We start from the raw sequence: 57,671 nt of genomic DNA on the forward strand, positions 1-57,671 counted from the left end.
AGTGCTGGAGGCCATGAAGATGGAGCACAGCATTCGCGCGCCACATGGCGGCACGGTGAAGGCGTTGTTCTGCCAGGAAGGGGATATGGTCAGCGAAGGGACGGTGCTGGTCGAACTGGCGGAGTAAGACTCCTGGGGGGCCGCTTTGCGGCCCTTTCGCGACACAAGGCCGCTCCTACAGGTACGGTGCATGCCCTGAGGTTGGTGCGGTACTTGTGGGAGCGGCCTTGTGTCGCGAAAGGGCTGCGCAGCAGCCCCGGCAATCTAGAAGGAGCCATGCACTCGCACGACCACACCCAAAAACTCGCAGCCTTCCTCACACAGGACTGTCGGATAGCGCGTATTCAGCGGATTGAGCATCCTGTCTCCGCCCTCCTCGACCAACTGCCGCAACACTGCCGGCCGCCCGGGCTGCCGCGCAATCACCAACCGACCGGGCTCTGCCGGAAGGCCAGTATCCACCAGCACACGCATACCCACAGGCACGCTCCTGCCATTGGCGGCATTCATCGAGTCGTTTTCCACCATCAGCCAGAAGGCATTGCCGGCGGGCATATAGTCCGTCTGTTCATGGGATTTGCTCGCCTCAGGCAAAGGCCCCTGCAAATCGGCCCAGCTCAGCACGGGGAAACGATAGCTCGCACTACCCCCTGAGGCTTCAGACGCAATGCCACGCTCGACCACCATGACTTGGGCCTCAAGAGACACCAACCCAAGCTTCTCGAGCTTTTCGTTGATGGTCTCCAGTGTCGGCCGCCGTGTACCGCGCAACCAATGCCCTACGCCGCCCTGTGTCATCCCCAGGCGTGGCCAGCTTGAGCTGGCTGAGGTTGTGTTCACGCTTGTAGCGCTTGAGAAATGCGATCCAGTTTTCCATGAGCGGATACTGCGGCTCCAAGACTTGCGCCATCCCTGTAGGAGCGGCCTTGTGTCGCGAAAGGGCTGCGCAGCAGCCCCGGCAATCTAGAAGGAGCCATGCACTCGCACGACCACCCCCAGAAACTCGCAACCATCCTCACACAGCAGCGCCGGGTAGTTGCTGTTGAGTGCCTTCAGGTACCGTTGCCCACCTTCCTCCGCCAGCTCACGGAAAATCGCCGGTTTGCCCGGCTGACGAGCGATAACCAGACGCCCTGGCTCGGCATCTACCCCAGGGTCCACCAACATCCGCATGCCCTGCGGCACACTGCGGCCACTAGCGGCACTCATCGCATCATTCTCGACAGTCAGCCAGAACGCCTTGCCTTGGGCCAGATAGTCCGTCTGCTCGAACACACCTGGCTCCGCCCCATCTGCGATACCTAGCTCATCCCAGCCCAGCACCGGGTAGCGGAAGCACACGATGTATTGCATGAGGTCCAGGTCATCATCGGAGTCATCGACCTCGTAAATGCCACGCTCCTCGCCAACCTGACCAACAATGCGCAACTGTAGGCTGACGTTGTAATGGGGCATGCCAATCTCGACGAATGTGCGATTCATCGACTCGATCTTCGGCTGACGCCGCTTGTTCACCCAATGCCCCACGCTGCCTTGAGACACGCCAACGCGCTCGGCAAGCTGCTCTTGAGTAAGCCCTAGCTCCTCCATCCGGTCACGGACGAGGGCAATCCATTTATCCATATTCATCGCTGGCACGATACGGACTGCCTTCTAGCGCTCAATAAACATTCAGTATTATTTATCGGAAAGCACAAAAATACTTTAGGTATTAGTATCGACCTGAACCCTTTCCCTACTGGTGTTAGCAGGTATCAGGATGAAACCACCGAAAAACGACGAAACAGATCTCGACAGCGAAGCCGCCCGCCGCGCCCTCGACTACTACCTCAACCCCAACCCGCCGCGCCCCACCCTGGACAACAGGATCTGGACCCTGCACGAGGGTGTAACCGGCGACCAGGCCCAGGAACACGCTATCGCCCTGCTGCGCTGCGCCGCCGCCACCGCGCAGGAAACCGCCACCCACCAGCACGGCAGCCAGCGCGAACTGACCTTTGCCCTGATGCACATGATGGACATGGCGCGCGCACTGCTCGAGCACAAACGCACCGTGGAATCGGGTTTGTAAGCAAGAAAGAAGGGAGAGAACGTGATGGCCGGGTAACGGCGAAGGCCCCGATTGCCGGGACAAGGAAGCGCACCGGTAAAACTTTTTTACCGGATTACCGAAAATTCATTTGACTGGCAAATGATAACGATTATTATTGCACTCAGCTGATCGCGAGATCTGCTGGATAACCTGGAGCTTAGGTCGCTCTCAGATTATCTCCTCATCAGGCTAATCACGGTTTTTGACCCAGCTTTTTGCTGGGTCTTTTTTTTGGCTCTTCAGGCTAATGAAGATCGTGATGGCGCGCATGATAGCAAAGGTGTTTCAGGGCGTGAACGCTCATTACAAAACTTTGCGAAATCAGCACTTGAGAATCAATCTCGTTTCACCTACGCTGATCACGCATCACGGAAGATGCCCCCATCCCTCCCCCCTCCATAGAGCAAGGAGCTGTCCATGAGCCGTCTGCTGCTGCCCCTTGAACACCCAACCTCTGCTGCCGAACATCATGCCGACGACGCCCTGCTGCACGTCCTGAGACGCCTGCCACGGCGTGTGCAACAAGTATTCCTGCTCAACCGCCTCGACCAACTGGACTTCGCCAGCATCGCCGCCCGCCTCGATCTGCCATTGGCGAGCATCGAGCGGCACATGGACCAGGCACTGCAGGCCGGTCGCTCGCGCCGGGATGTGCTGGCGAGTGTTGCCGGGCAATGGTATGTGCGCTTGCAGAGCCCACAGGTGACGGCGTGCGAGCGGATCGATTTTCGCCGTTGGCTGGATGCGGACATGGCGAACTTGCAGGCGTTTCATGACACGGAAATGCACTGGCGCAGCCTGTTGGCACCGGCACGGCAACTGGGCCAGGATGGTTGGTACCGGCAAGGTCGGGCGGCGCTGTCGTTGGGCGGCTGTTCGGTTGCGGTCGGGCTTGGCGTGGCGGCGTTGGTGCTGTTTGGTTTCTGGGCCTGATCAACACCTGCGCTACACCGTTATCGTTTTCACCGCGGATGGCTCGGTCGTTATCAAGTTCGAGTGCTGGTCAGCGTTTCCGTCAGGCATGCAAGCAGTAGCCATCCGCACAAACTGATACCCAGGAACAGAAGCCCCAGGCTCATCGGCAGCTCGCTTTCGACGCCAGCAACAAGACTGCCGGCCAAACCACCACCTGCGAACAACAATGTCGTATTGAGCGACGCTGCCGCACCGGCTTGCTGCGGGTAACGCGCCAAGGCTTGGGTCGTCGCAGCAGGACGCACCAGCGTTGTCCCCGTCGTGCAGATGATCATCGGCAGCATAAGACTCGCCACCGTCAACCCTGCAACCTGCTCCCAGATAAACAGCGTGATGCCCCCGGCAGCTATGAGCAGGAATCCCGTCTTGATCTGAACCTGCGGGCTTACGCGGTTGTTCAAATAGGTCGCGGCTACTCCGCCAACGATATACGCAAGCCCATAGGCGATAAATACCACCGAGAATTGATATGGCGTCAGCCCCAGGCTGTCCATCAACGCCAATGGCGCGACAACGATGAAGGAAAAATGACAGGCAAACGCCAGGCTGGACAACAGGGAGTGCGCAAGATAGGTCGTATCACGCAGCATGACCCAGTAGCAGCGCATGCCCGACGTACGGCCTCGCGATGCAGGCGTGTCCTGCAGCAATGCATATGACAGGCATGAAACGGTCACGGCTATGAAAGCGAATACCGTAAAACTGCCCTTCCAGCCAAAGGATTGTTGGAGAAAAGCGCCTGCGACCGGTGACAACGAGATGAACAGCCCACTTGCGCTGGTCAGCAGGATACGCATGGCATTGCGCTGCCTACCACTGTACAGATCCTGCACGAGCGCCTGGCCCAGCACGAAACTCCCGCAACCCAAGGCCTGCAGCAAACGGAACGCCATGAACGTCTCATAGCGGGTTGAAAGTACACAACCCATTGCCCCTGCAATGGACACTCCCAACCCAGCGAGCAACAACCGCTTGCGCCCCATGCCATCCGCCAATGGCCCGATCACGATTTGCGCCAAGGCGACACCAAACGCAAAGAAGCTCACCGAGTAAGCTATCTGCTGTGGCTCGACGTGAAACTCGCCTGCGAGCGCTGGGAATGATGGCAGGATCACATCCAGAGGGAATACGCCCAATAGACACAACAGAATCAGCAAGGCCGAGCGCAGAAAGCTACTGAGCGAACCCAAGGGCTGATTCACGCTACCAACCTCGCCTTCTTGTATTGCCGGAAGTAGTCACTGGAAACTCCATGTAAGCGCCGAGCCCTGATGGTAGCGACACCCTGAAGATGTACAACCCGAACCGGGCAGCGAAACTTCCGATAGCGTTGTAGGGCTTTTCCCTTGTTGCTTATTACCGTTGAGTTCTGGTGCTATCCAGCCTTCTGCTGACTCGATAGCCGGCCCCTAGCGCAGTTGATCTGTTGTGCAAACTGCTCTCAGTAATTGAAGTCATGACCGAGCTGGCCCTGCACCCATTCAAGGAACTGGCGAACCCTGGGAGCTTCAGCATGGCCTCGCGGAAATACCAGGTGGTGGGCACTGACGGGCGTCGCCAAGTCTTCCGCAAATACCGGTACCAACTCGCCCCGGGCGATATAGTCCTGCGCTAGCAGGGAACTCTCCAAGGCCAACCCATACCCATGGCTGGCGGCCTCCAGGCTCATGTAGGAGCGATCGAAGCTCAGGGCGTAGGGGGTTTGTGGCAACGCCACGCCTTGCTGTGCGAACCATTGGGGCCATTGCACCAATGCGGCTTCCGACAGGATCAGGTTCTGCCCCAGCAGATCGCCCGGCTGCTTGATAGGCGTACGCTCAAGAAGCTGTGGCGAGGCCAGCACAGTTGCACGTTCATGCCGGATGGTACGCACTTCCAGGCTGGGCCAGTTGGGGTAGCCATGACGGATATCCAGATCGATCTGATGGCGGCCGAAGTGCAGCGACTCGTAGGAGCACGACAGGTTGATCTGGATCTGCGGATGACTGTTACGAAAATGGTCCAGGCGCGGCAGCAACCAGAGCAGGCCGAAGCTGGGCGCGGAATGAAGCCGCAAGCAATCGAAGCCCACCGAGTTGCCGGCGCGCTCGGTGGCCGTAGCCAGGCTTTGCAATATGCCTGATACCTCGCGCAGGTACTGCTCTCCGGCCGGGGTCAATGCAACACCGCGCGCCTCGCGAATGAACAATGGACGACCGATCAAGGCTTCCAGGTTAGCGATCTGGTGGCTCACCGCAGAGGGCGTGAGGTTCAACTGCTCTGCGGCCCGTGCAACGTTGGCGAAGCGAGCGACTTGCTCGAAGGCCTGAATTGCTTTCAGGGAAGGGATCTGAGGCGATTTTCTGAGGATGTCCAGGCTCATGACCATTTCCTGAAGGATTCGAAGCGATACCAAGGCTTTTACCTTCCTGTAAGCCCAAGGCACAAGTCGAGGGCTGAATTTTTTTCAGCACCGGGTGAAGGAGGCAGCGTTGCTCGGGGTGCTGTCCGGGACGAAGCTGTGCCTATCGGTTCTGCCTGGAACCGCCGCTCACAACAACAACCATCTGGAGCACCTTCGATGCTGTTAACAGGAAAATTTGCCGTGATCACTGGCGCGGCCTCTGCCCGCGGCATCGGCCGCGCAACAGCCCAGGCGTTTGCCGCTCAGGGCGCCAAAGTCGCGATCCTGGACCTGGACGCCTCCGCCGCGACCGAGGCTGCCGCTTCCCTGGGCGAAGGCCACCTCGGCGTGGCTGCCAACGTTGCCGATGAAGCACAAGTGCGTGATGCCATCGCTCAAGTGCTCGCGCAATTCGGTCGGATCGACGTGCTGGTAAACAATGCCGGCATCACCCAGCCGGTGAAAACCCTGGAAATCACCGGGGCTGACTATGACCGGATTCTCAACGTGAACCTGCGTGGCACATTGTTGATGTCCCAGGCGGTGATCCCAACCATGCGGGCGCAACGCGCCGGCAGCATCATCTGTATGTCTTCGGTTTCTGCCCAGCGTGGTGGCGGCATTTTCGGTGGCCCTCACTACAGCGCAGCGAAGGCTGGCGTGCTTGGCTTGGGCAAGGCGATGGCCCGCGAGCTGGGGCCGGACAATATTCGCGTCAACTCGATCACGCCAGGCCTGATTCACACTGACATCACCGGTGGCCTCATGCAGGATGAGCGCCGTCACGCCATCATCGAAGGCATCCCCTTGGGCCGCCTGGGCGAGGCGCGCGATGTCGCCAATGCGGCCTTGTTCCTGGCCAGTGACCTGTCCAGCTACCTGACGGGCATTACCCTGGATGTCAACGGCGGGATGCTGATCCACTGAGCACCCGGTGCATCGTGACCTGCACCTGACCCGGCGCAGGTCACGCGTTCGATAACAACAAGAGATCAGAACGAATGACCACATTAGCGCTCGATGCGGTATCCGCCGCACGCAGCAGTGCCTACCGTAAAACGGCCTGGCGACTGATGCCTTTTCTCATGCTCTGCTACCTGTGCGCCTATCTGGACAGGGTCAATGTCGGCTTTGCGAAGCTGCAGATGATGGACGACCTGGCCCTTTCCGAAGCGGTCTATGGGCTGGGCGCCGGCATGTTCTTCATTGGCTACTTTCTCTGCGAGGTGCCCAGCAACATCATTCTGCACAAAGTGGGCGCTCGACGCTGGATCGCTCGCATCATGATCACCTGGGGCATCATCTCGGCGATGTTCGCCCTGGTGGAGACAGCCTGGCAATTCTATACCCTGCGCTTTTTGCTGGGGATCGCCGAAGCAGGCCTGGCACCGGGGCTTCTGCTGTACCTGACCTATTGGTTCCGGTCTTACCGCCGAGCGAAGATGACCGCGCTGTGGTTCATCGCGATTCCGCTGTCGGGCATGATCGGCGGCCCCTTGTCGGGTTGGATCATGGAGCGCTTTGCCGGCGTTCACGGCTGGGCGGGCTGGCAGTGGATGTTCCTGCTCGAAGCCATCCCCACGGTACTGGTGGGCGTTCTGGTGCTGAGCTACCTGAAGGATGGCGTCGATCAGGCACACTGGTTGAGCGACGAAGAAAAAGCCCTGGTGCGCAAGGAACTGGCTGAAGACGAACAACACAAGGTAAACCACGGCTCGGTGGCCGACTTCATCCGCGACCGTCGGCTCTGGTTGCTGGCGGGCATCTACTTCTGCGTAGTGATGGGCCAGTACGCAATCACGTTCTGGCTACCCACACTGGTACGCAATGCCGGCGTCAGCGAACCTTTGCACATCGGCCTGCTGACCAGCCTGCCGTACCTGTGTGCCATCGTCGCGATGCTGTGGGCCGGGCGCAGCGGCGACCGTCACCGTGAACGCCGCTGGCACCTGGCGATCCCCATGTTGATCGGTGCACTGGGCCTGAGCCTCGCCGCAGCACTGGGCAGCAACCTGACGTTGTCGATCCTCAGCCTGTGCCTCGCTGCGGCTGGAGTGCTATCCGCCTCTTCACTGTTCTGGATGCTGCCCACCACGCTGTTGGGAGGTGTATCGGCGGCGGCAGGCATCGCGGCGGTGAACAGTTTCGCCAACCTCGCCGGCTTCTGCTCGCCCTACCTGATCGGCTGGGTCACTACCACCTTGGGCAGCAATGCCATCGGCATGTATCTCATCACGGCGGTACTCATGTCTGGCGCCTTCCTGGTGTCGCGAGTACCGGCCCATCTGGTCAATCGTTGATTCGATAAAAAGGAGTCACTTCAATGACTGCTGTGCCTACCTACACCGAGGCGCTGCCGCTGGCTGTGCGCGCTCGCAATATCCGCCGCCACGCATTGCGCATGGGGCAAGTCCAGGGCCAGGGCTATGTCGGCCAGGCGCTGGGCGCCGCCGACCTGCTGGCGGTCGCGTATTTCCATGCGCTGCGCCTCGACCCCGGCAACCCCGAATGGGAGCAGCGCGACCGTTTCTACCTGTCCATCGGGCACTACGCGATTGCCCTCTATGCCGCACTGATCGAGGCCGGCGTAATCCCAGAGTATGAGCTTGAAACCTACGGTAGCGACGATAGCCGCTTGCCCATGTCTGGTATGGCTGCCTATACCCCAGGCATGGAGATCACCGGTGGCTCGCTCGGCCACGGCTTGGGCATCGCCGTCGGCGCCTGCCTCGGGCTCAAACGCAAGGGGTCGGACAGCTGGGTGTACAACCTGCTGTCCGATGGCGAGCTCAACGAGGGCTCGACCTGGGAGGCGGCCATGTCGGCCAGCCATTGGCGCCTGGACAACCTGATCGCCATCATCGATGTGAACAACCAGCAGGCGGATGGCCATTCCAGCGAAGTACTGGCCTTCGAGCCAATCGTCGACCGCTGGCAAGCCTTTGGCTGGTTCGTTCAACGCGTGGACGGCAATGACCTGGATGCGCTGGTCGGCGCCTTCGACCAGGCTCGTGCCCACGCCGGGGCGCAACCGCGCGTGATCATCTGCGATACCCGCATGGGCAAAGGCGTGCCTTTCCTGGAAAACCGCGACAAGACGCACTTCATTCGCGTCGATGAAAACGAATGGGACCTCGCCCTGAAAGCGCTGGACGCCGGGAGCCAAGCATGAGCACAGTGAACTCACCCAAGAAACGCCTGACCACCTCGGCCATGATCGCCTCGATTGCCGCCGACGGCCAGCCGACCCGCCCTGCCCCGTTCGGCCATGCCCTGGCAAGCCTTGCCGAGCAACGTCAGGATATAGTTGGCCTAAGTGCCGACCTGTCCAAGTACACCGACCTGCACATCTTCGCCAAAGCCCACCCCGAGCGCTTCTACCAAATGGGCATGGCCGAACAGTTGCTGATGAGCGCCGCTGCCGGCATGGCACGGGAAGGCATGACCCCCTTTGCCACCACCTATGCGGTGTTCGCTTCCCGTCGGGCCTACGACTTCATCTGCATGGCAATCGCAGAAGAGAACCTCAACGTCAAGATCGTCTGCGGGCTGCCTGGCCTGACCACCGGTTATGGTCCTAGCCACCAGGCCACGGATGACCTGGCCATCTTCCGGGCGATGCCCAACCTGATGATCGTCGACCCCTGTGATGCGCTGGAGATCGAGCAGGCTGTGCCAGCGATCGCCGCCCATCAGGGGCCGGTCTACATGAGGCTGCTGCGCGGCAACGTACCCTTGGTGCTCGATCGCTACGATTACCAGTTCCAGCTGGGCAAGGCACAGGTGCTGCGCGGTGGCCGGGATGTGCTATTGATTGCCAGCGGCCTCATGACCATGCGCGCGCTGGAGGCTGCCGAGCAGTTGCAAAAGGACGGTGTGGATGTATCGGTGCTGCATGTACCCACCATCAAACCGCTCGATGAGCAGACCATCCTCGCCGAGGCACGCAAGCCTGGTCGCCTGGTGGTCACTGCGGAAAACCACTCGATCATAGGGGGCCTGGGGGAAGCTGTGGCCGGCGTACTGCTGCGCAACGGGGTCACACCAACCTTCCGCCAGATCGCGCTACCGGATGCGTTTCTTGATGCAGGGGCACTGCCGACTTTGCATGACCGATACGGGATCTCCACTGACGCTGTGTCGAGGCAGATCAAGGCATGGCTTTGACCGTAGCCGTGGGTAAAACCTGAAGCGCGGCGGATGCAAGCGTGATGGATACCTGGCCCATGGCAGAGGCACACCGCAGCCCTTGGGATCCAGGCAATGATGAGAAATGCTCCGTAACATTCGATACGGAGCATTTTTCTTGGGGCGACGAAACCTGCAGACGCTACCTAACCTCCTGCCACGCTACCGATGAAATTCGCCAGCTCAGCTGTTCGGGGCGCCGCAAAAACCTCGCGTGGATGGCCAGTCTCGTGGACCTTGCCTTGATGCATGAAGACCAGCTTGTCACCGACTTCCCGGGCAAAACGCATTTCGTGGGTGACCATGATCAGGGTCATGCCTTCACTGGCCAGTTGGCGCACCACACCGAGCACTTCGTTGACCAACTCGGGGTCGAGCGCCGAGGTGATCTCGTCGCACAGCAACACCTTTGGCGACATGGCAAGCGCCCGGGCAATCGCCACCCGCTGCTGCTGGCCGCCGGAAAGGCTGTCCGGGTAGGCGTCGAACTTGTCACCCAGTCCAACCCTGGCGAGCATCTGCTCGGCCAACTGGCGGGCCTCGGCCTTGCCGGCCTTCTTCACCACCTGGGGTGCAAGCATCACGTTCTGGCCCACTGTCAGGTGAGGGAAGAGGTTGAACTGCTGGAACACCATGCCAACCTTCTGCCGCAGCGAGCGCAAGTCGGCGCGGCCGGCATCCAGGTATTCGCCATCCACCTCGATCACCCCATCGCTGATCGACTCCAGGCCGTTGAGGGTACGCAGGAAGGTACTCTTGCCGGAACCGCTACGGCCGATGATGGCGACCACCTCGCCCTCCTCGATCGCCAGGTCGACACCCTTGAGCACATGATTGTCGCCGTAGTACTTGTGCAATGCGGACACTCTAAGCAGGGGCATGCAGCCTCCTCTCCAGGTAACGGGCGCTCAGCGAGAGCGGGTAGCAAAGGACGAAGTAACCCACGGCCACCAGACCGTAGATCAGGAACGGTTCGAAAGTGGCGTTGGCCAACATGCCGCCGGTCTTGGTCAGCTCGGTGAAACCGATGATCGAGGTCACCGCCGTGCCCTTGACCACCTGCACCGAGAACCCGACGGTCGGCGCGACGGCAATGCGCAGGGCCTGGGGCAGGATCACGTGGCGCAACTGCTCCAGACGGCTCATGGCCAGGCTGCCGGAGGCCTCCCACTGGCCATGTGGTATGGACTCGACGCAGCCTCGCCAGATCTCGGCGAGAAAGGCACTGGTGAACAACGTCAAGGCGATGGCCGCCGCCATCCAGGCCGAAACATCGATGCCGAACAGGGCGATGCCGAAAAACACCATGAACAGCTGCATCAGCAGCGGCGTCCCCTGGAACAGCTCGATGTAGCTCCTGGCCGCGCCACGCAGCATCCGGCTATCGGAGATTCGCGCCAACAGCAGCAACAGCCCGGCAATACCACCGCAGACGAACGCCACCAGCGACAGCAGCAAGGTCCATTGCAAACCTGCGAGCAGGTTGCGCACGATGTCCCACAAGGTGAAATCCATTCAGCGTCTCCCCGTCAAAGCGCGCCGGCCGATCCATGCCAGCAGTTGGCGCACCAGGATAGCCATGACCAGGTACAGAGCCGTGGTCAGCAGGTATGTCTCGAAAGCCCGGAAGTTGCGCGACTGGATGAAGTTGGCGGCGAACGACAGTTCTTCTGTGGCGATCTGCGAGCACACCGCCGACCCGAGCATTACGATCACGATCTGGCTCGACAGGGCCGGCCAGACCTTGGCCAGTGCAGGTTGCAGCACCACATGGCGAAAAGCCTCGAAACGACTCATGGCCAATGCCGCCGCAGCCTCCAGTTGCCCTCTGGGAATGGCCTGGATACCCGCCCGAATGATTTCGGTGGAATAGGCCCCAAGGTTGATCACCATGGCCAGTACCGCCGCCTGCCATTCCGTCAACCGAACGCCAAGCGAGGGCAGGCCGAAGAAGATGAAGAACAACTGGACGATGAAGGGCGTGTTGCGGATCAGTTCCACGTAAAGGCCGAACAGCGCATCGAACGGCCGTAGTCGCCAGGCGCGCACCACCGCACCAAGCACACCGATAGCCACCCCGAACAGGGTGCCGATCAACGTCAGCTCTAGCGTGAACACAGCCCCTTCGAGCAGCAGGCCGCCTTGGGCCAGCACCGGGGAAAAGTCAAATTGATAGGCCATGGGTCGGCGACTCCAGGGCCGTTCAAAGGTCGGCCGGCAATGGCTGCTTCAGCCACTTTTCGGCATTGCGGTCGAGGCTGCCGTCGGCCTTGGCCGCATTCAGAGTGGCGTTGACCTTCTCGAGCAAGGCCGGCTCCTGCTTGGCCAGCCCCACGTACACTGGCGAGTCCTTGAGCTTGACCTTCATGACCGGCACCTTGTTCGGGTTCTTCTCGGCAATGACAGCCATTACCACGCTGCCGCTGGCGATCAGCTCGACCTGGCCCGACAGGTAGGCGGCGATGGTCGAGTTGTTGTCCTCGAAGCGCTTGATGACCGCACCCTGAGGGGCGACCGCGGATAACTCCATGTCCTCGATCGAGCCACGCGTGACACTGATGGTCTTGCCGGCAACGGCACCGATATTGTCGATCGACGTCTCGGCCGGCCCGAACACTGCCAGGTAGAACGGTGCGTAGGGGCGGGAAAAATCGATCACCGCTTCCCGCTCCGGGTTCTTGCCCAGGCTGGAAATCACCAGGTCGACCTTGCCGGTAGTGAGGAACGGAATGCGGTTGGTGCTGTTGACCGGGGTCAGCGCCAGCTTGACGCCGAGCCTGTCAGCCAGTAGCTGCGCGGTGTCGATGTCCAGGCCGCGAGGTTTGAGGTCCGGCCCCACCGAGCCGAAGGGAGGGAAGTCCTGGGGTACGGCTACCTTGAGCACGCCCCGGGCAGTGATGTCGGCCAGCGCATCGGCCTGGGCGTGGGAAACGCTCATGACGCCGCCACAAACCAGGGCGGCCAGAAGCAAGGAACGGATGTTTTTCATGGAAAATGCCTCGGGTGCATGCGAAGAAGTTGCCTAGCCCGAAAAGCACAGGCCGTGCCAGTGTTGCCCGGCAACCCCGGAATACGCTTTCGCCCCTTGGCATCGCGCGGTCTTACTGGTCTGAACAGCTAGCGCCTACCCTCTGCCATCGCCCCCCTTTCGTGCAGCCACCTGCCCCGCTGCGTCAGCATGGGGCGATACTTGCCAGGCAACCGGTAAAGCCTTTAAAAAGCGCAGACCCCTTGCCAGCTGGTCTGAACAGATGCTCGACACACTCCCCCGCGCAGTTCCGGAAATCGCCTTGCAGGCTATCCGCAAACTGATCCAGGAAGGCGACTACCAGCCCGGTGATGCCCTGCCCTCCCAACGTGACCTGGCAGAGCAGTTGGGTGTAAGCCGCGCCTCCCTGCGCGAGGCGCTGTCCTCCTTGAGCGCCTTGGGGCTGGTGAGCGTACAACCGGGCAAGGGGGTATTCGTCCAGGCGCCGCCATCCGCCACCGGCTTCTCCTGGCCCTATGCCGAACAGGTATCCGCCGTCGATACCTTCCAACTGCGCTATGCACTCGAAGGGTTCGCCGCCGGCTTGGCGGCGCTGTACCTGACGGCAGCGGACATCGATGCGCTCGAAGCCAATGTCGAGTCGATGCGCCAGGAGCTGCGCGCCGGCAATTTCGAGGCCGCAGCGCGCCTGGACTTCGCCTTTCACCGCCGCCTGCTGGAAGCGAGTGGCAACCACGCCATGCTGCAGGTGATCACCACCAGCCAGGACATTTTCCTGGAGAGCCAGAAGCTGCCTTTCATTCGCCCTGAACGCGCCATGGAGACCTGGCAGGAACACCGCAAGATCCTGCGCCAGCTTGCCCGTGGCAACCAGACCGGAGCACAGCGTGCAATGCAGGAGCATATCCGCAACGCGGCATCGCGCACGAACGTGGTGTTCCCATGTTGACTAGTCCGCCAAACACCGGAATACCAGGCCTGCCGTGCATGACAGCACACAGCAACATCACGCTCACAGGGTAAGTGGAAAGGTTTCAGCATTGACCTGAATCAATCAAACGCCATAGGCGGTGTTGTAAACAGCACACCAAACATATGGGAATGCAGTTTGATGAGCGAGTCCAACCCGGCAACCAGAATTATCTGCAACAATCTTGAACTGGCCGATCAATTGCGCCAGTTGTTGGCGCCTGTAGCACCCGATTGCGAGGTGCTGAGTACGCCTGGCAATTGCAGCGTCGCCCCGCTTTGCCGCTGGCTCGGTGAAACCCAGTTGGGCTCGGCTGGGCAGATACAGGCTGCCTTGCTGGATGCCACCGAGGTTCTCGAACAGACCCGACACGCCTTCAAATCCCGCGAACTGGGGCTGCTGCGGCGACGCCTGGTTGCATTGCTGGATAAATTGTCGGAAGATCCCCAGTGATGTGAATGTGCCATCACCAGGTTCCGCCCTGCGGGAACCGGCTTTGCCGAGCAGGATAATAGGCCTGAAAGACGAAGCGCCGTGGCAACAAGTTCTTGAGCAGAACTTGTTGCCACGGCGCTTTTTTTTGTTCAGCAAAAAGGAATCTTCTCCAACACCGGGGGATGTGAATGAAGGTGACAAAAGACCTCGAGGAATTACTCAAGCGTATCCGTCTCGACCATGCGGAGATTGTCGAACGCTTTCGCTTTCTCGACTGGAGCGCCGAAGATGCCAGACGACTAGGCGTAGCAGCTCAGTACATGGCCCCGTCCCAGCAAGCTTTCGTCGACCATCTGTACCGTCACCTGGCGGAATTTTCCACGCCGTCCGCGTTGCTTCGCACGCCGGAAGTCACCGCCCGTTTGAAGCAGAGCCAGGCTGAGTATTACCAGCGCTTGTGGAGCGGCCCCTACGATGAAACCTACGTCAACGGCCGCCTGCGCATCGGTGTAATCCATCAGCAGATCGGGCTGGAGCTGAAGTGGTATCTCGGCAGCTATCGGCTTTACCTCGACGACATGCTTGAAAGCGTGTTCGGCGACAGCCCGGATGCCACGCTCTATTCAAGCCTGTTGAAGGCGGTGTTCTTCGACATGACGCTGGCCATCGATACCTACAGTGCGGCTCAGCACAAGGCGCTGGAAGATAGTGAGGCTCGCTTCGCCCGCGCGCTGCGCGGTGCCAACGACGGGCTGTGGGACTGGCATGTCGATCAGGACCGGCTTTACGTTTCAGAGCGTTGGGCCAGCATGCTCGGTCTCAGCCGCGACAGCATCGGCGAGAGCAGTTCCAGTTGGTTCGGTCGCGTGCACCCGGACGACCTGCCGGATTTTCGCCATGCCATCGATGCCCATCTTCAAGGGCAGACATCATCCGTTCACCACGAGTACCGTATCCGCAAGCACAACGGCGACTACATCTGGGTCCTCGTGCGGGGGGTCGCCGAAATGACCAACCCTGGCGAGCTACGCATGGCTGGCTCGCAGTCTGATATCAGTGCACGCAAGGATGCCGAGCAGCGCCTCCAGCATACCGCCCAGCATGACCCGTTGACCGGCCTGGCCAACCGCATCCGGCTTGACGAGCAAATGCAGAAGACCTTCAGGAAGCAGCGCAAGGGCGGTGACTACGAAGCGCTGCTGTTCATCGATCTGGACCGCTTCAAGTTGATCAACGATAGCCTCGGCCACAACGTCGGTGATCGCGTGCTGGTGGAAGTGGCAAGGCGCTTGAAAGAGTCGCTGCGCCCCACTGACCAACTGTTCCGCTTCGGCGGAGACGAATTCATCGTTTTGCTTCACGACCTCACCTGCGACCGCGACGCCGAGCAGATATCCCAACGCATCCTCGACAACCTGCACCAACCGCTGCACATGGACGGTCGAACCCTGGTGGTCAGCGCCAGCATCGGCATCGCTCCGTTGCACGACAATGGCAAAGCCCTGGATGTGCTGCAGGCTGCCGACCTTGCCCTCTACCGAGCCAAGTCTGCCGGCAAGGCGCGGTACGCCCACTACGACGAAACATTGCAAGATACCGCGCAGCAGCATCTGGAACTGGAATCCGCGCTAGGCCAGGCACTGCAACAGAATGAATTCGAACTGTACTACCAACCGATCTATCACCTGGACCAAGGGACACCTCTGGTGACCGGGGTCGAAGCGCTGTTGCGGTGGCGCCATGGCGAACGTCTGATCTCGCCACTGGAGTTCATCCCTGCGCTGGAGGAATCGGGAGAGATCATCCGCGTCGGCGAATGGGTACTGCGCCAGGCCTGTCAGCAGGCCCGGGCCTGGCAACTGGCCGGGCATGAGCGCCTGCGCTGCTCGGTGAACATTTCCAGCACGCAATTGCAACAAGCCGACTTCACCCTCCGGCTGATCGATATCCTGCAAGAAAGCGGCCTGCCTCCCGCCAGCCTGATCCTGGAGATCACCGAAAGCCAACTGATGCATGACGACATGGACACGCTGGCCTGTCTGCATGAGCTGACCAGCCTTGGTGTTCTGCTGGCGCTGGACGATTTTGGCACGGGTTACTCCTCGCTCGGCTACCTCACGCGCTTTCCGCTGCACATCCTCAAGCTCGACAAGAGCTTCATCACCGGCGTTCCTTACGAGAACAAACAGAGCGCGATCAGCCAGGCGATCATCGTTCTCGGCCGTAGCCTCGGCCTGGAAGTAGTGGCCGAAGGCATCGAGAGTTCGGCGCAACTCGAATTCGTGGTCGGTGAAGGCTGCCACTACGCCCAAGGCTACTGGTTCAGCCGGCCACAACCCGCCGCTCAGATACAACACCTGTTCAGCACAGAAGACCGTTTCGAAGGAAGCGCAGTTACGCGGCGCGTACCTGTCAGTTCAGGAGAAAAACAATGAAAACCAATCTTCCGGTCAGTGGTCGTGCCGTCGAATTCAGCGCAAACGCGAACATTCTTTCAACAACCAACCCAAAGGGCGCCATCACTTACGTCAATCCCGACTTCATCAACATCAGCGGATTCAGTGAATCCGAATTGCTCGGCGTCAATCACAACATCGTGCGCCACCCGGACATGCCGCCAGAAGCTTTTGCGCATATGTGGCAGACACTCAAGGATGGGCGCTCGTGGATGGGGCTGGTAAAAAATCGCTGCAAGAACGGTGACCACTACTGGGTCAGCGCCTACGTCACGCCGATGCAGCGCAATGGCGAAACAGTAGAATACCAATCGGTTCGCACGCTACCGGCCAAAGCGCTGGTGGAGGCTGCTGAACATCTCTATGCACAGTTGCGTAGTGGTAAAAAGACCAACTGCCTGCGTATGTCACGGCTGTCCGTCGGCATGCGTCTGGCACTTGCCAGCACTGGCGTGAACCTGCTGTGCTTTGCTGCCTTGGGCTTGCTGGGTGCGTTGTCCTGGAGCCATGCCGCTTTCTCCATGACGCTATCGAGCTTGCTGCTTGGCGGCGTGTTGCGCTTCAGCCTGCGCCCCCTCGACGCCCTTGCCCGAAAAGCCAGGAATATCGCCGACAATCCGCTGAGCCAGATTCTCTACAGCGGCCGCCGCGACCAGTTTGGCCAGATCGATTTCACCCTGCAAATGCTCGAAGCCGAGACCCGGGCAATAGTCGGACGCATTGCCGATTCGTCCCGCCAGTTGAGCAAGGAAGCCGAAGAGCTTCTGTCTGCAGTGGACAACAACAATTGCGCGACCCTCCGCCAGCAGGGGGAAACTGCCCAGGTTGCCAGCGCAATAACCCAGATGGCCAGCAGTGTGCAGGAAGTGGCGCGCAACGCTCAGCTCACCGCCAGCGCCGCGAACCTGGCCAACCAGGAATCCGACCGCGGCCACCAACTGGTCGAGCAGACCCGCCAGCACATTGATAGCCTCGCCAGCGAAGTGCAACAGACCAGCATGGTGATTCATCAACTGGAACAGCATGGCAATGAAATTGACCGCGTACTCGAGGTCATTCAAAGCATCGCCGAACAGACCAACCTGCTTGCCCTCAACGCCGCCATCGAGGCTGCCCGCGCTGGAGAGGCGGGCCGGGGTTTTGCGGTGGTCGCCGACGAGGTGCGCGGGTTGGCTTCGCGGACTCAGCAATCCACTGCTCACATCCAGGGCACCATCGACACCCTGCGGCGTTCCACGGGGGATGCCGTGCTTGCGATGCAGCGCAGTCACAGCATGGCCGGTGTCAGTGTAGAACAGGCACTGCTGGCTGCCCGGGCGCTGGACGGGATCACCCAGCGCGTAGATGAAATAAGCGGCATGAGCGTGCAGATCGCTGCCGCCGTAGAGGAGCAGAGCGCGGTGGGTGACAGCATCCAGTGCAACCTGGCCGATATCAGTCAAACCACCCAGAAAAGCGTGCTCGCCAGCAACCAGAGTCGAACCACTGCAGCCCATGTCGCCAGGCTGGCCGAGCGCCTTCAACTGCTGTCGGCGCAACTTTGGGGGCGCCAGCGCAATGGGTGACCGGTTCGCACCGTACTCCCAAGCCAACCCTCACAAGCCGGCCTGCGTGGTCGACCCCAGCTTGGGCGACTTCTGCAACAACCCTCGTGGCAACTGGAAACCTTTGAAAGGCTCTTGGGTTATAGGGTTGAAGGCTTTCTGCGCGTTAAGCCTGTAGCGCATCACGCCATCGCCGGTCCTGAAGCTCAGGTCCACGCTGGTCGCCGTGCGCCCATTGAGCGAGCCACGGCTGAGCAAGCGGAACATCGACCAGGGGCCACGGTACTCAAGGCTGCTGCTGTTCCCGTTCTGCCGGAGCAAGGTCAGGTTACTGCGTACCTGCTGCCCCAAGGTATTGGGCCAGACGATACCGGTGATCTGGCTCGGGCCATGGGTGTAGGGAATCAATTGGCCGTCCAGGTCCAGCAAGCTTGTACGCTGGTTGGCACTCAGGCCCAACGGCTCGATGCTGAACTGCACACTCAGGTTGCCGCGCTGATCAAAGAAGGTCTCGCGGATACGGTCTGCCCGCTCCAGCTGTTCGAGCACATCACTGCGGATCAGCGACTGCCCCTGCTGGCCGGCCTGCAGGGCTTCGAGGTTATCCCTCAGGAAGACCTTCAGGTATTGATCATGGAACTGCTGCAGCCGCCCCTTCGGCCCGAAGAAGGCCTCAAAGTCGTCCAGCGAGGCGTCGGGAGCCTTCACGACAAAGGGGTAGCGCCCTGCCAGGCGCTGCTGGAAGAAGCTGTATACCTCGGCGTCCCAGCGTCGCTCCAATTCGCGCAGGGCTTCGACATTCAGCACCTGTGCTGCTTGATCGGCCATCTTTCTGACCTGTTGGTTGATCGGTTCCGGTAAGCCGGTGGCCACCCGCTGCAGGGTGCCGATGGGGTCTTGCCCTGTCATCGAGAATCGCTGATGCACGGCCTGCAGCGCGGCCTTGCCTCGGTCGGGGCTGTCTTGCACCGCCTTGGCATAGTCGTGCACGGCCGCGATGGCACCAAGAGTTTCATCGTAGTAGCTGGGTTTCTCACCGGTTGCCTGCAGCATGGCACTCAGCCCGGCAAAGGCCCGCTGAATGGCCCAGGCCTGTTGTTGATCAGGCCTGCCACTTGTCGGTCGCAACGCTTCGACCTCCCCGGGTGCCTCAGCGACAACGGCTGATGAAAGCGAAGTGTTGTCCCTCACTGTGTCCAGCAACCGATGCAGGGGCGCTGCTGGCCCGGTCAACTGCCCCAGGATCGCTACGCCATGATCCAGGTCGCGGAAGTCAGCCACCGAAAAGGCATTCAAGGCACGACGCCAACTGTCAATGAAATCGGCGCTGTACAAGTTACGCAGCCGTTCGCCCAGCGCCTCCCGGTCGGCATCCGAGTAATCGAGCTGGCCACGCTCTCCAAGTGCCCACTGGTCGATCATGGCCATATCTGCAAACCGCTGACTACGTGGTTCGAAGTACTCTTTGAAGCCCTTGGCGGTGAGCATTGGCGCTATCAGGACACCCTCCCCCTGCCTGAAGCCGGGTGAGGAGTGATACACCACATCGAACGCTGGCCCCACCTGATGACGCAGGTCCAGGCCGGCATTCAACTGCTCTCCAGCCTGCTGTTTCAGGCTCGCGTACACCCGCTCTGGCAAAGGTACCTTGCGCAGGACCTGCTGCACCTCTGCAATACGCTGGCGATACTGCGGCAGATCGGTATCGGCATAGGCCAAGGCATACTGCAGGTGCCGCATGAGGTCGCCTTGCAATTGCCCCTGCCCGGGGAACTTCTGTTGCCACTGGCGGGCCATCCAGTCCTCGACCCATTCGGGGCGGCGGCTCTGGCGGTCCTCCAGCATTCGATAAACCCGAAGCGCAGCCATCTGCTGTTCACTGCCCGGCGGCGCAGCGTCCATGGCATCGATCACACCGCTGGCCAAGGCTGGCAGGAAGCGCCTGGAGAGCAAGCTCAGGTAGGCCTCATCGACGCGAGGGCCAATGGCGCGCCCCTGATACAAGCCAAGGTCGGAAACACCTGGCCACGCGGCACGATAGTTGCCAAACACCGACACGGCATCGCGTATCTGGTCCAGCGGTTCCAGCAGGTTGCGCCCGGTGGGGTCCAGACGCTGGTCCACTTCGTGATGACTGTACTCTCTGCTCTTGGCGAGCACGTTGGCGGCCTTGGCGCCATTGATGTCAAAGTAGCGTTGCCAACTGGCGATGGCGACACTGAAGGCCAGCACGCCTACTGCAGACCCCACCCAGAGCAACCGACGTTTGCTGCGCGCTACCTTGATGTTGTCCCCGGCAAGGCCGGCCTCCTGGTAGATGACTCGCCGGAAGGCGTGCTGAATGAAGTAGACCAGCGCCTGCCCCTGCGCCTTGCCTTCACGCAGCGGAAACTCGGTCTTGTACGGCTGTGCCGCCTCACGCACGAACGCATTGAGCATGTCGCCCTGCTGCAAGACCGAAGACCAGTACACGCCACGTACCAAGGCAGGCGTGGTGAAACGGTCACTTGCGAGGGTTTCTTTCAGGAAGGCCAACAGTATCGGACGCAGCCCGATCAACTGGGCATGCAACGAAAACAAGCGAACTCGCAACGGCGCACCGGCCAATACATCGAGCCGGTCCACTACCTGTTCAAACAATTGCCTTATCAACCGATCGTAATGATCGCCATATTCATCCAGCCAGGCATCGAACGTGCCGACCGCATCCAGTTTGAAGGTGAAGCCCAGCATGTTTTCCCGCATGGCGGCAGGAAGCCCAGCGTACAGCTGGTCGAAACCGTCCAGCAGATCGAATTTGGCCAGTACCACATACAGCGGCAGGCGCGAGCCCGACTGACTGCTCACTTCATACAGCCGCGTGCGTAGCACATGCGCCAAGGCGACACGTTGCTCAGGCGTGCCATGCAGTAGCGCAGGCAGGTCAACGACCAACAGCAAGCCATTTAGTGCTCTCTGGCTTCGGTTACGTACCAGCCAGCCCAGCATGTGTTCCCACAACCTGGCCGAGGTGGCGGGTGGCGCTTTCGACGTGTCTGACTCCTCGGCTGATGAACCTGCCAACGATTCCTGACGGACGAAAGCGCCCGGCGGGTCGATGATCACCGCATCGTTACTGACCCACCAGCCTATCGGATAAGCCAGCACCTGCGCTTGCCTGCCTCGCGCTTGTGCCTTGTCGATGCGGGTCAGGGAAAAACTCTGTTCGGTACGGTCGATGAAGCTGGTCTTGCCGGCCTGTTGGTCGCCCACCACCAGATACCACGGCAGTCGGTACAAGGCACGCCTGCCACCCGCATTGTCCAGATAGCGTGCCAGCCCTTGGTCCAAGGCTTTCTCCTGTGCCTGGACGAAAGGCAACACGTTGTCCAGTTCAGCGTCCACCGCCTGCTTGCGTTCGGCCTGCAAACGGCGAAAACGCCTGCGCAGCACCACAAGCCAGCAGAGTAGCGGCACCAACACCAGCGCCAGGCTGGCCAAACCGCGATGCGCCACGCTAGCCAGCGGCTGCTGCCCGCGCCAGACCCATTGCGGGCCGAGCCACCAGATTGCAACCAGCATCAATGCGGCACCCAACCCGAGCAGCAGCGGCATGGCCAGGCCGATACGGGCCACCAGGGGCAAGCCCCAACGTTTAAGATGCTTCCACAGTTGATTCATCCTGACTCCCGTTCCTTGTTCCAATCAGCCCTTGATGGACCGTGCACGCGTACTGCTGAAGGCGTTGAAACACCGCAGGCTCCCAGGCGCTGGCGGTGGTTTCCTGCATCGTTCGGGCAACGCCTGCGCACAAGTCCTGGGCCAACCAGGACACGCCCCGAGCAGCCAGCAGATCAGCCGCGATCACCGTGGTATGGCAGCGCTCACGCAGGCTGCGGAAGTCCGCCTGCATGCCCTGCAGCCTGAGCAACACCGCTTCCACGCCGCTGGTTTCCAGTTGGCAGGCCAACTCCTCTCGCAACGTGGCGAATTCCTGAGAGGCTGCGTCCGAATCGGATTGCCCTTGCGCCCCCCTGAGCCACGCCAGACATTGGTCATCGACAAATACCTTGCCGTCGCTGAAGCACAACTGCTGCAGCGCGGGCATGCGCTGCACAAACCGCGCGGTCGCAGCGCGAATGGCCTCAGCCACCTCGCCCATCGCCAGCCGCGTGGCAGCGCTCGCTGCCAGAAAGCTGCCGCGAATCCAGTAGGGGCAAGCCGTCACGCTCTTTTCGATCCGCTGCAGCAGGGCCGCGTCGATTGCAGTAGCGGCAATGGCATCTTCATAGTCCCCGGCAATGTCCTGCGGCACCGCCATCAGCTCCGTGCGGTTGCCCTGCCTGGTTTGAGGCGGCGTCTGGATGTGCGCCCACAAGCCGAACCGACGCAACTGGTAGCCAGCAGGATCGTAAGGGTCCTGTTGATTGATCAGCTCGGCCATGGTCAGCATGGCCCTTCGTGATTCGCGCTCGTTGCCCAACGACACACGGGGCGTCGGCGTGGCAATGACCTCGGCCAGTGGCGCAGACTTGATGCCCTTTGCAGGGGGCTTGTCCGTGGTGGGCTCGGCAAGGCCGTTTGAAAGTTCCGTGTGCTTGCGTAGCAGGCGCTCCAGTTCGCCAAGGGCCGCTTCATCGAGCTGCGCTGCTTCCCGCTGCTGTTGCAGGCGTTGCAGCGCGCCCTGAGCCGCCGCGGCGTGCGCGGGGCTGAACGTGAAGCGGTCCAGGCGCGGCAACGCCACGAGCAAACGGTTGAGCATCATGCCAACCAGCTTGCGCTTGCCGAGGAACCCTTTGGGGCCCGGTTTCGGGTATGCGCTTTCCCAATAGGCTTCGACCATGCCGGCCAGCAGTGCGAGGGTCAAACCCCAGCGCTCCCAGCATTGGCTGCGCAGCCAAGCGACACCCAGGTGCGCGACAATGCGCAGGTGCTTGCACTCCTGGCCCAGGTACTGGCGGGACGCTTCTTCGATATAGGCCCAGTCGATGGAAGGCTCCTGCAGCCCACCCAGCTTGACCATTTCCTGGTCAATGGCCTGGTAGGTTTCGTTCTCCACATCGAACAGGCCGGCACGGTTCTGCGCGTCGATGGGGGCAAGCAACCGGGCAATTTCCTGTGCGGTGACCTCTGCTACCAGCGACATGCCTTGCGCGCCTCATCGATGAGTGGGTCCAGCCCCTGAGCGTCGAAAACCAGCCCATCAACGGCTGGGTTGTCGCTCTCGACCTGAATGCGATGGGCCCCGATCAGTGGCTTGATCTGCTCGATGCCCGGCAAGCCCCTGCCAGCGTCAAGCACCTGGCCGTTCTCCGTCACCTGCCAGGGTGTAGCGAGGGTGGAGCCACGCTCCCCCTGCAATCGCACCATCACCCGGCCGGCATCGACGGGTTGTGCGGTAACCAGTTGCAACCTGGAAATGTTCTGCACACAACTGATCACCAGGTAGGGGTGCGGTGCGACCGAAGCGATTGCGGGCGCCGAGATCATCAGCCCGTCATCCCCTTTTTCGAGGCGAAACGTCAGCTCCTCCGGCGACCGCCCCGCCTCATGGGTCATCACACGACGCAGCGTGGGCGAATCCTGCTCCGGCGCGGACCATTGCAGTTTCGTCACATGTGCCGGGGTGCCAGCGGCCTGATCGAAACAAGCCAAGCGCTCGACGTTGGAGACGATCTGCGGGCAGTCCCTGGTCTGGCTTGCCAAACTTGGCGCCAGGGAGAGCAACATCGAAAGGCCAACGCCATATGCATAGCGAAGAATCATATTGGCTTTACTCACTCGTAAAATATTGCAACAGTGCCACCCGACTGGCCAGTCACGGTTTAATAGCAGTCATCCACACAACTACCGAATAGTGGAGCACCGAAACGAAACAAAGGCTAGTACAGAAAAAATCATATTCACAACCAAATATTTCCTTACACTTTCACACTCGACGCACAATATTTTTTCGGTGCATGGTTTTTTACACGCACATAGCGAGACTCCAATTACGTTTAAATTTAAACATAACTTTGTAGGACGCTTCCTACATATATCCAAACTTCACGAAGGCTGACATCCATGAATAAAAGCTCAGGCTCCGTTGCACCCAAAGAACGCATAAACATCAAGTACGTACCGGCCACCGACGGCGAACAAGCCGAGGTAGAGCTGCCGCACAAGATGTTGGTACTAGGCGATTTCGGCCTGGATGATGCCCGCGCGCTGGAAGACCGTTCGATCATGCGAATCGACAAACACAGTTTCAACAATGTGTTGAACGACGCCGATGTCAGCCTCGCCATGTCCGTGCCATCCATGCTCAGCACTGCCCCCGACGCAGAGCTGGCGGTCAACCTGCAGTTCAAGTCCATCAACGATTTCGGGCCAGACAGCATCGCCCGCCAGGTACCGGAGCTGAACAAGCTGCTGGAGCTTCGCGAGGCATTGGTCGCGCTGAAAGGCCCACTGGGCAACGTGCCCACGTTCCGCAAGCAACTGCAGCACCTGCTGAATAACGAACAGGCACGCAAACAACTGGCTGAAGAACTTGACCTGGTGCTCGAGGCGCCAAAAGAAGACTGAGACAATGGAGCGTCCCCATGCCAAAGCAAAACAGCACGACCGTCGCGGTTGAAACAACAACCGAACCACTGAGCAACGCCACCCTGCTCGACCAGATCATGGCAGAAACCAAGTTGGCACCTACTCAAGAGGGCTATCAAGTCGCTCGCCAGGGTGTATCTGCTTTTATTGCCGAGATCCTTAAAAGCCATGACCCTGATCAACTCATCAACAAACATCGTGTCGACCAGATGATCGCTGAACTGGATCGAGTGCTCAGCAAGCAGATGGATGCCATCCTGCATCAACCCAAGTTTCAGCAACTTGAATCCGCGTGGCGCAGCCTCAAACTTTTGGTCGACCGAACCGACTTTCGTGAGAACATCAAGCTTGAAGTCTTGCATGTCAGCAAAGATGACTTGCTCGATGACTTCGAGAATGCCGCCGACATCACTTGCAGCGGCATATACAAGCATGTTTACACCGCAGGTTATGGCCAATTTGGTGGTGAACCCGTTGCTGCGATGGTTGGCAACTACAGCTTCGGCCCCTCTTCTCCCGATATAAAACTGCTGAGTTACATGGCCTCGGTCGGTGCCATGGCACACGCACCTTTTCTCGCGGCGCCCTCTCCTGAGTTCTTCAATCTGAGCAGCTTTGAAGAACTGCCCAATCTGAAGGAGATCAAGGACATTTTCGCCGGCCCCCGGCATGCCAAGTGGCGTGCGTTCCGCGAAAGCGAGGATGCCCGTCATACCGGGCTGACCGGGCCGCGATTCATGCTCCGCTCTGCCTATCACCCGCAAGAAAACCCGGTCCAGAGCTTCACCTACGACGAGGACATCGCCGGGCAGCACGACAACTATCTGTGGGGCAACTCCGCCTTCCTGCTGGCCAGCTGCATCAATGACAGCTTTGCCCGCTACCGCTGGTGCCCGAACATCATCGGCCCGCAGTCGGGTGGTGCCGTCGAGGACCTGCCGGTGCACCTGTACGAGTCACTGGGTCAGCTGCAGGCCAAGATTCCGACCGAAGTCCTGATCTCCGACCGCAAGGAGTTCGAGCTGGCCGAAGAGGGCTTCATCGCCCTGACCATGCGCAAGGACAGCGACAACGCCGCGTTCTTCTCGGCCAACTCGGTACAGAAGCCGAAGAACTTCCCCAAGACCCCGGAAGGCCTGCAAGCGCAAACCAACTACAAGCTCGGCACCCAGCTGCCCTACCTGTTCATCGTCAACCGGCTGGCCCACTACATCAAGGTGCTGCAGCGCGAACAGATCGGTAGCTGGAAAGAGCGCAAGGACCTTGAGTCCGAACTGAACAAATGGATCAGGCAGTACGTGGCCGACCAGGAGAACCCGTCAGCCGATGTGCGCAGCCGCCGCCCGTTGCGTGCTGCAAGGGTCGAGGTGTCGGACGTTGCCGGTGACCCGGGCTGGTATCAGGTCTCGCTCGCCGTGCGCCCGCACTTCAAGTACATGGGGGCGAATTTCGAGATCTCCCTGGTCGGCCGGCTTGATACCCAATGAGTGGATTTTTCGACCGTTTGGTGACGGATCAACTCGCAAGCCGGGTGCCGTCCAGGCAAGAGAACGCTACCCAGAAGTTCGCCGCCATCAAGCGCCACCTGGAAACGCTGCTCAATGCTCGCCAGGGTTGCTCGCAAAGCAGCCCTGAGCTGGGCCTGAGTGACTTCAACGGGCACGACGCAAGCAGCGGCGACCTGCTGAAACAGGTGAGCGCGGACATCCGCCGTACCATTCAGCGCTTTGAGCCGCGTGTGCACGTGCGCGCGCTCAAGGCCGTCCCCGATTGCCATGCCCCGCTGGAACTGCATTTCAGGCTGGACTGCCACGTGCAGGTCAACAACCACACGGAACAGCTGCAACTGGAGCTGCTGGTCAATGGCCATAACCGCCACACCCGAGTGAGGTGACCTATGTCACTCAAGGACCGATTCAGCGAAGAGTTGCGTTACCTCCATGAACTGGGGAACGACTTCGCCCAGGACAACCCACAACTTGCCCGCCTGCTCGGCAAGGGTGGCAGCGACCCGGATGTCGAACGCCTGATGGAAGCCTTTGCATTCCTCACGGCCAAACTGCGGCTCAAGCTGGAGGACGACCTGCCCGAACTGACGCACCCCATGCTGCAGTTGCTGTGGCCCAACTACCTGCGGCCCCTGCCGAGCGCCACGATCATCCAGTTCACGCCGCGCAAGCAAGCGCTCAGCCAGTCGCAACCCATCGCCAAAGGCTCGCGGTTGTTCTCCAGCCCCGTGGATGGGGTGCCCTGCGAATTCCGCACCTGCACGGCGGTGGACATTCACCCGTTCGAGATCGAGTCGGTGAATGCAACCCAGACACTCGACAGTTCGGTGGTTCGCATCGGCCTGCAAACCTTGGTCGAGCGGCCGCTGAACACCCTGGGTTGCGCCAGCCTCGACTTTCACCTGAGCGGCGATACCCAAACTGCTCGCACGCTGTACCTGTGGATCGCTCAATACCTCAAGCATGTCTGCGTGACAGTCAATGGTGGGGTACGCCGGCTGCCGGCCAGCAGCATCGTGTTCCCAGGCTTCAGCCCGGACGAAGCGCTGCTGCCTTACCCACAGAACGTCTTTGACGGTTACCGGATCCTGCAGGAGTACTTCGTATTTCCCGAGCGTTTCCACTTCGTCAGCATCACCGGCCTGGAGAAAATCTGGCCTGATCAAGCGACTCAGCGGGTAGGCCTCGAGTTTCACTTCACCCGACAGTTACCGGATTCGCTGCGTGTCGGCAAAGCAGACTTCAGCCTGTTCTGCACCCCGGCAGTGAACCTGCTCAGCCACAGCGCCGAGCCCATCGACCTGTCCAACCGGCCCGCCCAGGTCGAGCTTGTGCCCAGAGGCAAGGAGCGGCACGCCTATGAAATCTTCAGTGTCGATCGGGTCATCAGCACCCGCACCACGACAGACGGAAGTACCGGCGAACACCTGAGAACCTTCCGCCCCTTCGAGTCGTTCGCCCATGAGATCGAGCATGTGCAAGGGCGCACGGCGCTGTACTACCGCTACACACTCGAGGACTCCCTGCGCGGCGATGGCGTCACCCATCGCATCGCTTTCGTGCGCGCCGATGCCAACGCCTACATTGGCGAACTGGAAACAGCGTCCATCGACCTGACCTGCACCAACCGCGACCTGCCGCTGGCGTTGGGTATCGATGACATCAACGTGCTCACCGAGATCACGCCGCCGCTGGCCACCTATACCAACATCCGTGCCCCCACCCGCCCCTACCGGCCGGTGCTGGATGGCCAGTTGCAGTGGGCCCTGATCTCCAACATGTCGCTCAACTACCTGTCGCTGCTCTCGGCCGAGCCGCTGAAAGCGGTCATCCGCGCTTACGACTTCGCGGCCTTGCACGACATCCAGCAGACACGCACCACCCGCAAACGCCTCGATGGCATCCGTGATGTGCAAACAGAGCCGCTGGACTGGCTGATCAAGGGCCAGCCCATTCGTGGCTTGCGCACGCGGCTGAAGCTGGACCAAAGCGCATTCCTCTGCGAAGGCGACCTGTACCTGTTCGGTTGCGTGCTCGCGCACTTCTTCGCCCTGTACGCCAGCATCAATTCCTTCCACCAACTGGAAGTGATCAACACCACCAACAACGAGCACTACACATGGCCAATCCAGACCGGCAAGCAACCGCTGATCTAGCCGACAAGCTGTTCGCCGAGGCGCACCAGTACAACTACTTCCAGTTGCTGGAACGCCTGCACGGCTTGCACGGGGATGACCTGGAACCACGCTGGCCAGATCAGGCCACCCGGCTGAGGGTGCGGCTTGCCAGTGACCCGCGGCTGAGTTTCCCGGTTTCCGACATATACAAGGTCGAACGCATGCCCGGGGAAGCTGACCGCTATCGCGTGTGCACCACCTTCATGGGCTTGCATGGCACCGACTCGCCGTTGCCCACCTATTACCTGGAGCAGGTGGCATACGAGCATGCACAGGGCATCGGTGTGCGGCCGGCGTTCTTCGATTTCTTCAACCACTACCTGCTCAGCCTGCTGCATCGCATCTGGCGTAAATATCGCTACTACATCCGCTTTCAGCCGGGAGCTACCGATGGGTTCTCCCAGTACATCTTTGCCCTGCTCGGGTTGAATGACAGGCAGTTGCGCGGGGACACGGCACTGCCGTGGAGCCGGCTGCTCAGTTTCGCCGGCGTCATTGCCAGCCGCAGCCGTGCGCCGGGCACGGTCGCCGGCATCATCGCCCACTGCTTCGACTTGAAGCAGGTACAGATCCGCGAGTTCGAAACCCGCTCGGTCCCCACTGCCGCCAAGCAACTGGTCAGCCTTGGCCGCAGCAACGGCGAGCTGGGCAGCACCTTCATGGTGGGCAGCCGCACGCGAACACGCAGCAGCAAGTTCACCATCGTGATCAGCGAACTCGACCCAGCGCAATTGCGTGACCTGCTGCCCAGCGGCATCAACTTCGGCCGGTTACGGGCACTGATCGACTTCCTGCTGCGGGATGGCCTGGCCTATGACCTGGAGCTGCGCCTGAAGCAGAACGCACTGCCGCCCTTCTGCCTGCACCGTAGCCTGGGTGCCTACCTGGGCTGGACCAGCTTCGTCGATGACCGTCACGGCCAGAGCAGCCCTGTGGTGCGGTTCCGGGGGCGCTCATGAGCACTTTGACCTTGAGCATCACCAACCTGGATCAGTTGCAACACAACGTCACTGCCCGACATCAGTTCGACTGCACAGGCGGCACCATCGGCAGCGCGAAGGCCACCTGGCGGATCAACGATCGTGAGCAGACCGTTGCACCGATCCATTGCGAGATCCGCTGGATCGAGGGCAGCTTCTGCGTCATCGATCGCTGTCAGCGTACCTACCTGAACGACAGCCTCCACAGCCTGGGGTCGCTTACCGCCAGGCGGCTGCTCGAGGGTGACCAGTTGCGTATTGGCGCCTATCGGCTGCAGGCCCAGCTTGCGCAGGCCGATGCACGCTCACTGGAGGACCTGTTCAGCCCTGAACAGAGAACCCTTGATCACTGGTTGCTGGATGTTCCACCCGAGGCTTGTCATGCCGCTGCAGCCGCCCCCCAGACTGTCGCGGACATCTGCTCGGCATTCGAACCGGGCATGGGCAACGACCCCTTGGCGGCACTGGACACAGAGGCAGGGCCGGCGCAGCAGAGCCCACTGGAACGCCTGATTGCAGGAGAACGCCCATGATGCGTCCGACATTCGTGGCCGGCCTGCTGACGGCGCTGATCGGGCTCTCGGGTTGCACGTCCCTGAGCAAGATTGGCCAGGTGGTGATGGACCCGTCATTGCCCGTCGGACCGCCCGGGGAACACCCCACCCAGGTCGCGTTCAGCATCAACGCCAGCCCAACGCTCAATGGCAACCCGAACAGCCTTGAGGTCGCGCCCGAGCCCGGGCCGGTTGTGGAGCCCAGCCCTTACGCGGTCAGCCTGAGCGCAGGCGACCCCTACGTGCTGACCGAGAAAGTCGGGGCCTTGTTCGAGTATCTGCTGGAACAGTTCCCGGCCATGTCGCCCGTCGATTCGCCAGTTGACGATGGCGAGGATCCGGCGCGCTCCCCCATGGAAGAAAGTACCCCGGGCAGCTACGACGACCCGACCGTGGTGCTGACCTTGCCGCGCACCACCACCGTGGCCACCGAACCCGTCGCTACGCCCATGGCCGTGAAGATCCTGCAACTGCGCGACGACTCTCTCTTGCGCAACAGCGTTTACGAACTGCTGGACAAGGACCCTGCCCAGGCACTGCGCAGCACCTACATACGCGATGACGATTACCTGCTGCGCCCTGGCCAGTTCAAGTTCATCCCCTTTGCGCCCATCGAGGCCGAAACGCGCTTCGTCGCGGTGATCGCCGACTACCGGAACCAGGAAAACGCCACCTGGAGCCAGGTGCTGCGCATTCCGCCCCGCGGGCACCAGATCATCCTGTCGGTGTTGCTCAACGACACGCAGCTCCTGCTCAAGGAGGAAGACTGATGGCGCCTGTAACCCCGCCCTTCTCGCTTACTCACGCTGACATGGAGCGCTCATGAGTTCACGTAACCCTGTCCTGTGGCCGGAAGGCCTGTTCGTCAAACCGCAGCATTTCCAACAGGCCGCCCGTGCCGCCGAAGCGGCCCTGCATCAACGTCTTGGCAGCCTGAACGCAGCCTTCTATGGCTTCAGCGAATTGCAGTTGAACGACGAGTATCTGAGCCTGGGCAAGGTCGCCATCACCCGTGCACGGGGCATCATGCCGGACGGCACGGTGTTCGATATCCCTGCAGACCTGCCACCACCGCCACCGCTGGAAATCGAAGACGACGGCGCGAAGGACAGCGAGATCTACCTGTGCCTGCCGCTGCGCACCGAAGGTGGCCGTGAGGTGAGCTGGCCCGATAACCCCGCCAACTTCCGTTACAGCGCCCAGTCCCTGGAAATCAAGGACACGCACAGCGCCGACGGTGACCTGGTGCAGGTTGACCTGGCGGTGCCCAACCTGCAGCTCAAACGCAAGGCCGACGACAGCAGCGCCTACACCCGCCTGGCCGTGACGCGCATTCTGGAGCGGCGCCCCGATGGCAGCCTGCAACTGGATGAAGGCTTCTATCCCACCAGCGTTTCAGTGCGCGCCGTACCCGCGCTGCAACGGTACCTGGAAGAAATCACCAACTCCCTGCGCGAACGTGCGCGCAACCTCGCCGCCCGCATTGGCGCCTCAGGGCAGTCCGGCATCGCCGACATTCGTGACTTCAACCTGCTGCAGGCCATGAACCGCTGGTGGCCATGCTTCCAGCATCTGGCCAGGCAAGGGCAGACCCACCCCGAACAGTTGTACCTGTGCATGAGCCAGGCCTGTGGCGAGTTCGTGACGTTTACCGACGAGAGCCGGCTGCCGCAGGAATACCCCGCCTATCACCATACCGCGCTACGCACCTCCTTCAAGCCGCTGGAGGACACGCTACGCCGGGCACTGAGCACGGTGCTGCAACCTCGCGCCGTTTCGCTGCCGCTGGAGACGCTGGAGTACGGCTTGCTGACAACCACGCTGGAGGATCGCCGCCTGATCGACGAAGCCGACTTCATTCTGGCAGTGCGAGCCCACATGCCGCCTCAGACATTGCGTCGAATGTTCGTGCAGAAGGCAAAGGTCGTCTCGCTGGAGTCGTTGAACGAGGTAGTGCCGCTGCAGCTTCCGGGGATTCCACTGGTGCCGCTGCCCGTGGCACCTCGGGATCTGCCCTTCCATGCAGGCTTCACCTACTTCGAGCTGGACCGTCGTTCCCCGGCTTGGGCGGGCATGGAGGCATCCAGTGGCTTCGGTATCCACGTCGCGGGGGAGTTCCCGGGGCTGGAACTGCAGTTCTGGGCGATCAGGAGCGAATGAAATGAAACAAGAAAACAGCCCCCCAACTGATGCCGAACAGGTCGAAAGCGAGCAACTGCACGCGATGCTCGAGGCGTCATTGTCCAACGACTCACCCGCACCAACAGCGGCTGATGGCCCTGAGCGAACGCCAAAGGCAGAGCCGGTGTATGAAGGCTACCCGGCAGACCCAGACTTCCAGCTACGTGGCGGCTACGACAACCTGATGCTGGATGCCGCCGCCCCTCTATTCGGCCTGGTGATACGCCTGCGTACCCTAGATGCCTTGCCCAACATCAAGGACGTGCATCAGCAAGTGCGTAACCAGATCGAAAACGTGCGGGAAGAGATGCGCCAGCACGGCTACGAGCCCGCTCAGTTGCTGGCGTACTCATACGGTCTTTGCCTTTTCATCGATGAAGCTGTCATGGACAGGCCTTGGGGTAAAACCAGCTGCTGGAGCCAGGAACCCCTGCTCAGCATTTTCCACGACGAAACTTGGGGTGGAGAGAAAGTCTTCACCGTACTGTCGCGCCTCATGCAGGAACCCATACGTTATCAGGACGTGCTGGAGTTCATGTACTTCGCGCTGTGCCTTGGTTTGAAAGGCAAGTACGCCATCGCCCCGAAGGGCGAAGAATCCCTCAACGCACTGATACACCAACTCCACGGGATTATCCGAGAACTGCGCGGCCCGACTCCGGAGACCGTCTGCGACCCATACACCAACGTCGCCCCAAGCAACTTCCGCATGAACCGGCAATGGCCGTGGTGGAGTCCGTTGGTCATTTCCGCCCTCGCCATGGCGGTGGCCTACGGCATCTACAGCTACCGGCTGCACCTCATTACCACCGAGGTGCTGGAGTCGCTGAACGGCATCTTGCAGCAGTAGCGAGCCCACACACGGCTCACCTGATTTCAAGGAATTAGCGAAGCGTTTGCTTCGTTGACAAGCCCATCGTTCCCGATGGCCACGCCACCCTGGGTGCGCGTGTTTATATCCACATGGACGCAGGAGAAACTGCCATGCCAACACCCGCTTACATCAAGATCATTGGTCAAACTCAAGGCAACATCACTGCTGGCGCATTCACCGCTGAATCCGTCGGCAATGTTTACCAGGAAGGCCATGAAGATGAAATCCTGGTTCAGGAAATCCAGCATCAGGTGACCACGCCTACTGACCCGCAGAACGGCCAACCCACCGGTCAGCGCGTGCACAAGCCGCTCAAGTTCACCAGTTCGCTGAACAAGGCCACGCCTCTGATGTATCAAGCACTGGCCACTGGCGAAATGCTGCCGACCGTTGAAGTCAACTGGTACCGCACTTCAATGGAAGGCAAACAGGAGCACTTCTTCACGACCAAACTCGAAGACGCCACCATCGTCAGCATCAACACCGTGTTACCCCACGCTCAAGACAAGGAGAACGAAAACTACACGCAGCTGATCGAGGTTGCGCTGACCTATCGAAAGATCACTTGGGCGCACGATGTGGCCAATACCGAAGGGTCTGACGACTGGCGCGCACCCGCTGCCTGATATTTACGAATGCTCCGGGTGGGTATACCTGCCCGGACTTTGTATTACTTCAGACGGCGGACAAGGATTGCTTATGCCTAGCCAATCTGATTTGCGTTACAGCTTCCAGCCCTTAGTTGGAAAAGCTGAATTCGAAGTGGTGTCGTTCGAACTCCGAGAGGGGATCAGCATGCCCTTCGAGCTGGAGCTGAAACTCATCAGCTTCGAAAACGATATCGACTTCGGCCACCTGCTCGACAAGCCCGTACTTTTTACCATCTGGGACGGCGAACGCCCGGTGCGCTACGTGCACGGCCTGGTCAGCCGATTCAGCCAGGCTGAAAGTGGCTTCTACCGCACCTACTATCACGCGCTGGTCGAGCCCCAGCTGGCCCGGGCCGACCTGCGCTCGAACTGGCGCATCTTCCAGCAAAAGACTGTCCCACAAATTCTCGAGCTGATGCTCCAGCGCCAGGGCATCAACCAGTACGAACTGCGCGCCAGCATGGACCATCAGGTCCGCGAGTTCTGCGTTCAGGCCGGTGAGACGGACCTGGCGTTCATCGCCCGCCTGGCTGCTGAAGAAGGCTTCGTCTACCGCTTTGCGCACAGTGAAAAGCTGCACAAGCTGATCATTACCGATCGGCTGCAATCATTCGGGCTGATCAGCCATGGGACCATCAAGGCCGAGGATGACGACGAGGGCTTCTTTGATGCCGACGCGCCTGTAGACCCTGACAGCGTGCTGTATCAAGCCACCGGCGGTGGCGATCAAGCCATGCCGTGCCTCCGCCGCTTGCGCTACAGCGAACAGGTGCGCACCGCTCGCCAGGTTCAGCGCGACTACACCTTTACCAACCCGGCCTACCGCCAGGAACACAGAGCTGCCGGGCCCTTCCTGGAGCATCAGTCCAAAGAGTACGAATTCTTCGATTACCCAGGCCGTTACAAACGCGATGCGGTAGGCAAGCCGTTCACTGAAAACCGCATCACTGCGCTGCGCCACGATGTGCGTATTGCCGAGGTTGAGGGTGACGATGTTCGCCTGCAACCGGGCCTGAGCTTCACCCTGACAGGTCACCCACGTGACGACCTCAACGCGCATTGGCGGGTGAACACGGTTACCCACAAAGGCAAACAATTCACCAGCCTGCAGGAAGAAGCCGCTGGCGCAGATGTAAGCACGCACTACGAGCAGACCGCCGTGCTGGTCCCCGGTCGGACCGAATGGCGCCCTGCCCCACTATCAAAACCACGCGTTGATGGCCCGCACATGGCGACCGTGGTCGGCCCGAAGGGAGAAGAGATCTATTGCGATGAGTGGGGCCGGGTGAAGGTCAGCTTTCCCTGGGACCGTGAAAGCCAGAACAACGAGTTCAGCTCCTGCTGGGTGCGTGTGTCGCAAGGCTGGGCCGGTGGCAGCTGGGGCGCGATGGCGATCCCGCGCATCGGCCAGGACGTGATCATCCAGTACGTCAACGGTGACCCCGACCAGCCGATGATTACCGGGCGTACCTACTGTGGTGATCAGCTCCCGCCCTACGATCTGCCCGACCACAAGACCCGCATGACCATCAAGAGCCAGACCCACAAGGGTGATGGTTTCAATGAACTGCGCTTTGAGGACGAACTGGGCAAGGAAGAGGTGTTCATCCATGCCCAGAAGGACCAGAACACCCAGGTCAACAACAACCAGTCTCTCACCGTCGGTGTTGATCGCACCCAGAGCATTGGCCAGGACGAGTCCGTTGCCATCGGCCGCAATCGCCTGCGCGTGGTGAAAGCCAATGACACCCTGAAAGTCGGCGGCGGCAAAAACGACCTCATCGCCGGCGACTACGAGATCGAAGCAGGCAACACCCTGCGACTCAAGTGCGGCAAGACACTGATCGAGATGCAGGCCAACGGCACGCTCAATATCACCTGCGAGACCTTCAACCTCACCGGGCAACAGACCGGACAGATCAACACGCCCGCAGCGAAGCTCGACCTCAACCCTGAGGGCGGAGCGGCGGGTGCCGCAGCGGATGGACGCGATAGCAGTGCACTGAAAGCCGATGTGGATGGGCATTTCAAGTAGCTGCTTGCACTTGCCCGTACGTAAAGACCTCCTGAAAGGACTCCCGCAATGACGGAATACCTGACTCACGACCTGATCCTCAATCTAGGCGAGGAAGCACCTGAAGACCTCACGCTCAACATGCTGCGCTTTCGTGCCCGAGACACCACGTTGGTAATGGCGCGCAGCCCCGTCGCCAATGACAAGACCCTGGACCAAGCCATCGATGACCAACTGCGGATGCTGCGAAAAAAGTCCGGGGCAATGACCATCACACCCACGAAGATCGCGCGTTTGGGGGGCGGTGAACACTCCGTCGAAGCCCGCGAAATGGCCATTGAATTCAAGGTGGGGGACAAGCCCAATTTCCAGCTCCAGGCCGCCTGCATGATTCCAGGTCAGCACCGGCTGCTGGTGATCAACTACAGCAAGCCAAGCCCTTTGAGCAGCGACGACATCGAGCACTGGCGCGCAATCAAACAAAAGCTCCGGTTCACCTGACCCCTTCACCACCCAGGTCAACCTCATTCAGAACTTTTGGAGCTTGTAAGCCATGGCGCAGATCGTTCACGCCGCCCGCATGGGCGATGAAATATTGCATCCGTCCCTGATCGCCGAAATGGTCAGTGCAGTTGCAGAGGCCGTCATTTATGCCGCAGCCACCGCCGCCGTGGCTGCCGCTATCAGCCTGGCCGTTGTCGGTACTGTCGCGACGGGGGGCGCAGCTGGCATCGCCATCGCCGCCGTTGCGGGAGTTGCGGTCGGTGCGATGAGCACCCTTTCGGTCGGTGAAGACCAGACTGTCGGCGATGCCATCTCCCGCTTTTGCGACAGCCTTGGCAACAGCGTGGATGCACCCGACCCCTATGGAAAGATCGAAAGCGGGTCACACAACGTGTTCGTCAACAGCAAGCCCGCCGCTCGCGCAGCCGGTATTACAGGGCCGCCAGGAGGGGGGGCGGCCGACGCAGAGCAAGCAGAGCCTTCGATTCTGGAGAACGTGGGTTCCATGGCCATGGCGGCGGTGCCCTACCTGTTCCCCGTGGTGGGGCTGGGCATGGCGATACGCGACATCTTCAACCCGCCCGTCACCACGCCAAAGGACCCCGGCGCGGAACCCAAAGAGCAGGACAAGATTTCATGCAGCCGCCACCCGCCTTTGCCCGAAAACCATATTGCGCAAGGGTCGGACAAAGTCTTCATCAACGGCCAGCCTGCGGCGCGATCGGGTGACAAGACCACCTGCGATGCCACGATCGATGTGAATGAGAAGGTATCGCCGAATGTGCGCATTGGCGGCGGGACGGCGACGGTTCGGGATATTCGCAATGGCAAGAGCAAGGTTGCGATGTTTACCGGGATCATTGCGGGGATACTCATTTCACGACGTTTTGGGCGCATCAAAGGTTGTAAATTGGGCAACCCCGTTGCGGTCGCCACGGGTAGCAAGTTCCAGGACGGTCCAGAGGATGTTGATTTCAACTTACCTGGCTTGCTGGGAATCCAATGGGCTCGTAGTTACGACAGTAGAGACTTACGCACCGGCGGCCTGTTCGGAAAGGGCTGGAGTGTTCCTTATGAAGTTGAACTGGTCCGCGTCCCGCATCCTGAAGGCGGCGAGTTGTGGATTTACGTCGATGAAGAAGGCAATCGCCTGGAACTCGGGCGCCTGCGCGCCGGCGATGCCTTTGTCAGTGTTGTGGACGGCTTGGCTTTCTTCCAGTTGGAGGATGGCCAAACAGTTGTCGAGGACATTCATGAGGGGCGCTACAAGGTTTTTGATGTCGACCCGCACGAGCCCAGTCGTTCAAGACTAATCAGGCTGAGCGACCGCAATCTCAATTACATAGATGTGCTTTACGACAAACAAGGTCGCCTTCAAGCACTCTATGACAAGTACGGCCAGACGGTTGTCCAGCTTCACTATGATGCTGCGCATACAAGGCGTGTATGCAAGGTGTCGCGGCTCTTCCTGTCAAATAACGGTGAGCCCGCTATCGAGCGGAACGAGCTGCTGGTCAGCTACGGCTATACCGACAGTGGGCAGTTGCAAGAAGTTCTGGATGCAACGGGCCAGGTGGTGCGTAACTTCGGTTATACCGAAGAGGGCTATCTGAAGCGTCACCAACTGGCCAGCGGCGCCGTCCGCGAGTACGAATGGGCACGCTACACCATTCCTGAAAAACGTCCTACACCAAGACGGGCGGACGGAACACCCTATCGCCTGCCGCCTTTGCTTGAGCCGCAACCTGACCACGAATGGCGGGTGGTTCGTCACTGGGGTAGCGATGGGGAGGAGTACAAGTTCGAGTACAACCTCGAAGAAGGCGAAACCCTCGTAACAGACGGACTGGGACGTATAGACCGCTATTTCTGGGGCCCGCTGTACGACGTTTACAAGCATGTCGATGCACTTGGGAACTGCTGGCAAGCAGAGATCGTCGCCGGCCAGTTGGTCAAACGAACTGATCCACAGGGCGGCGAGTGGGGATACAGCTATGACGATATCGGGCGTCTGATCGAGACACGTGACCCGCTTGGGCGAAGCGAACGCATAAGCTATCTGCGCCACTGGGCTTTGCCCGTTCAGGTCACAGACGGAGCAGGACGTACCCGGCGCTACGGCTACGATGCTCATGGCAATTTGCTGTGGGAGCAGGACCCACTGGGCCGGAGCACACAGTATCAATACAACCCGGAAGGACGTGTTACCCGCGTAACCGATGCCCTCGAAAATACCAAGCACCTGGGTTGGAACACCCGTGGCCAGTTGCTCAGCTATCGCGACTGCAGCAACAACCAGACGCTGTACCACTACGACTTGCATGGCCGCCTGAGCGAAAGCATCAATGCCCGCGGAGAGCAGACCCACTTCCGCTATGACGCTCGCGGCTATCTCATAGAAAGCGAACGACCCGATGGTCGTATCGACCGCTACGAAGTTGATACCGCCGGCCAGCTGACGCGCTACATCGATCCCGCGCAAAAGATCTTGCAGTTTCGCTATGACCGCAGCGGCCGCCTGGTAAAACGCACCGATGCCATGGGGTACAGCGTGAAGTTTCGCTACGACGCCTATGGTCGCCTGCTGCAACTCACCAACGAGAATGAAGAGTCCTACACGTTTGGCTGGGACAAACTTGACCGCCTGGTGGCACAACAAGATCTGGATGGAAGTGGCCGGATATACGAGTACGACACACTCGACGGTGTCACCAGCCTAACCCATGTCCCCTCTTCATACGAACAGCCACCCCTCTCCGGCAACGCCCCGCCGACACGGGCCACTTCGATTCGCCATGATTTCCAACGTGATGCCGTTGGCCGTCTGCTGAGCAAACGCACCGAGGATGGCATCACCGACTACAGCTACGACACCGCCGACAACCTGTTGTCCATCACGTTCACGGACAACCAGGGTGAGCAACAGCAGCTTGATTACACCTATGACGCGAACGGGCAGTTGCTCAGCGAAACCAACAGTGCCGGGCTGCTGCAATACCGCTATGACGAACTGGGCAATCTGCAGACGTTGACACTGCCTGACCAGCGTCAACTGAACTACCTGCACTACGGCAGTGGGCACCTTCATCAGATCAACCTGAACGGCCGGGTCATCAGTGACTTCGAGCGCGATGCGGCGCACGACGAAGTATTGCGCACCCAGGGAAGCCTGATCACACGTACCCGCTATGACCAGAGCGGGCGACTGAGCAGCAAGGCCATTCACTATCGCGATGCTTCGGTTGAAGTGCTGCCGTTGCTGGAGAAGAGTTACCGCTATGACAACAGAGACAACCTGATTGCTGAGGTATTGACCCAGACCCAACGTAGTAGCTTTGGCGACATTGCAGCTGATGACATCGCGCATCTTGAGCAGATTATTGGCCATTTTCATCGTTCACCTAACACAGGCAAGAGCTACACCGGTAGCAACCGTTATGGCTACGACCCGAACGAGCAGCTACAGAGTACTCACCAGTCTCGCCCCAACTGGCGAGCGACACAGGTTGAGGATTTCAAGTACGACAAGGCTGGCAACCTATTCGACGGACCGAAGCTCCACGGCCTGATCAAGCACAACCGTGTGCTGGTCTATCAGGACAAGCGCTACCGCTATGACCGATTTGGGCGTATGTGTGAAAAACGAATCGGCAGCCATCTAGTGCAGCGCTTCGAGTATGACGCCGAGCAGCGGTTGGTATGCGTGGAGCAAGCGCGATACGAGGAGACCGAACGCATTGTGTTCGGCTACGACCCTCTGGGGCGGCGGATCAGCAAGGCGGTGTACAGGCACGGCGAAGCCGAGCCGGTACGCCATACGCTGTTTCACTGGCAGGGGTTGCGGTTACTGCAGGAGGTGCAAAGCGGGCTGCCCAGCCTTTTTGTCCATGCGAGTTTGTACGGCTATGGGCCGTTGGTACGCATAGACGGGAAACCGGGTCAGGAAGACATACAGTATTTCCACACCAACTTGGCCGAGTTGCCCGAGCAGTTGACGGATGAACAGGGCCATACACTCTGGCGCAGTGACTATCAGGGTTCGGGCGCCATACGGGATGAATGGCACAGTCCACGACAAGAGCGTGAGCAGAATCTGAGATACCAAGGGCAATACCTTGACCGAGAGACGGGGCTTCACTACAACACTTTTAGATTCTATGATCCTGATATAGGCAGGTTTACGCAGGTAGACCCCATAGGTTTGGCTGGCGGCATAAATCTTAATATATACGCCCCTAACACACTAACCCATATCGACCCGCTAGGGCTGGCCGTAGAGCAAATTCCATACGGAAGCGGATTAAGTCAAAATGTAATCAACCAAAGAGCTATCGACGGAAACCACACCGCAGCAAAGACAAATTATGCAGCCATCAGATACACTATTAACGACAAGGAGTACGTAGAAGTAATGAGAAATCACGGACCACTCCACTCAGAAGAAAGACTCATCTCAAAATACGCCAACAGGAAAGAGGTGAAAATTATTGAAATATACTCTGAAAGACGACCCTGTACCGGCTGCAATTCTCTTGTGAATCGCTACTCCGCTAAAAACACATACAGCTTCCAATACAGCAGCTCTGGCAGAAGCCTATTGCAGCAAGCCTTGAACAGCATAAAGAAAACCACTTGCCCGTAGGAGAAAAACATGGAGCTTCCTTTCGTGAAATTTCAAGCCCAATACACCAACATGGAAAATGGTGCAATTGATAATTCCGTCGTACTTTCCGACGTACGGAGCAAAGCCTGTCTATTGCCACCCTACAAAAACAACAAAACAGAGTTCTATAATACGCTATACCACATCCCAGCACTGAATAAGCACTTTGCTTTCTTTGGGCACGACTTCACCGGATGTTTCTTTGTCAACAAAGAGGACTCATCCATCGGATACATGTTTGAAAACGACGAGCTGACCAACACTGCATATTGCAACTCCACAATAAATCTCTTCATAACCTTTCACAACCTATTTATAAACCTAATAACTAGAATAATTAGCATTGAAATATTAGATACCGACAAGCAGATCGCCACACTTGAAAAGCTTTATTCCGAGATAGACAGGAGAGCCATGGCTGATGAGAATAACTTTTGGGTCATGCGCCTCTATGAGTTATCAGAAGATTTTTTCCCGCTGGATGACTCGAGAATAAAGCTCTACCAATCATTATAGCAAGCACAACTAGCAATCTCACACACGGGCAAGTTCGGGGACAAGGCAGTACTTCATAGAGAACTTTTAAACACGAATAGTGTATATGCGAATGGCTCACGCGGAATTTTGGCTCAAGGCGGTGCGACCCCAGACATCGCCGAAAATGGCGCACGACTTTGGGGAATGCAGCCAACAAAACTAGCTCAACCTGACAACCCAGGAAAAACTCTAGCGGAAACAGATGGCAATTACCATGCTGGAAAACATATACATGGGAAATACAACGACAAACAAATATACCAAATTTTACGAAACGCAAAAAAGAAAGGAATCAACTCTATCCGCATCTTGATGCGACATCACAAGACGCATGGAGACAGGGCGATGGAAAAACTTTTACGCATGCGGTGGATAATGAAAATTACAGCCCCCTTCCTACAGAGCCAAATATTAACCCTAAAAGACGAATTTGATCAATACACCACAATGGTCAGACCTACACTTGAAGCATGCAAACTACACGTTACCGAATGGCGACTCTCACTTGGCAAATCCCTAGAATTAATACCGTTTGAACTTATAATCCCCAGCATACTTAATACAAAATTTCGAGCAATTAGCAAACCCACAAAATCAGACTTGAGATCAAAGAACCTAATGAAGTACGGGCTTGACGCTACCGGAGAACCTATCCTATCAATAGGCCGCCTGGACAAGAATATTGATAAATTTGGCGAAATTGTGAGATTCAAATATGACGACCTGATATTAAACTGTCAAATCTTTCCAGTAGACCACAAAAAGGATAGACTCTCATCTATCACCAAAATAATTCACCAAGAAAACATACAATACTATATAACTATAAACCCACCACACAACTGGAGCATTAGAACAAACCTAATCAAACAAGACAAAATACATAGAAGCACGATCATGGCCGCAACTTGGCATCATCAATTAGATTATGATTTTATTTATAACACCGTAGAAAATCTCGAGAAGATCGTCGTCGGAAATCATATACATTGGTCACCCCTATGAAAACTCCGAACAAGTTAGCCCGAGCGCTCAATGAGCAATATATTGACGCCTTAGCGCCGATTTCTCTGACGTCAATTGCCTCAAAGCCAAGGCTTTGCCCTGGTTCGCGGGTACCACAGGCGCACCTCACCCTACAGCGCTCAATAACTGCCGACGCGCCATCGACAGATTCGACAGCGCAAACAATGTCGTCAGTTGCGTCGTATTCTTGGCCAAGCGGCGATAGCGAGACCGAGTATGACGACGAAGGGTTCTACGAAGATAGCGACGGTCAACTCTAGGTTTCATAGCAAAGCGGCGACAGGCTACCAAGTGACGACCTCAACGTATTGGCGGGTGAACCCGGTTGCACACAAAGGCAAACAACTCACCAGCCTGCAGGAAGAAGCCGCCGGCGCAGATGTAAGCACGCGCTACTAACAGACGGCCGTGCTGGTCCCCGGCCGGACCGAATGGCGCCCTGCCCCACTGCCAAAACTACGCGTTGACGGTCCGCACATAGCTACCGTGGTCGGCCCGAAGGGAGAAGAGATCTATTGCGATGAGTGGGGCCGAGTAAAGGTCAGCTTTCCCTGGGACCGTGAAAGCCAGAACAACGAGTTTAGCTCCTGTTGGGGCGGGTATCCTAAGGCTAGGCCGGTAGCTGCTAGGGCTTGATGAAGAGCTCGGAGACCACACCCCACACCTCGTCCGAGTATTCGTAACGCTTAGCCATCACAGAATGCCTTTCCGTCGATGCCGGGGAATTCTGCAAAGTTTCAGCGTTCGGGGCGGTGATTGGGTTATTTGGGATTTCGTACAAAGCCTGGAAAGGCCCGAATGCCCATGGATCCTGATGGATCTGACTGAAACGAAAACAGACGCCGAAGCGTCTTTTTTCAATGATTTACAGACTTCCAAAGAACCCTGTAAATCTATATTTGGAGCGGGAAACGAGACTCGAACTCGCGACCCCGACCTTGGCAAGGTCGTGCTCTACCAACTGAGCTATTCCCGCGTCGTGATGGGTGCCATTCTAGCGATTTCTAAAACAGCGTCAACCCCTTGATTCAAAAAAACTTTTATTTCTGCTCAGAGCCTTCGCGCAGGTGCGGCCAGGCGGCCAGCAGGTAGTGCACCATCGACCACAGTGTCAGCCCCGCCGCCACCAGCAGCAGCGCGTAGCCGAGGATTACCCAGAAGGTCACCGCTGGCGGGTTGCCCAGCAGGATCACCAGCGCCAGCATCTGCGCCGCGGTTTTCCACTTGCCAAGGTTGGACACCGCCACATGCGCGCGCGCGCCCAGCTCGGCCATCCACTCGCGCAGCGCCGAAACCACGATCTCGCGGCCGATGATCACCGCGGCCGGCAGGGTCAGCCAGAAGTTGGCGTGGGTCTGCACCAGCAGCACCAGGGCCACCGCCACCATCAGCTTGTCGGCCACAGGGTCGAGGAAGGCACCGAACGGCGTGCTCTGCTGCAGGCGGCGCGCCAGGTAGCCGTCCAGCCAGTCGGTGGCGGCGGCAACGGCGAACACGCTGCTGGCGGCCATGTAGCTCCAGTGGTAGGGCATATAGAACAGCAGGATGAAGATCGGGATGAGCAGGACGCGTAGAACGGTGAGCAGGTTTGGAATATTCATCGGTACGACTGGCCGCAAGTTGAGCCCGCATTCTACTCGCTATGCAGGCTGGCATAAATCGACTCGGCAAGCTTTTTACTGATGCCGGGTGCTTTGGCGATTTCATCGACACTGGCGCGGTTGAGCTCCTGCAGACCGCCGAAATGTTTCAGCAGGTCGCGCCGGCGCTTGGGCCCTACCCCGGCCACATCCTCCAGGCTGGACACCCGGCGGGCCTTGCCGCGGCGGGCGCGGTGGCCGGTGATGGCGAAACGGTGGGCCTCGTCGCGGATCTGCTGGATCAGGTGCAAGGCCGGTGAGTCGCCCTTGAGGGTGAACTCATGGTGCACGTCGTTCAGGTACAGGGTTTCGAAACCGGCCTTGCGCGTCACGCCCTTGGCCACGCCAAGCAGGGTCAGGTCGCTGAAGCCAAGCTCCTGCATCACGTCACGGGCCATGTTCAGCTGGCCTTTGCCGCCGTCCACCAGCAGCACGTCGGGCAGCTTGCCCTCGCCATCCTTGATGCGCCCGTATCGGCGGGTCAGGGCCTGGTGCATGGCGGCGTAGTCGTCACCAGCGGTGACGCCTTCGATGTTGAAGCGGCGGTAGTCGGACTTGAGCGGGCCTTCGGGGCCGAACACCACGCAGCTGGCCACGGTGGCTTCGCCGCTGGAATGGCTGATGTCGTAGCACTCCAGGCGCTGCGGCACCTCGTCCAGGCCCAGCACCTCGGCCAGGGCCTCGAAACGTGCGGCCATGTGCTGGCGGTTGGCCAGGCGCGCATTGAGCGCCTGCTCGGCGTTGGTCACCGCCAGCTGCTGCCAGCGGGCGCGGGTACCGCGTACCCGGTGGCTGATGGTCAACTCGCGGCCGCGCAGGGTCTGCAGGGCTTCGCTGATGGCGGCGAAGTCTTCGTGCACCACGTTGACGATCAGTTCGCCCGGCAATTCGCGCTCGGCATTGCCCAGGTAATACTGGGAGAGGAAAGCGGCCATCACTTCGGCCACCTCCTCCTCGATGCCCACCTGCGGGAAGAAGTTCTTGCTGCCCAGCACCCGCCCGCCACGCACGCTGATCAGGTGCACGCAGGCGCCACCGGGGTTGACGAAGGCGGCGATAACGTCGACGTCGCCGCTGCCGCCTTCGATGTACTGCTGGTCCTGGACGCGGCGCAGCAAGGCGATCTGATCGCGCAGCTCGGCGGCCTTCTCGAAATTGAGGGCCATGGCGGCCTTCTCCATCTCGGCATTGAGCTCGTTGCCCAGTTGCTGGCTACGCCCTTCGAGGAACATCACCGAGTGGCGCACGTCCTCGGCATATTCCTCGGCGGTCACCAGGCCCGTGCAGGGCCCTTTGCAGCGTTTGATCTGGTACTGCAGGCATGGCCGGGTGCGGTTGGCGTAGTAGCTGTCTTCGCACTGGCGCACCGAAAAGGCCTTTTGCAGCAGGCTGAGGCTTTCGCGAATGGCGCCTGCGCTGGGGTACGGGCCAAAGTAGCGGCCCTTGGCCTTCTTTGCCCCACGGTGAATGCCCAGCCGCGGAAACTCGCCGTCGGAAAGGAACACGTAGGGGTAGGATTTGTCATCGCGCAGCAGGATGTTGTACGGCGGCCGCCACTCCTTGATCAGGTTCTGCTCCAGCAGCAGCGCCTCGGTTTCGTTGGCGGTGATGGTGGTTTCGACCTGGGCGATGCGGGCCACCAGCGCGGCGGTCTTGGGCGCCAGGCCGGTCTTGCGGAAATAGCTGGCCAGGCGCTTCTTGAGGTTCTTGGCCTTGCCCACATAAAGCAGCCGGGCTTCGCCGTCGAACATCCGGTAGACGCCCGGGCGACCACTGCAGGTAGCCAGGAATGCGCTGGCATCGAAAACTTGGGACATGAGGTTTTACAGGCTTGCGTCGACCATGCCGTGGCGAACGGCCAGCAAGGTCAGTTCGACGTCGCTGGTGACCGAGAGTTTTTCAAAGATCCGATAACGGTAAGTATTGACGGTCTTGGGCGAGAGGCACAACTTGTCGGAGATGATCTGCACTTTCTGGCAGCCGACGATCATCAGGGCAATCTGGATTTCCCGCTCCGACAAGGCATCGAACGGCGAGCCCTGTGGCTGGAATGGCTTCAGCGCCATCTGCTGGGCAATCTGCGGGCTGATGTAGCGCTGGCCGGCGAAGGCCAGGCGGATGGCCTGGACCATTTCGTCAAGGCCGGCGCCCTTGGTCAGGTAGCCAGCAGCGCCGGCCTGCAACAGGCGCGTGGGGAACGGGTCTTCCTCGCACACGGTCACGGCAACCACCTTGATGTCCGGGTGGCTGCGCAGCAGCTTGCGGGTGGCCTCCAGGCCGCCGATGCCGGGCATTTTCACATCCATCAGCACCACATCCGGCTTCAGTTCACGGGCCAGCCTGAGTGCCGACTCGCCCGAATCGCCCTCACCCACCACCTGCAGGCCATCGATGTCGGCCAGCATGCGTGTAATACCGGTTCGTACCAGATCGTGATCGTCGACCACTAAGACCCTAATCAAGCACACACCTCGTCAGCAGGGCGATTGGATCCCGCCACCTTAACAAAATTTTTCACGGCGGACCTAACGCATTCCTTCCGTAAGAAACCCCTGACGTTCAACCGTAAGCGGCCTCACTGTCTGCCGGGATTTGTCGTTGTTGGTCAAACGCCGCAACAAGTGCCAGAGTGCCGCCTGATCGTCGAACGACAACTGCCGGAAAGCCCCCAGCAAACCGGACTCATCGGCGCTCAGCCCCTCGAGCGGTGCCGGGGTGCGGATACCGCTGAGCACATAGAGTGCATCCACGCCCCGGGTTGCCAATGCCGCCAGGTAATCGACCCGCGGCGAGCGTTCACCACTCTCGTATTTGCCCTGGGCATTGGGTTCGACCCCACCGATATCGCCAAACACGCGCTGGGTCATCCCCAGACGCTCACGCTCTTCCCGCAGCCGCGGACCGATTCCATTCATGGGGGGCTCCTTATCCCTGATCACACTCATGTACGGCCTACCCACCTGCAGGCAGCCGTGAACGCCTGAGTTCACTATGCCGATGCTCACCAGTCGCGACAAGCCATCATTGAGCTATTAGTCGATCGTGCGCTGCATGCGCACAAAGCATTCGTCCTCACCCATTTCGACGAAGCCGTGGCGCTGGTAGAGCACGCGCGCCGGGTTGCTGCGAAACACCATCAGCCGCAGCAGCGGCAGGTGCCGCTGGCGGGCCCACAGTGCCAACTGCTCCAGCACCCAGCTGCCGACTCCACGCCGACGGTGCTCGGGTAACAGGTGCAACTCGCGGATGAACAGCGCCTGGCGGTCCTGGCTGAGGCTGCAGAAGCCGAGTACCGCGTCGCCTTCGGTCACCAGCCACTGCTCGCGCCAGCCCCAGGCTTCGTCGAAGGCTTCCTCTAGCCACAGCAGGTCATATTCGCGGTAGTACGGCAGCATGGCGCGGCGCGTGAGGTCGCGGGCGAAGGTGCGGTGGGTGTCGTTGGCGGGGGTCAGTTTCAGTGACATCACATTTCATACTCTTCGGTTTGCCAGGCCCGGCCCTATCGCCGGCAAGCCAGCTCCCACAGGTACAGCGATAGCCTTGAAGGCAGCGCAGTACCTGTGGGAGCTGGCTTGCCGGCGATAGGGCCAGTACAACGAACACCAATCATTGGGCGTAGCACACGGGCGAACTGCCGGGCCCACGCCGGTCCAGTTCGTCCTCCAGCCATTCAGCCAACACCCGGGCATTGTTGTGCTCGGTATCCTTGCCCGCATAAAGCAATGTCAGCGTGCCCTTTCCGGCCAGGTCCAGCAGCGGGTACCAGTGCTCGGGGTGGGCCGCCAGCTCTTGCTGGTAACGCTGGGTGAAGCCCGCGAAATCCACTTCACCCTGGTGAAACGCCTTGCGCAACTCATCCGAGGGTGCAACTTCGCGCAACCACTGCCCGTGCAGGTCTTCCTTGCGCTTGTTACGCGGCCACAGACGATCGACCAGCACGCGCTGACCGTCGTCTTGCTCAACCGCATCGTAGACACGCTTGCAGCGAATCATGGGTTTCTCCTGCCACTACCGTCCGTCTTGAGCCTAGATAAATCATTGATCGAGGTCACGGCCGGGTTACGAATTGTTTCTATGCTCAAGGCCTTCGGCACCCTTGCCACACCCCAACCGGAGCCATCATGGCAACCCCTTCACTGGCCAGTCTGCCGCAACTGGCCGAACGCGATGCCCGCCCGCAACTTGCCCACAAGCCCGGGCGTGCCACCCTGGTGTTGTTCTTCGGCCTGTTGCTGGCCGGCATTGCCTACACCGCCTGGAGCCTTAAACAGGATGTGACGGCCAGCGGCACGGTAATCACCACAGTCACACCATTCCTGCTGCTGGGCCTGGCGTTGCTGATTGCCCTGGGCTTCGAGTTCGTCAATGGCTTCCATGACACCGCCAACGCAGTGGCCACCGTCATCTACACCCACTCGTTGCCTGCCCCCGTCGCCGTGGTCTGGTCCGGGCTGTGCAACTTCCTCGGCGTGCTGCTTTCCAGTGGCGCGGTGGCGTTCGGCATCATCGCCCTGCTGCCGGTGGAGCTGATTCTGCAGGTCGGCTCCTCGGCCGGTTTCGCCATGGTCTTCGCCCTGCTGCTGGCAGCGATCATCTGGAACCTCGGCACCTGGTGGCTGGGCCTGCCGGCCTCATCCTCGCACACCCTGATCGGTTCGATCATCGGCGTGGGCGTGGCCAATGCCCTGATGCATGGGCGCGACGGCACCAGTGGCGTGGACTGGGCCCAGGCCAGCAAGGTCGGTTATGCCCTGCTGTTCTCGCCACTGCTCGGCTTTGCCTGTGCCGCCCTCTTGCTGCTGGCACTGCGCGCGCTGGTCAAGCGCAAGGCGCTGTACCAGGCGCCGGAAGGCCAGAGACCGCCACCGTGGTGGATCCGCGGCGTACTGATCCTGACCTGCACCGGGGTGTCCTTTGCTCACGGCTCCAACGACGGCCAGAAAGGCATGGGCCTGATCATGCTGATCCTGGTTGGCACCCTGCCGATGGCTTACGCATTGAACAAGACCATGCCCAATGAACAGGCCCTGCAGTTTTCCGCGGTCGCCGAGGTAACCCGCCAGGCACTGGTGCGCGGCGCCCCGCAAGCAGCACCGGCCGACCCACGCCAGGTGCTGACCACGTTCATTGCCGAGCCCAGGGCCAACCCGCAACTGATACCGGCGCTGGCGGCGCTGACCGGCATGATCGGCGAAGAGGTCAAAGGTTATGGCTCGCTCAAGCGGGTACCGGCCGAAGCCATGGCCAACGTGCGCAACGACATGTACCTGACCAGCGAAGCCATCCGCCTGATCGAGAAGAACCAGCTGGTGGTATTCGATGCAGGTACACGCAGCCAGGTGCTGCTGTTCAAGACCCAGCTGGATGATGCCACCCGCTACATCCCGCTGTGGGTGAAAGTGGCCGTGGCCATCGCACTGGGGCTGGGCACCATGGTCGGCTGGCGGCGCATCGTGGTGACGGTAGGCGAGAAGATCGGCAAGACCCACCTCAGCTATGCCCAGGGGGCTTCGGCCGAAGTGGTGGCAATGTGTACCATTGGTGCGGCGGACATGTTCGGGTTGCCGGTGTCGACTACCCATGTGCTGAGTTCCGGGGTGGCCGGGACCATGGTGGCCAACGGGTCGGGGATTCAGAAGCGCACGCTGGTCAACCTGCTGATGGCCTGGGTGCTGACCTTGCCGGCAGCAATGCTGTTGGCCGGCAGCCTGTACTGGCTGCTGCACCACATTTTCTGAGCCTGAAAACAGTTTCGCCTTCACTGGCCCTATCGCCGGCAAGCCAGCTCCCACAGGAACACCACAGACCTCAAGCCCTGTGCATTCATTACCTGTGGGAGCCGGCTTGCCGGCGATAGGGCCCTTACAGCCAACCTCAACCTGGAATTTTCAGCCCGCGTTGCACGGCCGGCCGCTCGAGGAACGCCGCCAGCACCCGCTGCACTTCCTTGAACTGATCGAAGCCTACCAAATCTCTGGCGTTGTAACGCTCAACCAGGTTACGCACCCACGGGAAAATCGCGATATCGGCAATGCTGTACTCGTCGACCATCCATTCCCGGCCTTTCAGATGCCGGTCCAGAACACCGAGCAGGCGCTTGGACTCGTTGACATAACGGTCCCGCGGGCGCTTGTCCTCGTATTCCTTGCCAGCAAAGAAATGGAAGAATCCGACCTGGCCAAACATCGGCCCGATGCCACCCATCTGGAACATCAGCCACTGCAAGGTCTGGTAACGCTGGGCCGGGTCCTGGCTGAGCAACTGGCCGCTCTTCTCTGCCAGGTACTGCAGGATCGCCCCCGACTCGAACAGCGGCAGCGGCCGGCCGCCAGGGCCATTGGGGTCGAGGATGGCGGGGATCTTGTTGTTGGCGCTGAGCGAGATGAACTCGGGGCTCAGCTGGTCATCGTTGTCGAAGCTGACCTTGTGCGGCTCATAGGCCAGGCCGATCTCTTCGAGCATGATCGACACCTTGACGCCGTTGGGCGTCGGCAACGAATACAGCTGCAGGCGCTCGGGGTGTCTGGCGGGCCACTTGCGGGTAATGGGAAAAGCACTGAGATCGGTCATGATCAACCTGGCCTGGGGAATGAACCTCTCACTCTAGAGACATCCCCGGCCGCTGACCATCACCGACCACTCATCAGCACCAGCGGCTCAGGCCTGGCCGTGGGCCTTGAGCTTGAGCTTTTCGGTATCGACGCGAACGAACACCGAGTCGGCAGTCACTGTCAGCACATCGTCGGCCCAGACTTCGCAGAGCACCCGGGTCTTGCGCCCTACCTCACCTTCCACACGCGCCTTGAGCAACAATTCGACACCCATGGGCGTGGGCTTGAGGTAGTTCAGGCCAAGGCTGCCAGTGACACAGTCGATGCGCGGCAGGCTGCCCGCTTCGCGACCTTCGTTGCGGTAGTGGTAAGCCATTGCCGTCCAGTTGGAGTGGCAGTCGACCAGCATCGCCAGCAGCCCGCCATAGACCAGACCGGGCCAGCCGATGAAGGTGCTGTCGGGCGCGTGCCGGCACACCAGGTGGATGCCGTCGGCGTCCCAATGGCTTTGCAGGTGCAGGCCGCTGGGGTGGGAACAACCGCAGCCGTAGCAAGTGCCGTCGGGTGCGGCGAGGGCCTGGAGGGAAAGGGAGTGGTCGTTCATACGCTTCCTGTGCTTATTGATATGGGGGGGCGCGCAACGCCCCCACATTAAAACAGAAACATCAGGCCGTCTGGGCAACCACCCTGGCGCGCCGCTGGGTCAGCGAAACCAGCAGGATGAACGCGGTCACCCCGGCGGTCATCAGCGTCTCGTAGCGGTAGGCATCGCTGAACAGCATGTAGCCCAGCACCATGACGATGGTGCCGATCACCAGCCAGGTCAGCCATGGGAACAGCCACATCTTCAGCTCCAGCGGCCGCCCTTCGCGCTCGGCACGGGCCCGCATGCGCAGCTGCGAAACGGCAATCACCAGGTACACCAGCAAGGCGATGGCGCCGGTGGTGGACAGCAGGAAGCCGAATACCTTGCCCGGGAACACATAGTTGACGAAGCACCCGGCAAAGCCGGCCAGGGTCGAGAAGATGACCGCCACGGTCGGTACGCCCGAGCCGGAGATACGCTTGGTAACGCTCAGCGCCTGGCCACGGGCGCCCAGCGAATAGAGCATGCGCGACGCAGTGTACAGGCCCGAGTTCATGCAGCTGGTCACGGCCACCAGCACCACGATATCCACCAGCAGCTTGGCGCCCGGCACGTTCAGCACTTCCAGCACGCGCTGGAACGAACCTACCGCTTTGAGGCCCGGGTCGTTCCACGCCACAAGCGACACCACAAGGAAGATCGACGCCAGGTAGAAGATGGCGATGCGGTACACAACAAGGTTGGTAGCGCGGCGGATCTTGTCTTTCGGGTTGGCGGTTTCGTCAGCGGCAATGGTGACGATTTCGGCGCCGAAGAACGAGAAGATGGTGATCAGCACGCCACCGAGCACGGTGCCGAAACCGTTGGGCATGAAGCCGCCGTTGTCCCACAACCGGCTGACCCCGGACACCTCGGCCAGCGGCCAGACGCCGAATACCGCCAGGCTGCAGACCACGATGAAGGCGATGATCGCCACCACCTTGACCAGCGCGAACCAGTACTCGAAGGCACCGAAGTTCTTCACGCTGATCAGGTTGGTACCCGACAGCACCAGCATGATCAGGAAGGCGAACAGCCACGACGGCACGCCAGGGAAGTAGGCATGCAGGATGTCGGCGCCGGCAATGGCCTCGACCGGAATGATCAGTACCCAGAACCACCAGTACAGCCAGCCGATGGTAAAGCCCGCCCAAGGGCCGATGGCTTCGGAGGCATAGGTGGAAAACGAGCCGCTGTTGGGGTTGGCGATGGCCATTTCACCCAGCATGCGCATCACCAGCAAGACCAGCAGGCCAGTCATGGCGTAGGAGATGAGGATGGCCGGGCCGGCGGTGGCGATGGCGTTGGAGGAACCGATGAACAGGCCGGCGCCGATGATGCCGGCGATGGAGATCATGGATACCTGACGGGACGTCAGGCCGTGCTGCAGGGAGCGCTGTTTGTTGTTGTTTGGCGAAGCCATGAAGAACCCTCGAATGGGTCGGCCGCAGCGGGGCGGCTGAAGACTGGAGCAGAATTCTTATAAATTTCTGATGTTCGTTTTTGTTGTTTTGCAGATGCCGGAAGCGGGTACTGACCTCCTCTTCGCACGACCGGTTGTAATCGTTGATCCAGGTCAGTATTAATCTATAGGCCGAGGTCAACAAACGACCTTTTCGAAACACATGATTCCGTTATGGAATGAACTCCTTCCTTTTTTGCTCGGTATTTGCCCGTCATGTCCAAACGCCTGATGCCTTCGACCACCGCCCTTCAGTGCTTCGAAGCGGCCGCCCGCCACCTGAGTTTCACCCGCGCGGCCCAGGAACTGCACCTGACCCAGAGCGCCGTCAGCAAGCAGGTGGCGCAGCTTGAGGACATGCTGTCGCACTCGCTGTTCCAGCGCATTCGCCGGCGCCTGCACCTGACCCCGGCTGGCGCGCTATACCTCACCGAAGTGAACAAGATCCTCACCCAGATCGACATTTCCAGCCGCTACATCCTCAGCTACGGCGACGAGACCGAAGTGCTGCGCATCGCCACCCAGCCCACCTTCGGCGCGCGCTGGCTGGTACCCCGGCTGAAGGGTTTTGGCGACCGCTACCCGCGCATTCACCTGGATATCCGCAATGAGCTGGAGCCGTTCGACCTGGTGCAGGCCAAGGCCGACATTGCGTTTTTCTTCGGCCAGGGCACCTGGCCCGGGGCAACCTGCATCGAACTGTTCAGCGAGGAAGTGGTGCCGGTGTGCAGCCCGCAGCTGCTGGCCAACCACCGGTTCGACAGCGCCCAGGCGCTGACCGAACACCGCCTGTTGCAGTGCGTGTCGCGCCCGGAGGCCTGGCATGAATGGTTCCTGGGGCTGGGGCTGCATAGCCAGAACAGCTACCACGGCCCCCGCTTCGACACGTTCTACCTGTGCATCCGCGCAGCCATTGCCGGCTGCGGCATCGCCCTGATCCCGCGCTACCTGGTGGCCGAAGAGTTGAGCGAGGGCAAGCTGGTGGTGGCCTGGGACCACCCGGTGGCGAGCAATGGCCGGCACTTCATCGCCCATGCCGAGCATGCGGCCGAAGTGCCCAAGGTCAGGGCCTTCGTGCAGTGGATTCGGGAGCGGGTGGCCGAGGGGGATTGATTACTTCCTGCACTGGCCCTATCGCCGGCAAGCCAGCTCCCACAAGTACTCCACAGCCATCAAGACCTGTGCCGTACCTGTGGGAGCTGGCTTGCCGGCGATAGGGCCGGAATGGCAGATACAAAAACCAGCTAGTTCAAGAATCCAGGGAATGACCGCAATCGAATAATTCGTTTGCGGAATAACCTGCCAACACGCTTGGATAATAAGAAATTCGAACAAAGGTCCGCGTGCCCATGAATCAGGAAAGTATCAGCCAATCCATTGCCATCGTTCACCCGATCACACTTTCCCATGGCCGCAATGCCGAAGTCTGGGACACCGACGGCAAACGTTACATCGACTTCGTCGGCGGTATCGGTGTACTCAACCTGGGCCACTGCAACCCGGCCGTGGTCGAGGCGATCCAGGCCCAGGCCGCTCGCCTGACCCACTACGCCTTCAACGCAGCCCCCCACGGCCCATACCTGGCGCTGATGGAACAACTGAGCCAATTCGTACCGGTCAGCTACCCATTGGCCGGCATGCTCACCAACAGCGGCGCGGAAGCTGCGGAAAACGCCCTGAAAGTGGCCCGCGTTGCCACCGGCAAACGCGCCATCATCGCCTTCGACGGCGGCTTCCACGGTCGCACCCTGGCCACCCTGAACCTCAACGGCAAGGTCGCCCCGTACAAGCAGCGGGTCGGTGAATTGCCGGGGCCGGTGTACCACCTGCCCTACCCCAGCGCCGACACCGGGGTTACCTGCGAACAGGCCCTCAAGGCCATGGACCGCCTGTTCAGCGTCGAGCTGGCAGTGGAAGACGTGTCGGCGTTCATCTTCGAGCCGGTGCAGGGCGAAGGCGGCTTCCTCGCCCTTGACCCAGCCTTCGCCCAGGCCCTGCGCCGCTTCTGCGACGAGCACGGCATCCTGATCATCATCGACGAGATCCAGTCAGGTTTCGGCCGCACAGGCCAGCGCTTCGCCTTCCCGCGCTTAGGGCTCGAGCCCGACCTGCTGCTGTTGGCCAAGAGCATTGCTGGCGGCATGCCGCTGGGTGCGGTGGTCGGGCGCAAGGAGTTGATGGCAGCGCTGCCCAAGGGCGGCCTGGGTGGCACCTATTCAGGCAACCCGATCGCCTGTGCGGCAGCCCTGGCCAGCCTGGCGCAGATGACCGACGAGAACATCGCTACCTGGGGTGAGCGCCAGGAGCAGGCAATCGTGCGCCGCTTCGAGCATTGGAAGGCCTCGGGCCTGAGCCCGTTCATCGGCCGCCTCACCGGCGTCGGCGCCATGCGCGGGATCGAGTTCGTCAATGCCGACGGCAGCCCGGCACCGGCGCAACTGGCCAAGGTGATGGACGCGGCGCGGGCCAAGGGCCTGTTGCTGATGCCCAGCGGCAAGGCGCGGCACATCATCCGCCTGCTGGCACCGCTGACCATCGAGGCCGAAGTGCTCGAGGAAGGCCTGGATATCCTCGAGCAGTGCCTGGCCGAGCTGAACTGATACTTACAAGCCCAGCTCTGCGGGAGTGAGCATGTCGGACTCGAAGGCAATCCAGCCGCCTTCGAGTTCGGCGTGCCCGTTGACGATCGGGCCGTAGTAGGTCAGGCCGTTCTCCAGGGTCACGCAGATGTGCGTGGCGTTCTTTTCGGGGGCTGCGAGCGTACCGACGAAATGCACCTTCTTCAGCGTTTCGGTCACCGCTTCCAGGCCAACGCGCATATTGGGGTTTTCCGAGGCCTCGGCGTCGCCGCCACGGTCTTCGGCGCTGACGGTGATGGTGGCGATGTACGGGTACTTGGTGCTCAAGCGGGTTACCTCTGTGGGTGTGTAGGCGTATGGGCGCGTAGAGTACGGCAGGTGATCTCCATTGTCTCTACTGGCCTCTTCGCGGGCACGCCCGCTCCCACAGGGATCGCATGTTGCTCAGGTCGTGCACAGCACCTGTGGGAGCGGGCGAGCCCGCGAAGAGGCCGGGCCTGCAAAAGGTGATCTGAATGCCCCGATCTGTTAGGGTGCCCGCCGATGCACGCCACACCACACGAGGATCCCGAGTGAGCGCCGAAGAACCCCTGATCGCCGACCTGTTCGAAGTCGACAAACGCCTGTCCCTCAAGCCCGTGGTGGACTTCAACAGCTACCTGCGCAACGCCTTCGGCGAAGGCCCGTGCCGTTGCCATCGCTGCACCGAAGGGGGCGACCAAGGCACCTACAGCCACGCCCACACCTTCACCTTCGACGGTCGCCAATGGCACCGCCGCTTTGCCAGCACCTCCGGCAGCGACGTCGCCCAGGCCCTGAAAAAGGCCTGGCTTTCGTACACCAAGGCCGATCTCAACCTGGTCGGCGCACTGGACCTGGCCACTCTCAAGACCTTCACCGAAGCCGCCCTGCACACGCGCCTGCTGGCCCTGCTGCCAGCCAGCGGCCTGGCCCGCGAAGTGGATGGCCAGTGGCAGCTGCAAGCCCAGGCCGACTGACGGCCCGGCGGTAAAGCAGGATTCTCCCGTTCTGCTACCGTGGGAGAATCCGCTCATCCGCAGGTAGTCCGCCATGGCCCGTACAACGCCCATCGAGCTGTATCGCAATATCGGTATCGTCGCCCACGTGGACGCCGGCAAGACCACGACCACCGAGCGGATCCTGTTCTACACCGGGGTCAACCACAAGATGGGCGAAGTGCACGATGGTGCCGCGACCATGGACTGGATGGCCCAGGAGCAGGAGCGCGGTATCACCATCACCTCGGCGGCGACCACTGCCTTCTGGCAGGGCTCGACCAAGCAGTTCGCCCACAAGTATCGCTTCAATATCATTGACACCCCGGGCCACGTCGACTTCACCATCGAGGTGGAGCGCTCGCTGCGCGTGCTCGATGGCGCGGTAGTGGTGTTCAGCGGCGCGGACGGGGTCGAACCGCAGTCCGAGACCGTATGGCGCCAGGCCAACAAGTACCACGTGCCCCGCCTGGCCTACATCAACAAGATGGACCGCCAGGGCGCCGACTTCCTGCGCGTGGTCAAGCAGATCGACCAGCGCCTGGGCCACCACCCGGTGCCGATCCAGCTGGCCATCGGCAGTGAAGAGAACTTCATCGGCCAGATCGACCTGGTGAAGATGAAGGCCATCTACTGGAACGATGCCGACCAGGGCACCAGCTACCGCGAAGAAGACATCCCTGCCGAGCTGCAGGCACTGGCCGACGAGTGGCGCGCGCACATGGTCGAGGCAGCGGCCGAGGCCGATGACGAACTGCTCACCAAGTTTCTCGAAGGCGAAGCGTTAAGCATCGAAGAGATCAAGGCCGGCCTGCGCAAACGCACCTTGAACAACGAGATCGTGCCGACCATTCTAGGCTCGTCGTTCAAGAACAAGGGCGTGCCGCTGATGCTCGACGCGGTCATCGACTACCTGCCCGCCCCGTCGGAGATCCCGGCCATCAAGGGCACCGACCCGGATGACGAAGAAAAGCACCTGGAGCGACACGCCGACGACAGCGAGCCGTTCTCGGCCCTGGCATTCAAGATTGCCACCGACCCGTTCGTCGGCACCCTGACCTTCGCCCGGGTCTACTCCGGCGTGCTCAGCTCCGGCAACGCGGTGCTCAACTCGGTAAAGGGCAAGAAGGAACGCATCGGCCGCATGGTGCAGATGCATGCCAACCAGCGGGCTGAAATCAAGGATGTGTGCGCCGGCGACATCGCCGCGCTCATCGGCATGAAGGACGTGACCACCGGCGACACCCTGTGCGACATGGACAAGCCGATCATTCTCGAGCGCATGGACTTCCCCGACCCGGTAATTTCCGTGGCAGTGGAACCAAAGACCAAGGCCGATCAGGAAAAAATGGGCATCGCCCTCGGCAAGCTCGCCCAGGAGGACCCGTCATTCCGCGTGCGCACCGACGAGGAGACCGGCCAGACCATCATCTCGGGCATGGGCGAGTTGCACCTGGACATCATCGTCGACCGCATGCGCCGCGAGTTCAACGTCGAGGCCAACATCGGCAAGCCACAGGTGGCCTAC

General features: G+C 60.2%; 51 protein-coding genes, 1 tRNA gene and 3 pseudogenes (2 of these 55 only partly in view). 31 read left to right on the forward strand and 24 right to left on the reverse strand.

Annotated features, from left to right (window positions below):
- Window positions 1–127, forward strand: partial view of an acetyl/propionyl/methylcrotonyl-CoA carboxylase subunit alpha gene (locus tag GEV38_RS17985; RefSeq protein WP_015271010.1) — the end only. Its footprint begins 1,826 nt before the window's first position; only the last 127 of its 1,953 coding nucleotides appear in the window; the start codon falls outside the window, past its left edge; it ends in the stop codon at window positions 125–127.
- 137 nt (window positions 128–264) lie between these two features.
- Here the strand turns inward: GEV38_RS17985 and GEV38_RS17990 are convergent.
- A pseudogene (locus GEV38_RS17990) lies at window positions 265–877 on the reverse strand (LexA family protein).
- 86 nt (window positions 878–963) lie between these two features.
- Complete coding sequence (locus tag GEV38_RS17995; protein WP_054572480.1) at window positions 964–1,629, reverse strand: S24 family peptidase; 666 nt, start codon at window positions 1,627–1,629, stop codon at window positions 964–966.
- 130 nt (window positions 1,630–1,759) lie between these two features.
- Between GEV38_RS17995 and GEV38_RS18000 the strand changes: the two genes are divergently transcribed.
- Both GEV38_RS18000 and GEV38_RS18005 read left to right on the forward strand, forming a co-directional pair.
- Complete coding sequence (locus tag GEV38_RS18000; RefSeq protein WP_025339827.1) at window positions 1,760–2,071, forward strand: DUF6124 family protein; 312 nt, start codon at window positions 1,760–1,762, stop codon at window positions 2,069–2,071.
- Window positions 2,072–2,509: 438 nt separating this feature from the next.
- A complete protein-coding gene (locus GEV38_RS18005) occupies window positions 2,510–3,025 on the forward strand; it encodes a DUF4880 domain-containing protein (protein ID WP_054572479.1) in 516 nt (171 codons plus the stop codon).
- Window positions 3,026–3,078: 53 nt separating this feature from the next.
- Here the strand turns inward: GEV38_RS18005 and GEV38_RS18010 are convergent, their stop codons facing one another.
- Together GEV38_RS18010 and GEV38_RS18015 are read right to left on the reverse strand one after the other, a co-directional pair.
- Entirely contained in the window at window positions 3,079–4,269 is a 1,191-nt protein-coding gene (locus GEV38_RS18010; RefSeq protein ID WP_054572478.1) for an MFS transporter, read from the reverse strand.
- A 239-nt stretch (window positions 4,270–4,508) separates the two neighbouring features.
- Window positions 4,509–5,429, reverse strand: a complete 921-nt coding sequence (locus GEV38_RS18015; RefSeq protein ID WP_054572477.1) for a LysR substrate-binding domain-containing protein — start codon at window positions 5,427–5,429, stop codon at window positions 4,509–4,511.
- A gap of 198 nt (window positions 5,430–5,627) precedes the next feature.
- Here GEV38_RS18015 and GEV38_RS18020 point away from each other — a divergent pair, with 198 nt between their 5' ends.
- The 4 genes from GEV38_RS18020 (at window position 5,628) to GEV38_RS18035 (ending at window position 9,617) form a co-directional block, all read left to right on the forward strand.
- Window positions 5,628–6,377, forward strand: coding sequence for an SDR family NAD(P)-dependent oxidoreductase (locus GEV38_RS18020; protein ID WP_013973349.1), 750 nt, complete (start codon window positions 5,628–5,630; stop codon window positions 6,375–6,377).
- 74 nt (window positions 6,378–6,451) lie between these two features.
- On the forward strand, window positions 6,452–7,750 hold the full coding sequence (locus GEV38_RS18025; protein WP_054572476.1) for an MFS transporter: 1,299 nt from the start codon (window positions 6,452–6,454) through the stop codon (window positions 7,748–7,750).
- 23 nt (window positions 7,751–7,773) lie between these two features.
- Window positions 7,774–8,622, forward strand: coding sequence for a transketolase (locus tag GEV38_RS18030; protein ID WP_015271018.1), 849 nt, complete (start codon window positions 7,774–7,776; stop codon window positions 8,620–8,622).
- Window positions 8,619–9,617, forward strand: coding sequence for a transketolase family protein (locus GEV38_RS18035; RefSeq protein ID WP_015271019.1), 999 nt, complete (start codon window positions 8,619–8,621; stop codon window positions 9,615–9,617). Before GEV38_RS18030 ends, GEV38_RS18035 begins: the two co-directional genes overlap by 4 nt.
- A gap of 167 nt (window positions 9,618–9,784) precedes the next feature.
- Here the strand turns inward: GEV38_RS18035 and GEV38_RS18040 are convergent, their stop codons facing one another.
- From GEV38_RS18040 to GEV38_RS18055, 4 genes are read right to left on the reverse strand one after another with little or no spacing between them, the layout of a single operon-like run.
- Window positions 9,785–10,519 (reverse strand): amino acid ABC transporter ATP-binding protein, encoded by a 735-nt coding sequence (locus GEV38_RS18040; RefSeq protein WP_054572475.1) that lies wholly within the window; start codon window positions 10,517–10,519, stop codon window positions 9,785–9,787.
- Window positions 10,506–11,153: an amino acid ABC transporter permease gene (locus GEV38_RS18045; protein ID WP_013973354.1), complete on the reverse strand. Its 648-nt coding sequence runs from the start codon at window positions 11,151–11,153 to the stop codon at window positions 10,506–10,508. The genes GEV38_RS18040 and GEV38_RS18045 overlap by 14 nt, the downstream gene beginning before the upstream one ends.
- The gene (locus tag GEV38_RS18050) at window positions 11,154–11,819 is read right to left on the reverse strand and encodes an amino acid ABC transporter permease (RefSeq protein ID WP_003258372.1); all 666 of its coding nucleotides are present in this window, start codon (window positions 11,817–11,819) and stop codon (window positions 11,154–11,156) included. It lies immediately after the preceding gene.
- Between the two features lie 22 nt (window positions 11,820–11,841).
- On the reverse strand, window positions 11,842–12,627 hold the full coding sequence (locus GEV38_RS18055; protein ID WP_013973355.1) for a transporter substrate-binding domain-containing protein: 786 nt from the start codon (window positions 12,625–12,627) through the stop codon (window positions 11,842–11,844).
- Between the two features lie 262 nt (window positions 12,628–12,889).
- Here GEV38_RS18055 and GEV38_RS18060 point away from each other — a divergent pair, with 262 nt between their 5' ends.
- Entirely contained in the window at window positions 12,890–13,576 is a 687-nt protein-coding gene (locus GEV38_RS18060; RefSeq protein WP_054572474.1) for a FadR/GntR family transcriptional regulator, read from the forward strand.
- A gap of 105 nt (window positions 13,577–13,681) precedes the next feature.
- Here GEV38_RS18060 and GEV38_RS18065 read toward each other — a convergent pair whose 3' ends face one another.
- Entirely contained in the window at window positions 13,682–14,188 is a 507-nt protein-coding gene (locus GEV38_RS18065; protein ID WP_170977495.1) for a hypothetical protein, read from the reverse strand.
- A gap of 32 nt (window positions 14,189–14,220) precedes the next feature.
- On the opposite strand from GEV38_RS18065, the gene GEV38_RS18070 reads away from it, so the two are divergent.
- Window positions 14,221–16,467 carry a bifunctional diguanylate cyclase/phosphodiesterase gene (locus GEV38_RS18070; protein ID WP_054572473.1) on the forward strand — a complete coding sequence of 749 codons (2,247 nt, stop codon included), beginning with the start codon at window positions 14,221–14,223 and terminating at the stop codon, window positions 16,465–16,467.
- Window positions 16,464–18,053 carry a PAS domain-containing methyl-accepting chemotaxis protein gene (locus GEV38_RS18075; RefSeq protein WP_054572472.1) on the forward strand — a complete coding sequence of 530 codons (1,590 nt, stop codon included), beginning with the start codon at window positions 16,464–16,466 and terminating at the stop codon, window positions 18,051–18,053. Before GEV38_RS18070 ends, GEV38_RS18075 begins: the two co-directional genes overlap by 4 nt.
- Window positions 18,054–18,083: 30 nt before the next feature.
- On the opposite strand, the gene tssM is transcribed toward GEV38_RS18075, so the two are convergent.
- From tssM to vasI, 3 genes are read right to left on the reverse strand one after another with little or no spacing between them, the layout of a single operon-like run.
- The gene (gene tssM, locus GEV38_RS18080) at window positions 18,084–21,692 is read right to left on the reverse strand and encodes a type VI secretion system membrane subunit TssM (protein ID WP_054572471.1); all 3,609 of its coding nucleotides are present in this window, start codon (window positions 21,690–21,692) and stop codon (window positions 18,084–18,086) included.
- Complete coding sequence (gene tssA / locus GEV38_RS18085) at window positions 21,667–23,157, reverse strand: type VI secretion system protein TssA (protein WP_015271026.1); 1,491 nt, start codon at window positions 23,155–23,157, stop codon at window positions 21,667–21,669. Before tssA ends, tssM begins: the two co-directional genes overlap by 26 nt.
- Window positions 23,145–23,717 (reverse strand): type VI secretion system-associated protein VasI, encoded by a 573-nt coding sequence (gene vasI, locus GEV38_RS18090; protein WP_226989588.1) that lies wholly within the window; start codon window positions 23,715–23,717, stop codon window positions 23,145–23,147. The genes tssA and vasI overlap by 13 nt, the downstream gene beginning before the upstream one ends.
- 360 nt (window positions 23,718–24,077) lie before the next feature.
- On the opposite strand from vasI, the gene tssB reads away from it, so the two are divergent.
- The 15 genes from tssB (at window position 24,078) to GEV38_RS18165 (ending at window position 42,249) form a co-directional block, all read left to right on the forward strand.
- On the forward strand, window positions 24,078–24,581 hold the full coding sequence (gene tssB / locus GEV38_RS18095) for a type VI secretion system contractile sheath small subunit (protein ID WP_003258364.1): 504 nt from the start codon (window positions 24,078–24,080) through the stop codon (window positions 24,579–24,581).
- Between the two features lie 17 nt (window positions 24,582–24,598).
- Window positions 24,599–26,089 carry a type VI secretion system contractile sheath large subunit gene (gene tssC, locus GEV38_RS18100; protein WP_015271028.1) on the forward strand — a complete coding sequence of 497 codons (1,491 nt, stop codon included), beginning with the start codon at window positions 24,599–24,601 and terminating at the stop codon, window positions 26,087–26,089.
- Window positions 26,086–26,496 (forward strand): type VI secretion system baseplate subunit TssE, encoded by a 411-nt coding sequence (gene tssE, locus GEV38_RS18105; RefSeq protein WP_025339895.1) that lies wholly within the window; start codon window positions 26,086–26,088, stop codon window positions 26,494–26,496. The genes tssC and tssE overlap by 4 nt, the downstream gene beginning before the upstream one ends.
- A 3-nt stretch (window positions 26,497–26,499) precedes the next feature.
- Window positions 26,500–28,266: a type VI secretion system baseplate subunit TssF gene (gene tssF / locus GEV38_RS18110; RefSeq protein ID WP_054572469.1), complete on the forward strand. Its 1,767-nt coding sequence runs from the start codon at window positions 26,500–26,502 to the stop codon at window positions 28,264–28,266.
- Complete coding sequence (gene tssG, locus GEV38_RS18115) at window positions 28,230–29,246, forward strand: type VI secretion system baseplate subunit TssG (protein WP_054572468.1); 1,017 nt, start codon at window positions 28,230–28,232, stop codon at window positions 29,244–29,246. The genes tssF and tssG overlap by 37 nt, the downstream gene beginning before the upstream one ends.
- Entirely contained in the window at window positions 29,243–29,800 is a 558-nt protein-coding gene (locus GEV38_RS18120) for an FHA domain-containing protein (protein ID WP_054572467.1), read from the forward strand. Before tssG ends, GEV38_RS18120 begins: the two co-directional genes overlap by 4 nt.
- Window positions 29,797–30,591 carry a type VI secretion system lipoprotein TssJ gene (gene tssJ / locus GEV38_RS18125; protein ID WP_054572466.1) on the forward strand — a complete coding sequence of 265 codons (795 nt, stop codon included), beginning with the start codon at window positions 29,797–29,799 and terminating at the stop codon, window positions 30,589–30,591. The genes GEV38_RS18120 and tssJ overlap by 4 nt, the downstream gene beginning before the upstream one ends.
- A gap of 52 nt (window positions 30,592–30,643) precedes the next feature.
- A complete protein-coding gene (tssK, locus tag GEV38_RS18130) occupies window positions 30,644–31,981 on the forward strand; it encodes a type VI secretion system baseplate subunit TssK (RefSeq protein WP_054572465.1) in 1,338 nt (445 codons plus the stop codon).
- 1 nt (window position 31,982) lies between these two features.
- Window positions 31,983–32,852, forward strand: coding sequence for a type IVB secretion system protein IcmH/DotU (icmH, locus tag GEV38_RS18135; protein ID WP_054572464.1), 870 nt, complete (start codon window positions 31,983–31,985; stop codon window positions 32,850–32,852).
- 134 nt (window positions 32,853–32,986) lie between these two features.
- On the forward strand, window positions 32,987–33,502 hold the full coding sequence (locus GEV38_RS18140) for an Hcp family type VI secretion system effector (RefSeq protein WP_173895909.1): 516 nt from the start codon (window positions 32,987–32,989) through the stop codon (window positions 33,500–33,502).
- Window positions 33,503–33,575: 73 nt separating this feature from the next.
- Entirely contained in the window at window positions 33,576–35,561 is a 1,986-nt protein-coding gene (locus tag GEV38_RS18145) for a type VI secretion system Vgr family protein (RefSeq protein ID WP_054572462.1), read from the forward strand.
- 48 nt (window positions 35,562–35,609) lie between these two features.
- On the forward strand, window positions 35,610–36,041 hold the full coding sequence (locus tag GEV38_RS18150) for a DcrB-related protein (protein WP_054572461.1): 432 nt from the start codon (window positions 35,610–35,612) through the stop codon (window positions 36,039–36,041).
- A gap of 52 nt (window positions 36,042–36,093) precedes the next feature.
- A complete protein-coding gene (locus GEV38_RS18155) occupies window positions 36,094–40,686 on the forward strand; it encodes an RHS repeat-associated core domain-containing protein (RefSeq protein WP_081013946.1) in 4,593 nt (1,530 codons plus the stop codon).
- Between the two features lie 9 nt (window positions 40,687–40,695).
- Entirely contained in the window at window positions 40,696–41,223 is a 528-nt protein-coding gene (locus GEV38_RS18160) for a hypothetical protein (protein ID WP_015271034.1), read from the forward strand.
- 165 nt (window positions 41,224–41,388) lie between these two features.
- Window positions 41,389–42,249, forward strand: coding sequence for a hypothetical protein (locus GEV38_RS18165; RefSeq protein ID WP_137188563.1), 861 nt, complete (start codon window positions 41,389–41,391; stop codon window positions 42,247–42,249).
- 126 nt (window positions 42,250–42,375) lie between these two features.
- Here GEV38_RS18165 and GEV38_RS28065 read toward each other — a convergent pair.
- Window positions 42,376–42,489 (reverse strand): annotated as a pseudogene (locus tag GEV38_RS28065) (IS5/IS1182 family transposase); the annotation flags it as partial.
- 68 nt (window positions 42,490–42,557) lie between these two features.
- Here GEV38_RS28065 and GEV38_RS27925 point away from each other — a divergent pair.
- Window positions 42,558–42,864: pseudogene (locus GEV38_RS27925) on the forward strand (type VI secretion system tip protein VgrG); the annotation flags it as partial.
- A 306-nt stretch (window positions 42,865–43,170) separates the two neighbouring features.
- Here GEV38_RS27925 and GEV38_RS18170 read toward each other — a convergent pair.
- From GEV38_RS18170 to GEV38_RS18200, 7 genes are all read right to left on the reverse strand, one after another.
- Window positions 43,171–43,246: transfer RNA gene (locus tag GEV38_RS18170), tRNA-Gly, on the reverse strand.
- Between the two features lie 64 nt (window positions 43,247–43,310).
- Window positions 43,311–43,871, reverse strand: a complete 561-nt coding sequence (gene pgsA, locus GEV38_RS18175; RefSeq protein ID WP_039613116.1) for a CDP-diacylglycerol--glycerol-3-phosphate 3-phosphatidyltransferase — start codon at window positions 43,869–43,871, stop codon at window positions 43,311–43,313.
- 32 nt (window positions 43,872–43,903) lie between these two features.
- A complete protein-coding gene (gene uvrC, locus GEV38_RS18180) occupies window positions 43,904–45,727 on the reverse strand; it encodes an excinuclease ABC subunit UvrC (RefSeq protein WP_013973365.1) in 1,824 nt (607 codons plus the stop codon).
- 6 nt (window positions 45,728–45,733) lie between these two features.
- Window positions 45,734–46,372, reverse strand: coding sequence for a UvrY/SirA/GacA family response regulator transcription factor (gene uvrY, locus GEV38_RS18185; RefSeq protein ID WP_015271036.1), 639 nt, complete (start codon window positions 46,370–46,372; stop codon window positions 45,734–45,736).
- Between the two features lie 63 nt (window positions 46,373–46,435).
- On the reverse strand, window positions 46,436–46,825 hold the full coding sequence (locus GEV38_RS18190) for a helix-turn-helix domain-containing protein (protein ID WP_054572496.1): 390 nt from the start codon (window positions 46,823–46,825) through the stop codon (window positions 46,436–46,438).
- Window positions 46,826–46,942: 117 nt separating this feature from the next.
- Entirely contained in the window at window positions 46,943–47,374 is a 432-nt protein-coding gene (locus GEV38_RS18195) for a GNAT family N-acetyltransferase (protein ID WP_015271038.1), read from the reverse strand.
- A gap of 142 nt (window positions 47,375–47,516) precedes the next feature.
- Window positions 47,517–47,903 (reverse strand): DUF488 domain-containing protein, encoded by a 387-nt coding sequence (locus tag GEV38_RS18200; protein ID WP_015271039.1) that lies wholly within the window; start codon window positions 47,901–47,903, stop codon window positions 47,517–47,519.
- Window positions 47,904–48,031: 128 nt separating this feature from the next.
- On the opposite strand from GEV38_RS18200, the gene GEV38_RS18205 reads away from it, so the two are divergent.
- On the forward strand, window positions 48,032–49,648 hold the full coding sequence (locus GEV38_RS18205; protein WP_015271040.1) for an inorganic phosphate transporter: 1,617 nt from the start codon (window positions 48,032–48,034) through the stop codon (window positions 49,646–49,648).
- Between the two features lie 136 nt (window positions 49,649–49,784).
- On the opposite strand, the gene GEV38_RS18210 is transcribed toward GEV38_RS18205, so the two are convergent.
- From GEV38_RS18210 to GEV38_RS18220, 3 genes are all read right to left on the reverse strand, one after another.
- Window positions 49,785–50,480, reverse strand: a complete 696-nt coding sequence (locus GEV38_RS18210; RefSeq protein ID WP_015271041.1) for a glutathione S-transferase N-terminal domain-containing protein — start codon at window positions 50,478–50,480, stop codon at window positions 49,785–49,787.
- 87 nt (window positions 50,481–50,567) lie between these two features.
- The gene (locus GEV38_RS18215) at window positions 50,568–51,065 is read right to left on the reverse strand and encodes a PaaI family thioesterase (RefSeq protein WP_015271042.1); all 498 of its coding nucleotides are present in this window, start codon (window positions 51,063–51,065) and stop codon (window positions 50,568–50,570) included.
- Window positions 51,066–51,126: 61 nt separating this feature from the next.
- The gene (locus GEV38_RS18220) at window positions 51,127–52,509 is read right to left on the reverse strand and encodes an amino acid permease (RefSeq protein ID WP_054572495.1); all 1,383 of its coding nucleotides are present in this window, start codon (window positions 52,507–52,509) and stop codon (window positions 51,127–51,129) included.
- A gap of 255 nt (window positions 52,510–52,764) precedes the next feature.
- Here GEV38_RS18220 and gcvA point away from each other — a divergent pair, with 255 nt between their 5' ends.
- Together gcvA and GEV38_RS18230 are read left to right on the forward strand one after the other, a co-directional pair.
- Window positions 52,765–53,661: a transcriptional regulator GcvA gene (gene gcvA, locus GEV38_RS18225; RefSeq protein WP_015271044.1), complete on the forward strand. Its 897-nt coding sequence runs from the start codon at window positions 52,765–52,767 to the stop codon at window positions 53,659–53,661.
- Between the two features lie 236 nt (window positions 53,662–53,897).
- Complete coding sequence (locus GEV38_RS18230) at window positions 53,898–55,148, forward strand: aspartate aminotransferase family protein (protein WP_015271045.1); 1,251 nt, start codon at window positions 53,898–53,900, stop codon at window positions 55,146–55,148.
- Window positions 55,149–55,151: 3 nt separating this feature from the next.
- Here the strand turns inward: GEV38_RS18230 and GEV38_RS18235 are convergent, their stop codons facing one another.
- The gene (locus GEV38_RS18235; protein ID WP_015271046.1) at window positions 55,152–55,454 is read right to left on the reverse strand and encodes a hypothetical protein; all 303 of its coding nucleotides are present in this window, start codon (window positions 55,452–55,454) and stop codon (window positions 55,152–55,154) included.
- Between the two features lie 245 nt (window positions 55,455–55,699).
- On the opposite strand from GEV38_RS18235, the gene GEV38_RS18240 reads away from it, so the two are divergent.
- Window positions 55,700–56,125, forward strand: a complete 426-nt coding sequence (locus GEV38_RS18240) for a hypothetical protein (protein WP_015271047.1) — start codon at window positions 55,700–55,702, stop codon at window positions 56,123–56,125.
- A gap of 73 nt (window positions 56,126–56,198) precedes the next feature.
- Window positions 56,199–57,671: the 5' portion of an elongation factor G gene (fusA, locus tag GEV38_RS18245; protein ID WP_054572494.1), read on the forward strand. 639 nt of this gene lie beyond the right edge of the window; the window shows 1,473 of its 2,112 coding nt (coding positions 1–1,473); the start codon lies at window positions 56,199–56,201; its stop codon lies off the right edge, out of view.

The sequence above is a fragment of the Pseudomonas sp. 13159349 genome, from assembly GCF_013305685.1.
In the GTDB taxonomy this organism is placed as follows: Bacteria; Pseudomonadota; Gammaproteobacteria; order Pseudomonadales; family Pseudomonadaceae; genus Aquipseudomonas; species Aquipseudomonas asiatica.

Bases quoted from the DNA above. Each gene is read 5' to 3' on its own strand.
- GEV38_RS18145 (WP_054572462.1), top strand. From the start codon at position 33,576: ATGCCTAGCCAATCTGATTTGCGTTACAGCTTCCAGCCCTTAGTTGGA.
- tssJ (WP_054572466.1), top strand. From the start codon at position 29,797: ATGATGCGTCCGACATTCGTGGCCGGCCTGCTGACGGCGCTGATCGGG.
- GEV38_RS18070 (WP_054572473.1), top strand. From the start codon at position 14,221: ATGAAGGTGACAAAAGACCTCGAGGAATTACTCAAGCGTATCCGTCTC.
- GEV38_RS18205 (WP_015271040.1), top strand. From the start codon at position 48,032: ATGGCAACCCCTTCACTGGCCAGTCTGCCGCAACTGGCCGAACGCGAT.
- GEV38_RS18060 (WP_054572474.1), top strand. From the start codon at position 12,890: ATGCTCGACACACTCCCCCGCGCAGTTCCGGAAATCGCCTTGCAGGCT.
- tssA (WP_015271026.1), bottom strand. From the start codon at position 23,157: ATGTCGCTGGTAGCAGAGGTCACCGCACAGGAAATTGCCCGGTTGCTT.
- tssM (WP_054572471.1), bottom strand. From the start codon at position 21,692: ATGAATCAACTGTGGAAGCATCTTAAACGTTGGGGCTTGCCCCTGGTG.
- GEV38_RS18190 (WP_054572496.1), bottom strand. From the start codon at position 46,825: ATGAATGGAATCGGTCCGCGGCTGCGGGAAGAGCGTGAGCGTCTGGGG.
- GEV38_RS18005 (WP_054572479.1), top strand. From the start codon at position 2,510: ATGAGCCGTCTGCTGCTGCCCCTTGAACACCCAACCTCTGCTGCCGAA.
- GEV38_RS18200 (WP_015271039.1), bottom strand. From the start codon at position 47,903: ATGATTCGCTGCAAGCGTGTCTACGATGCGGTTGAGCAAGACGACGGT.
- tssE (WP_025339895.1), top strand. From the start codon at position 26,086: ATGAGTGGATTTTTCGACCGTTTGGTGACGGATCAACTCGCAAGCCGG.
- tssG (WP_054572468.1), top strand. From the start codon at position 28,230: ATGGCCAATCCAGACCGGCAAGCAACCGCTGATCTAGCCGACAAGCTG.
- tssC (WP_015271028.1), top strand. From the start codon at position 24,599: ATGCCAAAGCAAAACAGCACGACCGTCGCGGTTGAAACAACAACCGAA.
- GEV38_RS18165 (WP_137188563.1), top strand. From the start codon at position 41,389: ATGCAGCCAACAAAACTAGCTCAACCTGACAACCCAGGAAAAACTCTA.
- tssK (WP_054572465.1), top strand. From the start codon at position 30,644: ATGAGTTCACGTAACCCTGTCCTGTGGCCGGAAGGCCTGTTCGTCAAA.
- GEV38_RS18025 (WP_054572476.1), top strand. From the start codon at position 6,452: ATGACCACATTAGCGCTCGATGCGGTATCCGCCGCACGCAGCAGTGCC.
- GEV38_RS18195 (WP_015271038.1), bottom strand. From the start codon at position 47,374: ATGTCACTGAAACTGACCCCCGCCAACGACACCCACCGCACCTTCGCC.
- uvrC (WP_013973365.1), bottom strand. From the start codon at position 45,727: ATGTCCCAAGTTTTCGATGCCAGCGCATTCCTGGCTACCTGCAGTGGT.
- GEV38_RS18015 (WP_054572477.1), bottom strand. From the start codon at position 5,429: ATGAGCCTGGACATCCTCAGAAAATCGCCTCAGATCCCTTCCCTGAAA.
- GEV38_RS18210 (WP_015271041.1), bottom strand. From the start codon at position 50,480: ATGACCGATCTCAGTGCTTTTCCCATTACCCGCAAGTGGCCCGCCAGA.
- gcvA (WP_015271044.1), top strand. From the start codon at position 52,765: ATGTCCAAACGCCTGATGCCTTCGACCACCGCCCTTCAGTGCTTCGAA.
- pgsA (WP_039613116.1), bottom strand. From the start codon at position 43,871: ATGAATATTCCAAACCTGCTCACCGTTCTACGCGTCCTGCTCATCCCG.
- tssF (WP_054572469.1), top strand. From the start codon at position 26,500: ATGTCACTCAAGGACCGATTCAGCGAAGAGTTGCGTTACCTCCATGAA.
- GEV38_RS18220 (WP_054572495.1), bottom strand. From the start codon at position 52,509: ATGGCTTCGCCAAACAACAACAAACAGCGCTCCCTGCAGCACGGCCTG.
- GEV38_RS18050 (WP_003258372.1), bottom strand. From the start codon at position 11,819: ATGGCCTATCAATTTGACTTTTCCCCGGTGCTGGCCCAAGGCGGCCTG.
- GEV38_RS18020 (WP_013973349.1), top strand. From the start codon at position 5,628: ATGCTGTTAACAGGAAAATTTGCCGTGATCACTGGCGCGGCCTCTGCC.
- GEV38_RS18155 (WP_081013946.1), top strand. From the start codon at position 36,094: ATGGCGCAGATCGTTCACGCCGCCCGCATGGGCGATGAAATATTGCAT.
- GEV38_RS18040 (WP_054572475.1), bottom strand. From the start codon at position 10,519: ATGCCCCTGCTTAGAGTGTCCGCATTGCACAAGTACTACGGCGACAAT.
- GEV38_RS18140 (WP_173895909.1), top strand. From the start codon at position 32,987: ATGCCAACACCCGCTTACATCAAGATCATTGGTCAAACTCAAGGCAAC.
- GEV38_RS18075 (WP_054572472.1), top strand. From the start codon at position 16,464: ATGAAAACCAATCTTCCGGTCAGTGGTCGTGCCGTCGAATTCAGCGCA.
- GEV38_RS18215 (WP_015271042.1), bottom strand. From the start codon at position 51,065: ATGAACGACCACTCCCTTTCCCTCCAGGCCCTCGCCGCACCCGACGGC.
- GEV38_RS18120 (WP_054572467.1), top strand. From the start codon at position 29,243: ATGAGCACTTTGACCTTGAGCATCACCAACCTGGATCAGTTGCAACAC.
- GEV38_RS18045 (WP_013973354.1), bottom strand. From the start codon at position 11,153: ATGGATTTCACCTTGTGGGACATCGTGCGCAACCTGCTCGCAGGTTTG.
- icmH (WP_054572464.1), top strand. From the start codon at position 31,983: ATGAAACAAGAAAACAGCCCCCCAACTGATGCCGAACAGGTCGAAAGC.
- tssB (WP_003258364.1), top strand. From the start codon at position 24,078: ATGAATAAAAGCTCAGGCTCCGTTGCACCCAAAGAACGCATAAACATC.
- GEV38_RS18150 (WP_054572461.1), top strand. From the start codon at position 35,610: ATGACGGAATACCTGACTCACGACCTGATCCTCAATCTAGGCGAGGAA.
- GEV38_RS18030 (WP_015271018.1), top strand. From the start codon at position 7,774: ATGACTGCTGTGCCTACCTACACCGAGGCGCTGCCGCTGGCTGTGCGC.
- GEV38_RS18035 (WP_015271019.1), top strand. From the start codon at position 8,619: ATGAGCACAGTGAACTCACCCAAGAAACGCCTGACCACCTCGGCCATG.
- GEV38_RS18160 (WP_015271034.1), top strand. From the start codon at position 40,696: ATGGAGCTTCCTTTCGTGAAATTTCAAGCCCAATACACCAACATGGAA.
- GEV38_RS17995 (WP_054572480.1), bottom strand. From the start codon at position 1,629: ATGAATATGGATAAATGGATTGCCCTCGTCCGTGACCGGATGGAGGAG.
- GEV38_RS18055 (WP_013973355.1), bottom strand. From the start codon at position 12,627: ATGAAAAACATCCGTTCCTTGCTTCTGGCCGCCCTGGTTTGTGGCGGC.
- GEV38_RS18000 (WP_025339827.1), top strand. From the start codon at position 1,760: ATGAAACCACCGAAAAACGACGAAACAGATCTCGACAGCGAAGCCGCC.
- GEV38_RS18230 (WP_015271045.1), top strand. From the start codon at position 53,898: ATGAATCAGGAAAGTATCAGCCAATCCATTGCCATCGTTCACCCGATC.